We start from the raw sequence: 55,360 nt of genomic DNA on the forward strand, positions 1-55,360 counted from the left end.
GACCTGGGAGCTCTGCTCCCGGACGGCCGACCGCTACCGGGCGGGGCGGGTGCTGCTGGCCGGCGACGCCGCCCACGTGATGGCGCCGGCCGGCGGGCTGGGCGGGAACACCGGCATCCAGGACGCGCACAACCTCGCCTGGAAGCTGGCGGCCGTGCTGCGCGGCGCCGCCGACGAGCGGCTCCTGGACACCTACGAGCAGGAGCGGCGCCCGGTCGCGCTGTCGGCCTGCGAGCAGTCCGTGCGCCAGCAGCTGAGCCGGCGTTCGGGCGAGCCGGTGCGTTCGTCCGGGCCCGCGCCGCAGCCGCTCGCGGCGGTGCTCGGCCACCGCTACCGCTCGGCGGCGGTCGTCGCCGAGGAGCACGCGGGCGAGCCGCCGGCGCCGTCGCTGGACCTGACCGGGGAGCCGGGCAGCCGCGCCCCGCACCACCCGCTGGTGCGCGGGGGCGTGGAGCTGTCCACGCTCGACCTCTACCGGGACGCCTTCGTGCTGCTGTGCGGGGTGGAGGGCGGGCGGTGGGCCGCCGCGGGGCGGCGGCTGGCGCCGCGGCTGGGGGTGCGGGTGCACCGGATCGGCGAGGAACTGCTGGACGGGCCGGGCGGTTTCGGCGCCGCCCACGGGATCACGGACAGCGGCGCGGTCCTGGTGCGGCCGGACGGCTTCGTCTGCTGGCGCGCCCCGGACGATCTGGTCACCTCGCCGCACCGGACGCTGAGCACCGTGCTCGCCCGGGTCCTGGGCCTGCCCGACGGGCCCGCCCTGCCGTATCAGCGCGGTATCAGCGGCCTGTCAGGCGCGCGGTAGAGCGTGGGGCCGTACACCACCGGAGAAGGGACAGTCATGACGGAGGCACTGCTCGCCGAGGGGCTCGCGAAGCGCTTCGGCGAGGTCACGGCCCTCGCGGGCATCGACATGCAGCTCAGGTCGGGCCAGATCCTGGGCCTGCTGGGGCCCAACGGCTCGGGCAAGACCACCGCGGTGCGCATCCTCGCCACCCTGGCCAGGCCGGACGGCGGGCGGGCGCTCATCCACGGCTACGACGTGGTCAAGGACGCCGCGCGGGTGCGTCAGCTGATCGCGCTGACCGGCCAGTACGCGGCGGTCGACGAGAACCTGACCGGCACCGAGAACCTGGTGCTGATCGCGCGGCTGCTGGAGATGGGCCGGGCCGAGTCCAAGCGGCGGGCGGCGGAGCTGCTGGAGACCTTCGGGCTGACCGAGGCGGCCAGGCGCACGGCCCGCACGTACTCGGGCGGCATGCGCCGCCGGCTCGACCTGGCGGCGAGCCTGGTGGGCCGTCCCCGGGTGCTGTTCCTCGACGAGCCCACCACCGGCCTCGACCCCAAGAGCCGCTTCGAGCTGTGGCAGGCCGTGCGCCGGCTGGCGTCCGAGGGCACCGCGGTGCTGCTCACCACCCAGTACCTGGAGGAGGCGGACCAGCTGGCCGACGAGCTCCTGGTGATCAACAAGGGGCGGGAGGCGGCGCGGGGCACCGCCGAGGCGCTCAAGGACCAGGTCGGCGACCGCACCCTGGTGGTGCGGCCGAGCCGGCCGGAGGAGCTGGCCGCCGCCGCGGCGGCGGCCCGGCCGGTGGCGCCCGGCGTGGTCGAGGAGGACGGCACCCTGGTGATCCGCTCCGCCGACGGCGCGCTCCTGTCGGCGGTGCTCAACCGCCTCGCGGACGCGGGCCTGGAGGTGGACGAGGCCGGTCTGCGCCGGCCCAGCCTGGACGAGGCCTTCCTGAGCATCCTCGGCGACCCCGCCGGGGAAGCGACCGACGACGCCGACGAGCGCACGGTGGCCGACCTGGCCGCCGCGACGAACAGCAAGGAGCCCGCCGCATGAGCGCGACCCTGTCCGGCCCCGCCGCCGGCCTCGACCTGCAGGTGCGCCGGATGGGCCCGATCCGGCTCTTCCGCCACACCTCGGCGCTCACCTGGCGCATCATCACCCAGGTCCGCCACAACCCCGAGCCGCTGTTCCTGCTCGGCATCCAGCCGATCCTGTTCCTGCTGCTGTCCACCTACATCTACGGCGGGCAGATGGCCGGCTCCAGCCACGCCTACCTGCAGTACGAGGTGCCCGGGATCATGGGCTACAACGCGGTCTTCGCGACCATGGCCGGGGCTCCCGCGCTCTTCGGGGACGTCGGCCGCGGCGTGTTCGACCGCTTCCGGTCCATGCCGATCGCCCGCATGGCGCCGCTGCTCGCCCGTTACTGCGGGGACCTGCTGCTGCAGATGTGGTCGCTGGTCCTGGTGCTCGCCGTCGGGTTCGCGCTGGGCTTCCGGATCGAGACGCACTGGTGGAACCTCGGTTACGCCGTGCTGCTGCTGGCCGCGTTCTCCTTCGGCCTGGCCTGGCTGGCGATGGCCATCGGCCTGTCGGTGCGCTCGGTGGAGACGGTGCAGATGCTCTCCTTCCTGTGCACCATCCCGATGGCCTTCATCAGCGGCGCGTTCGCGGACCCCAAGACCATGCCGGGCTGGCTGGAGGCGTTCGTCAAGCTCAACCCGGTGACCTGGCTGGGCACCGCGGAGCGCGGCATCCTGCTGGGCGGCGAGGTCGGCCGCCCGGTGCTCTACACCCTGCTCTCCTCCCTGGCGGTGGGCCTGCTGTTCGCCCCGATCGCGCTGCGGGGCATCGCCAAGCGCCGCTGACCGGCGCACCGGAGCGGCCTCTCACGACTACCGAACGGTTAGGGAGACGACGATGCGGATTCTGTTCACGACGTCGAACTGGGCCGGCCACTACTTCTGCATGGTCCCCCTGGGATGGGCCCTGCAGGCGGCCGGGCACGACGTGCGGGTGGTGTGCTCCCGGGAGCAGGCCGGCACGATCGCGCGGGCCGGCCTGGTCCCGGTGCCGGTGATCGACAGCCCCGACATGATGTACATGTCCCGGCTCAACCTGTACGCGCAGGTCGCCGAGGGGCGCACCCGCCTGCCCGGGTTGCCGCTGCACCCGGTCACCGGCCACCGCGTCTCGGACCTGGCCGAGTTCGACGTGGTCACCGCGCAGAAGCGGTTCTCGGAGGAGTACGCGGGGACGGTGCTGGCCGCCTACGAGCGGACGGCGGAGTTCACCCGGGCCTGGCGCCCGCACCTGGTGTGCCACGACGTCCTCGCCGAGGAGGGCGCGCTGGTGGCGCGGGAGGCGGGGGTGCCGAGCGTGTACTGCGCGCCGGGGCTGTTCGGCACGGCCGACGAGGAACTCGGCCTGGACCTGGCGCTGCTGGACATGGTGAACAACCTGGCGCGGCCCGGCGTCGAGGGCTGGGCCCGGGAGGACATCACCCATGTGATCGACCCCTCGCCCGAGTCGGCCGTTCCCCCGCTGGGGGCCGCCGCCCGGCTGCCGGTGCGGTTCGTGCCGTACAACGGGCCGGGCGAGCTGCCCGGCTGGGCCCACGAGCCGCGCGGGCGCCCGCGGGTGTGCGTGGTGTGGGGCCGGTCGGCGACCGGGATCTACGGGCCGGAGGTGCCGGCGCTGCGCGAGGCGGTGCGGGCGGCGGTCGACGCCGGTGCCGAGGTGGTGCTCACCGCCTCGCCGCAACAGGTGGGCGCGCTGGGCGGGTTGCCGGAGGGGGTGCGGGTCCTGCAGGACTTCCCGCTGGACCTGCTGCTGGCCGCCAGCGACGCGCTGATCCACCACGGCAGCGACAACAGCCTGATGAACGGGGCGGTGGCGGGCGTGCCGCAGCTGGCGCTGGCGCTCGCCTCGGACCAGATCGTGTTCAGCCGCCGGCTGGCGCGCACCGGATCGGTGATCCCGCTGGAGGGCCTGACCGCCACCGCGGCCCAGGTCCGGGAGGCGGTCACCGTCCTGCTGGAGGACCCCGGGTACGCCGGGGCGGCGCTGGCCCTGCGGGCCGAGATCCGGCAGGCCCCGGCGCCCAGCGCCCTGGTCCCCGACCTGGAGTCGCTGGCCCGGCTGTGCTGACCGCCGGGACCGCTCCCCTGCGGGGGCGTCAGCGGGCCGCCGGGCCGGGGTAGATCCGGTCCGCGACGGCCCGCTTGGCGGCCGTCAGCCGGGCCAGCGCCTCGGGCCGGTAGCCGCCGGCGCCGGGGCGGACCGGGACCTCCAGGGCCTCCAGCAGCTCCCAGTTGGACCCGACGGCCGTCAGCGAGCGGTGCTTGGTCCCGTAGTAGTCGCGCTTGATGCTGACCGCCGCCCCGCTGGCCCCCGCCGCCGCGGCGACCAGGTGCGGGTGGAAGCGGGTGGTCAGCCACGCCTGGCCGGGGCGGGCCGGCAGCCCGTGGGCCATCACCTCGGCCAGGGTGTAGAGGCGCGCGCCGGGCAGCGCCGCCCGGGCGGCCCGGAGCACCTCGCCGTCCTGGTCCGGGGCGCACTCCAGCAGGCCGACGCGCTGCGCGCCCCACTCGCGCACGGTCTTGGCCGCGAACGCGGCCAGCTCGTCCGGGCCGGTGTCGGAGAGCAGCGACTGCAGACTGACCATCACCTCGGGGACCTCGTCGCGGGTGTCGAGCAGGTGCGGGCCGAAGCCGAGGAAGACGTCGTCGGCGGTGCACGTGCCGGGCCCGGCGCCGAGGAGCCGGGCGGAGGCCTCGTCCCGGACGTCGACGACGGCGAAGCCGTCCGTCAGGGAGCGGATCAGGGCGGCGTCGCCGCCGGCCGGCGGGTACAGGCCCTGGCCCGTCATGGCGGCGAGGCCGCCGGAGTGCCGCACGGCGGTGGTGATCCCGGCCAGCAGGCCGGCGAACGGCGCCCAGATGTCGTTGATGAACCCGCCGCCGAGCAGGTGCACCACCCGGGCCCGGCGCAGCGCGCCGAGCCCGCCGCCTGCGCCGGCGGCGGCGACCGCGGCGGCCACGGCGACCGCGGTCCTGGCCGGCTCGGGCGACCAGTGGGTCACGCACAGCTGCCACAGCGCGTTGTGGAAGCGCACCCGGGGGTGGAGGGCGCGCAGCCGCTCCTCGGCGGCCTCGGGGCCGATGCAGTCGAGGACCACGTCCACGTCCGGGGCGACGCGCGCGAGGTGCCTGAGCCAGGTGGCGGCGATCAACTCGTCGCCGTAGTTGGGGATTCCTGCCGGGCTGACGAGGTAGTAGCCGGCGCTGTCTGCGTTCACCATGGGGCCCATCCCGCCACAGGGCCTTCGAACCCCCGTCGAGGGGAGGTCCGCCCTTGAACGCGCGTCGAACGGGCGCCCCGACACTGGTCGCCGAAACGGGCGGCCCGGGGGCCGCCCGTCCGGACCGACGAGGAGGCCCCATGCGGGTGCTGTTCATGGCCACACCGGTATCCAGTCACTTCACCCCGATGGTCCCGCTGGCGTGGGCACTGCGCAGCCGCGGTCACGAGGTGCTGGTCCTGGGGCAGCCGGACGTCGTCGAGGCCGCGCTGGCCGCCGGGCTGTCCGCGGTCGAGGTCGGCGACCGCTTCGACGCCGTCGAGGCGCTCACCGCCCGGCTGCCCGCCGGGAAGCGGCCCAACCAGGCCGGGCGCGCGCAGACCACGGACGCGTCCCCGTTCACGCTCGTCATGCCGTGGATCATGCATGCCCGCTACCTGATGAAGCAGTACCTGGAGTTCGCCTCGCGGTGGCGGCCGGACCTGGTCGTCAGCGACCCGATGGAGTTCAGCGCCCTGCTGGTCGGCGGGGTGCTCGGCGTTCCCGTGGTGCACCACCGCTGGGACATCGACCCGTTGGGCGAGCAGCCGCTGGAGATGGCCCGGCAGATGCTCGGCGCCCGGTTCGCCCGGCACGGTCTGAGCGGTGAACTGCCCGGCCCGGACCTGGTGCTGGACTCCTGCCCGCCCTCGCTGCGCGGCCCCGAACCGGCCGGCGGGCGGGCCCCGGTGCGCTCGCTGCGCTACGTCCCGTACAACGGGGCCGGGACCCTGCCGCGGTGGGTCGCGGAGCCGGCCGGGGAGCGCCGGGTGGTGGTGAGCCTGGGCGGGCTGACCGCGGCCCTCAACGGCGTCCCGCTGTTCCGCTCGGTGGTCGACGCCCTGGAGGCGCTGCCCGGGGTCAGCGCGGTGGTGACGCTGCCGGCGGCCTACCACGGCGACCTGGGGCCGGTGGGAGGGGCGACGAAGGTGGTCGAGCCGGTTCCGCTCAACCTGTTCCTGGACTCCGGCGCGGCCATCGTGCACCACGGCGGCACCGGCACCTCGCTCACCGCGTGCGCGTTCGGGCTGCCCCAGCTGGTCCTGCCGCAGATCGGCAACGAGTCGCTGTGGGCCGCCCGGCTGCGGGACCACGGGCTGGCCAGGGAGATCACCGACCCGGACGCCCAGGACGACCCGGCGGCGGTGCGGGAGGCGGTGCGCGAGCTGCTGGAGACCCCCTCCTACGCGGCGACCGCGCGCAAGCTGGCCGAGGAGATCGCCGCGTTGCCGGAACCGGCCGCGCTGGCCGCCGAGTTGGAGCGGCTCCAGGAAGGCCGGGCGGCGCGATGAGGATCCTGGTCACCGCCCTGGCCCCGAGCCACCTGCTGTGCATGGTGCCGCTGGCGTGGGCCGCCCGCGCGGCCGGGCACGAGGTGCTGGTCGCCGGGCGCGCCGAGGTGGCCCGGGCCGCCGAACGGGCCGGGCTGTGCGCGGCCGAGGTCGACGAGCTGGAGGTGGCTCCGCCCTCCGGGGGGCCGGCCGTCGACGAGCCGGCGCTGCCGCGGATGGCCGGGGTCCTGGCGGAGGAGCAGCTGCGGGGCTTCGCCGGGCACCGCTGGGCCTGCGGCGGGCACCCCTGGCAGGTGCGGGTCGCGCGGGTGGTCGACGGCTATCTGGCGGCCGCCCGCGCCTGGCGGCCGGACGTGGTGCTGTGCGACCCGATCGAGTTCGCCGGGCTGCTCACCGGGGCGGTGCTGGGCGTCCCGGTGGTCGTCCACCGGTGGGGCGGCCCGGACTCGATGAGTGCCGAGGCGATCACCCGGGCCCGCGGCATCCTCGGGGAGCTGGCGGCCGGGCTCGGCCTGGCCGGGGGGATCCCGGCGCCGGCGGCCGTCCTGGACCCCTGCCCGCCGAGCCTGCGGCTCGACCCGGCCGCGGTGGTGCGGCCGATGCGCTTCGTGCCCTACAACGGGCCGCAGCCGGTGCCGGACTGGGTGCACGCGCCGGGCTCCGCACGCCGGATCTTCGTCGGCTTCGGGGTGTTCGGCAGCCGGGCCGCCGTGGCGGGCGCCGACTTCGTCACCGGCGGGGACCTGCTGGCGCGGCTGGGGGCGATCGGCGAGGCGCTGCGGCCGTGGTCGGGCCACGAGGTGGTGATGGCCGTGCCGCGGCGGGTGCGGGCCGCGCTCGGGCCGCTGCCCGAGTGGATCCGGGTGGTCGAACGGGCCCCGCTGGACGCCCTGTTCGCCCGCTGCGACCTCGTGGTGCACCACGGGGGCACCGGGACGGCGATGACCGCCTGCGCCCGCGGGGTGCCCCAGCTGCTGCTGCCGCCGGAGCACCCGGCGCTGCTCGACTGCGCCCGGGGCCTTGAGCGCGGCGGGGTGGGCCGGGTCCTGGAGGGCGCGGCGGCGACCGATCCGCAGGCCCTGCGGGCCGCGGCCGGGCTGCTGCTGGAGGGGCCGGAGCACCGGGCCCGGGCGCGCCTGCTCGCCGAGGAGGTGGCGGCTCAGCCCGCGCCCGCGGAGCTGGTGTCCGTGCTGGAGGGGATCGCCGGTGGTTCCAGGAACGGGTCGAGCAGTCCCGGCAGCACCTCCCGCACCAGGGTCACGGCGTCCTGGGCGCCGAGGTCGTAGAGCCGGCAGCGGCCGCGGCCGGCGGCGGTGGTGGCGGTCAGGGTGACGAGGTGGGCCCGCCGCTGGAACGGCGAGGAGCGCAGCCGTACGCCCACGATCCCCTCCCGCGACAGCGCCCAGCGCCGCCGGACCAGCACCCCCGAGCGGCCGACCAGGTGGCGCCCGGACACCGCGTGGCCGAGGCCGCGGTACCCGTCGGCGGCCGTCAGCGCCGCGAGCGGGAACAGCGCGAGCACCAGTGGCCACGGCCAGGTCGGGACCAGGTGGGTGGCGGCGGCCGCGGCGAACAGCGCGGCGGCGGCCGTGCTCGCGGCCGCCGCCCGCACCGTCCGCCGGCGCCGGGCCGGGCGCGGGTGGGGCGTGAGGGGGCAGTCCACCGGGGCCGGGGTACGCAGCACGTCGGCGGCGACGCGGCGCACCACGGCCGCCGGTGCGGAGGGGACGAGCAGGGCTCCGCCGCGCCGGCCGCGCAGGCCGCTGGTGAGGGCGAGGCAGCGGGCTCCGCCGACGGCGCGCACCGGTAGTGTCTGGGCGATCTCCACGCCGCGGATCTGGCGTTCCTTGAGGGTGACGGTGCGTGCGGTGAGCAGGCCGTGGGTGGTCTGCAGGGTGGCGTCGGGCAGGCGGAGCAGCCGGAAGTCGCCGAACATCACGACGTAGAAGGCGGTGGAGGCCGCGGTGGTGGCCAGCAGGGCGGCCGCGGTGGCCTCCAGCAGGCCGGTCCAGGGGTGGGGGCCGCTGAGCCGGTGGGCGAGGGTGTGGGCGGGGCCGGTGAGCCAGTGGTCGAGGCGGGCTTCGTGCAGGACGGCGGCGCACAGGCCGAGCAGGACCGGGCCGCCGACGTTCAGCGGTGCGTAGCGCATCCACTGGGTGTGGGCCCGGACGAGTTCGGTGTGGTCGGTGGGCCGGGCCGCGCGGGGGAACAGCTGTGAGCGCAGCCGGGCGGCCTGGGCGGTGCTCAGGGCGTCCAGTTCGAGCCGGTCCTCGCGCTTGGGTTCGCGGCTGCCGGTGCCGATCTCGACCCGGGCGAGGCCCAGGAGGCGGTGCAGCGGGTGCGCGGTGACGTCGACGGTGCGGATCCGGTCCAGGGGGACCCTGGTCAGCCGGCGCTGCAGGAGGCCGCGGCGCAGTTGCACCTGGCCGTCGGCGATCCGGAACTCGGTGGTGTACCAGCGGGCGGGGCCCAGCAGGACGGCGCCGGCGGTGGCGAGCAGCGACCACTTCTGGCCGCTGCCGGTGGTGGCTCCGATCACCAGGGTCGCCACCAGCAGCGGCAGGGCGCGCAGGAGTTCGTGCAGGGGGTGGACCAGCAGCATCCTGGGGTGCAGCCGGTGCCAGGAGGAGAGGGGTTCGCGGGGCCGGTCGGTGCTCACGTGGCATCGTCCTTCGTGGTGCGGACGCGTTCGGTGAGTTCCGCGACGATCCGCCGGGCGGTTTCCTCGCCGAGTCCTTGGATGGTCAGCGGTCCCGCCGCGGAGGCGGTGGTGACGGTGACGTTGGTGAGGCGGAAGAGCTGTTCCAGCGGGCCGCGGGTGCTGTCGATGGTCTGGATCCGTGAGAGGGGGGCGATCCGGCGGTCCTGCACGGCCCATCCGGTCTGGGTGTAGAGGGCCTGGGGTGCGCTCTCCCAGCGGTGGACCCGGTAGCGCCACCGGGGCATGACGGTGCTGTGGAGCACCGCGGCGAGGGTGGTGGCGGCGAGGGCCCACAGGTGTGCGGTGGCCCGGGTGCCGTCGTCGAGGGCGAGCCAGAGGGCTTCGGCCGCGAGCACGGCCAGCCAGCCGGTGGCGGCGCGGACGGTCCAGTAGGCGACGGCGCGCGGGTCGACGCGGTGCTCGGGCGGGCGCAGCCGGGGGGTGCTCTGCTCAGCCATGGGCCGTCCCGGCCTTGGCCGCGATGTCCTCCAGCAGGGGTACGACGGCGGCGGGCAGCGGCTGTTGCTCGATGTCCTGGCGCAGTTTCCGGGTGCCCTCGCGGTAGGTGGCGTCGGTGAGGAGTGCGGCCACGTGGTCGCGTACGGCCTGGTGGTCGACCGTGTCCTGGGGCAGGTGCCGTCCGGCGTCCACGGCGACCAGGCGCTCGACGTTGAAGCGGCCCTCGGGGATCTTGGTGATGCCCAGTTGGGGTACGCCGTGGGCGGCGGCGGTCATCATCATGCCGGTGCCGCCGGTGTGCACGATGGCCGCGCAGCTCTGGATCAGGGTGCTCAGCGGCACCCAGTCGACCGTCCGCACGTTGTCGGGCAGTTGGCCGAGGTGGCGGCGGTGTCCGGGTTCCGTGGCGCCGACGGTGAGGATCACCTCGGCGTCGAGGGTGGCGACGCTGCGGGCGATGTCGCCGAAGAGTTCGATGATGCCGGTTCCGAGTTTCTTCTGCTGGGAGGTGCCCCAGGAGACCAGGACCCGGGGGCGGTCGGGTCGGGCGCGCAGCCAGTCGGGTTCGGTGCCGGGGCCGTTGTAGGGGATGTAGCGCATCGGTACGCGGTTGATCTCCCGCTGGCCGGGCCAGCGCAGGGTGGCGGGGCAGGGGTCGATCCAGGCCTCGGGGTCCAGCAGCGGTTCGACTCCCCAGCGGGTGAACAGGTCCAGGTAGCCGGTGCGGTGCTGGGTGCCCACCCAGTCCTTGATGTCGAGCCTCAGCAGGCGGGCCAGGCCGTACAGGTGGCTGACGGTGGGGATGCCGAGGACCTGTCCGGCGACCGGGCCGGCGAAGGTCACGGGGTCGTGCACGATGAGGTCGGGCCGCCAGGTGCGGGCGTAGTCGACGAGGCCGTCGACCATGTGCTCGCACACGCTGAACTGCTTGGCGGCCAGCTGGTCGGTGACCCGCATCCAGACGGCGTTGTCCGGTTCGTCCTCGGCGGCGGGCTTGGGGACGAAGGTCCCGGCCCGGTACCAGGAGTCGGCGTCGATGTCCCGGCCGACCGAGACGCCCGGCAGGCCCGACTCGTGGACGGTGTCCATCAGCGAGGGGGTGCTGGCGAAGCGCACCTCGTGCCCGGCGTTCAGGCATGCCCAGGCGAGCGGCACCATCGGGTAGAAGTGCGGTCGGGCGGCGTAGGTGGTGAACAGGACGCGCATGCGGGTTCTCCAGGGTCGGGTGGTGGGGCGGGCCGGGCCGGGCGGTCAGGAGCCGAGGCGTCGGACGGTGTCGACGAGCCGGGCGTGCGGCACGATGTCGTCCATGCGGTGGCCGTTGCCGGGCGGCAGGTCGTCGGCGCCGTCCAGGGCGGCCCGGGCGAAGGCGCCCACCACCCGGGCGAACTGGTCGTCCGCGGCGAGCGGGTGTTCCTCGACGCGGTCCGGCAGTTCGACGCGGGCCACCGGCCGGTGGTCGGGGGGTGGGGTGAAGGCCCGGTCGAGGGTGATCCGGCCGCTGCTGCCCCAGAGTTCGTACGAGCAGCGGTAGGCGTTGTCGATGCCGAAGGTGAGTTGGGCGGTGCGGCCGTCGGGGGTGCGCAGCAGGGCCGCGCCGGTGGTGTCGAGTGTCGTGCCCGGGTCGTGGCGCAGTACGGCGCCGGCGACCTGGAGGCCGTCGCCGAGGAAGAGTTCGGCGGCCCGGATCGGGTAGCCGGCCACGTCGAGGAGGGCTCCGCCGCCGAGTTCGCGCCGGTTGCGGATGTCCTCGGGCGGCAGGCGGGGGATGGTGAAGGCGGCGGAGAACGCGCGCAGTTCGCCGATGGTGCCGTCGGCGAGCAGTTTGCGGACCTGTTCGTGCTGGCCGTGGTGGGTGAACATGTAGTTCTCCACCAGGAGCAGTCCCCGCGAGCGGGCCAGGGCGACCAGCCGCTCGGCGGTGTCGGCGTCCGTGGCGAGGGGTTTCTCGGCGAGGACGTGTTTGCCCGCGCGCAGGGCGGCTTCGATCCAGTGGGCGTGCAGGGCCGCGGGCAGTGGGATGTACACGGCGTCGATGTCGTCGTCGGCGAGCAGGTGCTCGTAGCCGTGCACGGCGCGGCAGCCGAAGTGTTCGGCGAAGCGGTCGGCCTTGTCCGGTTCCCGGCTGGCCACCGCGACCAGGCGCACCAGTGGTTCGGCGGCGGCGGCGGGCAGGGTGCGCCGCCAGGCGATGCTCGCGCAGCCGATGACGCCGAGGCCGAGCGTCCTGGCGGGTGCGCGGTCCCGGTTCTCGTGCGGGTGCGTTCCGGTCGGCTGTCCGTCCATCTGCCCTTCGCCTTCCTGTCGTTGTCCTGGGGGCGTGCCTAGGTTCCGAGTCCGAAGCCGCCGTCCGCCGTGACGATCTGGCCGCGCAGCCAGTGGGCCTCGTCGGTGCACAGCAGGGCCACGATGTCGGCGATGTCGGCGGGGACGGTGAGCCGGCCGGCCGGGGTCCTCCTGGCCAGTGCGGCGGCCGCCTCGTTGTCGGTGGTGCCCGGTCCCTTGTCCAGCTTGGCGGTGGAGACCGCGTTGACGGCGATGCCGTGCGGGCCGAGTTCGACGGCCAGGTAGCGCACCAGGGCCTCCAGGGCGGCCTTGGCCGTGCCCAGGCTGACGTACCGGGGGACCACCCGGTGGGCGCCGGAGCTGGACACGGCGATCACGCGGCCGTGCTCGCCCATCAGGGCGGGCAGCAGCGGGGCGGCGGTGAGCAGGGGTTCGAGGGCCACGGCCAGGTCGTCGCGCAGGGCGTCGAGGTCGGCGGCGGCCGTGCTCATCGGTGTCCAGCTGGCGGCGTTGTGCACCAGGAGGTCGAGCCGGCCGTGTTCGCGGCGCACCGCTTCCAGCAGGTCGGGGACGGCCGTGCGCTCGCGCAGGTCGGCCCGGACGGCGGTGGCGGTGCCCTTGAGCCCGGCCAGGGAGTCGAGGGCCTGCGCGGCCCGGGCGTCGTCGTGCCGGTAGTTGAGCACCACGTCGCAGCCGCAGGCGCACAGTTTGCGGGCGATGGCCAGTCCGAGGCCCCGGGTGGCGCCGGTGACCAGGGCGACCCGGCCCTCCAGGCCCAGTGTGCTGCCGCCGCCGGGCCCGCTCACGCCTGCCCCGGTTCGAGGGCGAGCAGCACCTGGCCCATCTGGGGTTCGACGTCGGCCAGTTGCGCGAAGCGGCCCAGGTGTCCGCGGAACTCCTCGGACTGGAGCACGGCGAGGTAGGCGGCGGTGTCCTGCCACCAGCCGATGTTGACGTAGACCTCGGGGGTGCGTGCGGAGCGGATCATCTGGGCGCGCTGGAAGCCGGGTTGGCGGCGCATGAACTCGGCGTGCTCCTTGAAGGCCTGCTCGAACTCGGCCGGGTCGGCCTTGACGGTGAACGTGGTGACGGCGACGGCCGTGCGGTCCGATCCGGTCACTGCGGTACCTCCGTGGTGGGGCGGGACGGCGTCCCGCCGGTGGATGAAGCGCTCGCGCAGGTCCCTGCGCTGGATCTTGCCGTTGGCCGAGCGGGGGACGGCCTCCACCGCCTGGGCGGCGCGCACGTGCTGGTAGTACGGGAGCCGGGCGTTGACGGCGGCCAGGACGGCGTCCGTGGCGGCGGCCGGGTCGCGCAGCACCACCAGGGCCGCGGCGACGGCGCCGCTGACCGGGTCGGGGACGTCGAAGACGGCGCAGTCCGCGACGTCCGGGTGGGCGCGCAGTTCCTTCTCCACCTCCGAGGGCGACACCAGGTAGTTGTCGCACTTGAAGACGTCCTTGATCCGGTCGACCAGGAAGAGGTAGCCGTCCTGGTCGAGGTGGCCGACGTCCCCGGTGGACAGCCAGCCCTCGGGGTCCAGCGGGGACCGGCCGCGCAGGTAGCCGCGCATCACCTGGGGGCCGCGGACCTGGACCTCGCCGCGCCGGCCGGGCGGCAGGGCGGTGGTGGTGCCGGGGGTGACGATCCGGCACTCGGTGCCGCGGACCACCGGTCCCACCGATCCGGGGCGCGGGTGCAGCGGGCCGTCGGAGTGGGTCAGCGGCGAGGTCTCGGCGAGCCCGTACCCCTGGAAGACGGGGACGCCGAAGTGGCGGCGCAGGACCTCGGCGGCGTCGGCGGGCAGCGCCGCGCCGCCGGAGGCGATCATCCGGGTGCTGGTGAGGCGCAGTTCGGGCAGCCGGGGGTCGGCCGCCAGGCGGATCAGGCGCATCGGGATGCTGTAGTAGTGCGTGGCCCGGTGGCGGTTGGCCGCCCGGACGGCCTCGGCGGGGTCGCCGTGCGTGCACAGCACCTGGGTCGCGCCGGCGTGCAGGGCGGAGTTCAGGTGCATCAGGTGGTACTTGGGCAGGTGGTTGAGCACCACCGAGTCGGCGTCCAGGTGGTGGGCCTCGGCGACCTGGGCGGCGTTCACCAGCAGGTTGCGGTGGGTGAGGACGGCGGCCTTCGGCGGGCCGGTGGTGCCGCTGGTGAACTGCAGGCAGGCGACATCGTCCGGTGGCGCCGGCTCGCCGGGCTCCCCGTCCGGCCCCTGCCCGTCCGTCCGCCGGCCGTCGGTCCGCTGCACGTCGGTCCCCGGCGCGTCCGGCCACTCGTCGCCCACCACGAGGGTGGCGACCAGGTCGGGCAGTTCGTCGCGCACCGACTCCAGCTCGGCGAGGATCGCCGGGGTCACGACGGCCAGCCGGGCCCGGGAGACGCCCAGCAGGTGCCGCAGTTCGCCCGCGCGCAGCAGCGGGTTCACCGGGACGACGACGTTGCCGCTGCGCACGATCCCGTGGAAGGCGACGGCGAAGGCCGGGTCCAGCGGCGAGGCCAGGGCGACCGGGGCGCCGGGCGCGCCCAGCGCGGAGCGCACCGCGCCCGCGCAGCGGGTGGCGGCCTCGTCGAGCTCGCGGAAGGTGAGCTCCGTGTGGTCGCCGCGCACGGCCGTGCGGTCCCCGTGGCGGCGGGCGGCCCGCGTGAGCAGACCGTCCAGGCGGTGCGGCGGCCCGGCGGGCGCCGTGGCGCGGGCCGCGCCCGGTTCAGGCACGGGTGCCCCCCTCGACGTGGGCCTTGGCGAGGTTGAGGGTGGCCAGGCTGTTGGTCCCCAGCGCCTTGCGCACGGCCGCGCGCGCGTCCGCGACGCTCGCCCGGGGGCCCAGCAGGTCCGGTACGGTGCGGGGGTTGATGGCCACCGTGTGCCGGGAGGCGGCGCGCACCAGCCCGTCCTCGGTGCGGCGGAAGGTCCACTCGCCGGTGTGGGCCGTCATGAGGGGCGGCACCCTGGTCTGCTTGTAGACGATGCGGGCGGGCTCGAAGCAGACCCGCACCGATTCCGTGGTGTGCACGGTGCCGTCCGGGGCGCGGGTGTCCATGGACATCAGCTGCAGGCCCGGCACGGTCTCGGTCAGGCCCAGCCGGGAGACGTGCGGCAGCCGTTGGGGCCACAGGTCGCAGCGCGCGATGAAGGAGTAGACCTCGTCGGCGGGGCCGTCGACGGTGACGGCGTCCTCGAAGGTGAGGACCAGGTCTTCCGCCTCGCGGTGCGCCTCGGCGGCGGCCTTCAGCGAGGCGAGTTCGGCGAGGCTGTTGCGGTCGACGGCCGTCTCGATCCAGTCCAGCCCGTCCGGGTCGTCGTCCACGGCCGCGAAGTCGTGGGTGAGGACCACGGTGCAGGTCCCGTCGGGGCCGGGGGTGACCCGCCAGGTGCCGCCCATCGTGGCCACCGGGGGCTGGGAGACCTCCTGGCGGAAGGCGATCCGGCGCTGCGCCCGGTCGAGTTCGCGGCGCGAGGTCCAGGTCCGCACCTTGCCGTTGGCCAGCGCCCAGAGCCGGATCCGTTCCCGGCCCTCGCCGGCCGGTTCGCGCTCGGCGTGCACGGTGGGCCCGAACAGCCGTGGCCAGCCCGTGACATCGGCGAGCAGGTCGTACGTGACGTCGGCCGGCGCTGCGACCGGCACCGTGTGTTCCGCGAAGTGCGTCTTCGGCTGTGACACCGTTCCTCTTTCCCTCGTGTTCGCCGGAGCGGGGGCTCGTCCGGTCAGTAGTTGCCCAGCCCGCCGCAGACGTTGAGCGCCTGTGCGGTGATCGGCGCGGCGGCCTCCGCGGTCAGGTAGGCGACCAGGGCCGCCACCTCCTCGGGGGTGCTGTAGCGGCCGAGGGGGATCTTCGCCTCGAAGCGGCTGAGCACCTCGTCCTCGGTGACCCCCCAGTGGTCCGCGTAGCCGGCCCGGACCCGCTGCGCCATCGGGGTCTCGACGTAGCCGGGGCACACGGCGTTGACGGTGATGCCGGTCTTGGCCAGCTCGTTGCCGAGCGCCTTGGTGAAGCCGATGACGCCGTGCTTGGAGGCCGAGTAGGGGGCGCCCAGGACCACGCCCTGCTTGCCGCCGGTGGAGGCGATGTTGATGATCCGGCCCCAGGACCTGTCCCGCAGCCCGCCCGCGTTCAGCACCTCCCGGGTGACCAGGAAGACGCTGTTGAGGTTGGTCTCGATGACGTCGTACCAGATCTCGTCCGTCAGGTCGGCGGTGACGCCGCCGCCGTTGCGGCCGGCGTTGTTGACGAGGATGTCGACGGGGCCGAACCGCTCGACCGCGCGGCGGACCAGGGCCGCCACCTCCTCGCGCGAGCGCACGTCGCAGGCGGCGCCGTCCACCTCCAGCCCCTCACCGGCCAGTTGGTCCACCGTCTCGGCCACGGCGCCGCCGTCGCGGGCGCAGATGAAGACCCGGGCACCGGCACCGGCCAGTGCGCGGGTCACGGCCAGGCCGATGCCGCGGGTGGCCCCGGTGACCAGGGCCACCCGGCGCTGTTCATTAGTCATGCCGGGAGCCTGGCAATCGGGCTTCGAGCAAGGATCGATGCGCGACCGAGTGCGGCTGGACGCCCCGGCGAAAGGAATCCCTTTCCCCCGCCAATGCGGGACTGAAACCGCTGCTCCGTTTTTTTGGCGGAACGGATCGCCGTTCGAGAGCCGCTATAGGATCGTTAGCGTTCCTGCTGACTTCTACTGGAACTCGTGTACTGTTGAAGTACATCAGTCAACTCCCGTACTGGGCGGGAGGGATCGAGTTCGGAGTGGCCGGCTCGACCGCGCGCCCCACCGCGCAGGATGCCCGGGCCCGTGAATTCAAAGGGCATCTCAACCACAAGTAAAGAACTATCAAAGGAGTAGTTTCGCGAACTTTCCAGCTGGGCCGTCACCGGCTGGAACGAGAGACTCAGAGAATGATTCCCCGGGGGAAGAGCATGCTTCTGAAAGAGTCCGCGAACGCCGTCTACCCGCTGCATGACCTCAAGTTCAGAGTGCTCGGCCCCCTGGAGGTCAGTCACCACGACTCCAGCTGCACCCCGAGTGCGCCGAAGGTGCGCAGTGTCCTCGCGCTCCTGATTATGCGCGCGAACCACGTGGTCGACACGACTTCCATCATCGAGGAACTCTGGGGAGAACATCCCCCGCGCAGCGCCATCACCACCGCGCAGACGTACATCTATCATCTGCGCCGGCTCTTCAATCGCGAGATCGGCCGGCACGCGGACGAACTCTTCATCACCCGCCCGCCCGGCTACGCCCTGCAGATCCGGCCCGGCCAAACCGACCTGGACGACTTCGTCCGGCTCACCAGGAAAGGCCGGCAGCTGCTCTGCGAGAACCGGCCCTCCGAGGCCGCGCAGGCATTGCAGTCGGCGCTCCAGCTGTGGCGCGGGCCGGCTCTCGCGAATGTCTCGCCGGGACGGCTCCTGGAGGGCAGCGTCGCCCACCTGGAGGAGGAGCGCGTCCACGCGATCCAGCTGCGGATCGAGGCGGACCTGCAGTTGGGGAGCCACCGCGAACTCATCGCCGAACTGCGGTCGCTGGTCGCGCAGTACCCGCTCAACGAGTGGTTCCACGGCAAGCTCATCCTGGCACTGAGCCGTTCCGGCCGGCGCAGCGAGTCGCTGCAGGCGTACCAGACGGTGCGTCACATCCTGGACCAGGAGCTCGGGTTGGCCCCCTCCCCCGAGCTGCAGCAGCTGCAGCACGAGGTCCTGTCCCTGGGGACCCGCCGGTAGCCCGCCGGACGGTCGTTCGAACGGCGCTCGACCGGTGACGCCCACGATGGCGTCAGGCATACGGAAGTCGCCGCCCTCGCCCGCCCCGCCCGCCCCCCGCCCGGCCTTCGCCGGGCGGGCGGCGCCGCGCGCCCTCCCGGCGAAGGCCCCCAGCCCCCCACCGCCGGGAGAGCGGGCCGCGCGACCGAACACAGGAGAGATCAGTTTGGAGACCACATCATGAGCCGGCGGGTCGTCATCACCGGGCTGGGGGTCATCGCGCCCGGGGGGATCGGCGTCAAGGAGTTCTGGTCGCTGCTCAGCGACGGACGCACCGCCACCCGCCCCATCTCGCTGTTCGACGCCTCCGCCTTCCGCACCCGCATCGCGGCCGAGTGCGACTTCGACCCCGCGGCCCACGGGTTCACCACCGAGGAGGCCCAACAGCTGGACCGGGCCGCGCAGTTCGCGCTGGTCGCCGCCGAGGAGGCGCTCGGCGGCAGCGGGCTCGACGCCGGGCTCGACCCCCTGCGCACGGGGGTGTCGCTCGGCAGCGCCGTCGGCTGCACCACCGGCCTGGACCGCGAGTACGCCGAGGTCAGCGGGCGGGGCAGCCGCTGGGAGGTCGACCACACCAAGGCGGTGCCGTGGCTGCACGACTACTTCGTGCCCAGCTCGATGGCCGCGACGCTGGCCCGGCGGGTCGGGGCCCGGGGCCCGGTGTCGCTGATCTCCACCGGGTGCACCTCGGGGCTCGACGCGGTGGGCCACGCCGTGGAACTGATCCGCGAGGGCTCGGCGGACGTCATGGTCACCGGCGCGACCGAGGCGCCGATCTCCCCCATCACGGTCGCCTGCTTCGACGCGATCCGCGCCACCTCGCCGCGCAACGACGAGGCCGCGACCGCCTCGCGCCCCTTCGACCGCACCCGCAACGGCTTCGTCCTCGGCGAGGGCGCCGCCGTCCTGGTCCTGGAGGAACTCGACCACGCCCTGCGGCGCGGCGCCCACGTCCACGCGGAGATCACCGGCTTCGCCAGCCGCGCCAACGCCTTCCACATGACCGGCCTGCGGCCGGACGGCAGGGAGATGGCCGAGGCGATCCGCACCGCCATGCGCGAGGCCGGGGCCGAGCCGGGCGACGTCGACTACGTCAACGCGCACGGCTCCGGCACCAAGCAGAACGACCGCCACGAGACCGCCGCCTTCAAACTCGCCCTGGGCGAGCACGCCTACCGCGCCCCGGTGAGCTCCATCAAGTCGATGATCGGCCACTCGCTCGGCGCGATCGGCTCGCTGGAGATCGCCGCCTGCGCGCTCGCCATCGAGAACAACCTCATCCCCCCGACCGCCAACCTCCACGAACCCGACCCCGAGTGCGACCTCGACTACACCCCCCTGGTGGCGCGCGGCGCGCGGGTCGACACCGTGCTCACGGTCGGCAGCGGGTTCGGCGGCTTCCAGAGCGCGATGGTGCTCGCCGCCCCCGGCAAGGCCCTCCGATGAGCGCCCGCACCGCCGCCGCGCCGGCCGCCGCCCCGACCGCGACCACCGCCCCCGTGGTCACCGGGATCGGGGTCGTCGCCCCCAACGGCCTGGGCACCGAGGCCTGGTGGCAGGCCGTACGGCGCGGCGAGAACGGCATCGGCCCGATCACCCGCTTCGACGCGAGCGGCTACCCCGCCCGGCTGGCCGGCGAGGTGACCGGCTTCGACGACGAGGCGAACGTGCCCAGCCGGCTGCTCCCGCAGACCGACCGGATGACCAGGCTGGCCCTGTTCGCGGCGGCCGAGGCCCTCGCCGACGCCCGGATCGACGCCGGCTCCCTGCCCGACTACGCGGCCGGCGTCGTGACCGCCAGCTCGGCGGGCGGATTCGAGTTCGGGCAGCGCGAGTTGCAGGCGCTGTGGAGCAAGGGCAGCAGCCACGTCAGCGTCTACCAGTCCTTCGCCTGGTTCTACGCCGTGAACAGCGGCCAGATCTCCATCCGCCACCAGTTCCGCGGCCCCAGCGGCGTGGTCGTCAGCGGCGACGCCGGCGGCCTGGACGCGCTCGCCCAGGCCCGCCGGCACGTGCGCAAGGGCACCCCGCTGATGGTCAGCGGCGGCGTCGACTCCGCCCTGTGCCCGTGGGGGTGGACGGCCCAGCTGGCCGGCGGCGACCTGAGCGCCGACGACCGCCCCGACGCCGCCTACCGGCCGTTCGCCGCGCGGCCCGGCGGCCAGGTGGCCGGCGAGGGCGGGGCCCTGCTGGTCCTGGAGGACGCCCGGGCGGCCCGGGCCCGCGGCGCGCGCGTCTACGGCGCGGTGACCGGCTGCGCGGCCGCCTTCGACCCGGCCGGCGGCGCGGACACGCTGCGGCGCGCCGCCGAGAACGCCCTGGCCGACGCCGGGATCGGCCCCGAGCAGGTGGGCGCGGTCTTCGCGGACGCCGCCGCCCTGCCCGAGGCCGACCGCGCGGAGGCCGACGCCCTGCGGCAGCTGTTCGGGCCCCACGGCGTCCCGGTGACCGCCCCCAAGACCATGACCGGCCGGCTCGCCGCCGGCAGCGGCGCACTGGACCTGGCGGGCGCCCTGCTGGCCCTGCGCGACCAGCTGGTACCGCCCACGGTGCACACCACGGCGGCGCCCGAGCACACCCTCGACCTGGTGGTCGGCGCGCCCAGGCCGACCGCGCTGCGCCACGTCCTGGTCCTCGCCCGCGGCCGCGGCGGCTTCCACTCCGCCTGCGTGGTGAGTTCCGCCGGCTGAGCGCCGCCCCCGCCCCGCCGCCCCTCCCTCCCCTGGAGCCGCCATGACGGAACACCACCCCGCCGACGTGTGCGTGGTCGGCGCGGGCCCGGCCGGCCTCGCGCTGTCGCTGATGCTGCTGCGCTCCGGCCTGCACGTCGCCCTGTTCGAACGCTCCTCCGCCCTGCACCGCGAGTACCGCGGCGAGATCCTGCAGCCCGGCGGCATGGCGGTGCTCGACGCGCTGGGCGTGCTGTCCGGGGCCCGCGCGCGCGGCTGCCGCCCCCACGACGGCTTCCAGCTCCTGGACGGCGACCGCACCCTGCTGGACATCGACTACCGCCGGCTGGACCCGCCGTTCGACCACCTGCTCGCCATCCCCCAGCCGCACGTCCTGGAGGAGCTGCTGGCCGCCTGCCGGAGCCTGCCGTCCTTCGCGTACTTCGGCGGCCACCGGGTCACCGAACTCCTGCGCGAGAACGGCCGGTTCGCCGGCGTGACCGGGGTCGACGGCACCGGCGGGCGCCGCACCGTACGGGCCAGGGTCGTGGTCGGCGCCGACGGGCGGTACTCCAAGACCAGACGGCTCGCCGGCATCGACGGCGGCCGGATGGACGTCTTCGACCAGGACGTGGCCTGGTTCAGGCTGCGGGCACCGGGCGTGGCCGTCGACCGGGTGCGGGTCCACCGCCACCACGGGCAGGCCCTCCTGTCGTACGGCTCCCACCCCGACCAGGTGCAGATCGGCTGGACCGTGCCGCACGGCGGCTGGAAGGCCGTCACCGCCCGCGGCATCGAGCCGGTCAAGCGCGAACTGGCCCGCGCCCTGCCCCGCTTCGCCGACCTCGTCGAGGAGCAGCTCACCGCGCTGTCCGACCTGTCGCTGCTGGACGTCTTCGCGGGCCGCGCCACCAGCTGGGTCCGCGAGGGGCTGGTCCTCGTCGGCGACGCCGCGCACACCCACAGCCCGCTCGGCGCCCAGGGCATCAACCTGGCCCTGCAGGACGCCGCCGTGCTGCACCCCGTCCTGCTCGACGCGCTGAGCGACGCCGTCCCGGACGACCGCGCGCTCGACCGCTTCACCGAGCTGCGCTCCGCCGACGTCGGGGCGGTGTTCCGCTTCCAGGTCGCCCAGTCCAAGGCCATGCTCGGCCGGCCGAACCCGGTGGCGGACACCGTGCGCCCGGTGCTCGCCCGGCTGGTCTCCCGCACGCCGCTGGGCGGCTTCCTCACCCGGCGCATCGCCCACGGCCGCACCCCGGTGCGGGTGCGCACCGAGCTCTTCACCCACGCCCAGCCCACCAGAACGGGGACCTGACCGCGATGCGCATCATCGATCTCTCCTGCCCGGTCGACGCCGAGGCCTGGGAGCCCGACCCGGTCGTCCACCGGATCCTCACCCCCGCCGAGGGCGCCCGGCACATGGCCGACGAGATGAGGAAGCACTTCGGAATCGACTTCGACCCGGCCGCGCTGCCGGGCGGCGAGCTGCTGTCCCTGGACACCTTCACCCTGACCAGCCACACCGGCACCCACGTGGACGCCCCGGCCCACTACGGGTCCGCGGCCGTGACCGAGTACGGCGAGCCGCGCACCGTCGACGAACTGCCCCTGGACTGGTTCCTGCGCCCCGCCGTCGTCCTCGACCTGCGGGACCAGCCCACCGGGGCCGTCGGCGTGCCGGTCCTGGAGAAGGCGATCGCCCGGGCCGGCCACCGGCCGCGGCCGCTGGACATCGTGGTCCTGCACACCGGGGCCTGGCGCCACGCCGGCACCCAGCGCTACTTCACCGACTTCACCGGACTGACCGGGGAGGCCGTGGACTTCCTGCTCGACCTGGGCGTGAAGGTCATCGGCACCGACGCCTTCAGCCTCGACGCGCCCTTCGGGGACATGATCCGCCGCTACCAGGAGAGCGCCGACCCCGGCGTGCTGTGGCCCGCCCACTTCGCCGGGCGCCGGCGCGAGTACTGCCAGATCGAGCGGCTGCACAACCTCGACGCCCTGCCCGCGGCGCACGGCTTCCGCCTGTCCTGCCTGCCCGTCAAACTGGCCCGCTCGGGCGCCGGCTGGGCCAGGGCCGTCGCCCTGCTCGACGACTGACCCCGGCCCGGCGCCGCACGCGCGGCCCGGTCCGGCCTAGCGGCCGATCTCCATCTGGCCCATCATGCCCAGCGAGGAGTGCCCCATCATGTGGCAGTGGTAGACGTACCGCCCGGGGTAGTCGGTGAAGCGGACCCGCAGGCGCACCGTGTCCCCCGGCATCATCCCGACGGTGTCCTTCAGGCCCGCCTCCTCGGGCGCCGGCGGCTGCCCGTTGCGGTCCAGCACCCGGAACTGCGCCAGGTGGGTGTGGAAGGTGTGGGCCATCGCGTAGGCGTCCGCGGGGACCGTCACGGTCCAGACCTCGTCCACCCCGAGCCGGGGCGTGATGTCGATCCGGTCCATGTCGAACTCCTTGCCGTTGATCAGGTACCGGTCGTGGAGCAGGTCCGAGGTCATCGCGAAGGTGCGCTCCACCTGCGGGCGGCCCGGCTCGGGCAGCGCCCGCAGGCGCTCCGGGACCCGGCTGGGGTCGGGTGCCCGATGCGTCACGTCGAACCGCATGACCTGCGCGCTCTCGCCCGGGTACGGGGCCAGGTTCTCCAGCACGACCTGCTGCCCGGGGCGGCGCGTCCCGAAGTCCACCACGATCTCGGCCCGTTCGGCCGGCCACAGCGCCACCGCCGTGGTGCGCACGGGGGCGGGCAGCAGCCCTCCGTCGGAGGCGATCTGGGTGAACTCGGCGCCGTCCGCCAGCCGCAGCGCGAGCACCCGGTCGTTCGAGGAGTTCACCAGCCGCAGGCGGTACTTGCGCGCCGCGACCGGCAGGTACGGCCTGGCCACCCCGTTGACCATCAGCGTCCCGCGCGCGGCCATCGCGTGGACGTCGTAGACCAGCGAGCCGTCGGCCGCCAGGGCCGCGTCACGCAACATCAGCGGGATGTCGTAGCGGCCCTTGGGCAGCGGCAGGCGCTCCTCCTCCTCGTCGGTGAGCAGGTAGGTGCCGGACAGTCCCCGGTAGAGGTTCTCCGCCTCCAGCATGTGGGCGTGGTCGTGGTACCAGAGCGTGGCCCCCGGCTGGTCGTTGGGGTAGTAGTACGTGCGGGCGGCGCCCGGTTCGATCAGGTCCATCGGGTGCCCGTCGCTGGGCTGGGGCACGTGGCCGCCGTGCAGGTGGACGGCCACCGGGTGGTCGAGCCGGTTCACCTGCTGGATCAGGACGGGCCGCCCGCGCACGGCGCGCACGGTCGGGCCGGGGAAGTGCCCGTCGAAGGTCCGCACCCTGGTCGTGACCCCCGGCAGGATCCGGGTGTCCGCCTCCCGCAGCGTCATCCGGTAGAGGTCGAAGCCGTCCGTGCGCAGCACCGGCTCGATCACCGGCGGGACCGGCAGCCGGACCACGAAGGGGTCGGGCGCGGGGGCGGCGGAGGCACGCGCCGGCCGGGCGGCGGACAGCGCGCCCGCCACGCCTGCGGCCGCACCCGCCTTCAGCAGGACTCGCCGGGACAGCATGGGCACTCCTCGCGTTGCGGCCGGGTGCCGGCGCTCGGCGCGGGCCCCGGCGGTTCGGTTCGGGCCCGTCAGTGTCCGGGGCGGCGTTGGTCTTTGGCTCGAACGCCGCACGGGCCGGGCCGCGGGGCCCCGATCCGTCCTTGAGCGTCGTGCGAAGCGGGCCGTACAGGGTGGTCGCTGCGCGGGCCGGGCAGCAACGGCGTGAGGCCGGCCCGTCCAGCCCGCAGACCTTCGGAGGAAGCATGCCCGAATCCCCCTCAGGCGGAGCGGCGATCGCGTTCGCACCGCTCATCTTCGGGGTTCTCACGTTCCAGGCGTACACCACCGCGGTGCGTCTGGGCGTGCCGGACGCCGTGGGCGACGAGCCCCGCACCGCCGCCGAGCTCGCGGCCGCGCTCGACGCCGACGAGACCAACCTGCACCGCCTGCTGCGCGCCCTGGTCGCGCTGGAGGTGCTGCGCTACACCGAGGACGGGCGCTTCGCCCTCACCGAGGCCGGCGCGCAGCTGCGCGAGAGCGACGAGTCCGGGGCCCGGGGCCTGGTGGCCTTCTTCGGCGAGCCGCTGATGTGGCGGACCTTCGGGGCGCTGGAGGCCTCGGTCCGCACCGGCGCGCCGGCCTTCACCGAGGTGACCGGCGAGGGCTTCTTCGACCACTTCGTCAAGGACCCCGCCTTCGCCCGCAGTTACCACCACGGCATGCACTGGGGCACCGCCATGATGGCCCCGCTGCTGCAGATGGGCTACGACTGGGCCGCGAGCCGGCGGATCGTCGACGTCGGCGGTGGCGACGGCTCCCTGCTGACCGTCCTGCTGGGCGCCGCCCCGCAGGCCGAGGGCGTGGTCTTCGACAGCGCCGAGGCGCTGGAGGGCCTTGCGGCCTGTGTGCGGCGCGCGGGCGTCGCCGACCGGTGCACCGGTGAGGCCGGCGACTTCCTGACCGCCGTCCCGGCCGGGGGCGACGCCTACCTGCTGAAGAACGTCCTGCACGAGTGGGGCGACGCCGACTGCGTGCGCATCCTGCGCAACTGCCGCGAGGCGATGGCCGAGGACGGGAAGGTCCTGATCGTCGCCACCCTGCTGCCCGAGCCGGGAGCGGCCGACGACCCCTCGGCCTTCACCTACGCCGCGCTCAGCGACCTGCAGCTGATGTCGGCGAGCAACGGCGAGCGCACCCTGGCCGAGTACACCCGGCTGTGCGCCGAGGCCGGGCTGCGGGTCACCGGGGTGACCAAGGTCCCCTATCTGCCGAACGACAACGTCGTCGAGGCCGTTCGCTCCTGAGCCCCCGATCGAAAGGTAGGTCAACCGTGACCGGCTCACCGGCCGTGCAGGCCGCATCCACCGACACCGGGATCCACGCCGAGGTCCAGCAGTTCTACGCCCACCAGATGCAGCTCCTCGACCGCCGCGCGTGCGAGGAGTGGGCCGCCACCTTCACCCCGGACGGGGTGTTCGCCGCCAACGGCCTGCCCGCGCCGGTGCGGGGCCGGGAGGCGATCGCCGCGGCCGCCCGGGCCGCGGGCGAGCGGCTGGCCGCGGACGGGCTGGTGCACCGGCACTGGCTCGGGATGCTGACCGTCACCGCGGCGCCCGACGGCGAGCTGTTCGCCCGCTCGTACGCGCTGGTGATCCAGATCCGGCTCGGCGGCACGAGCGAGATCCACCGCAGCACCGTCTGCGAGGACCGCCTGGTGCGCGCCGAGGACGGCTCGCTGCTCGTCCTCGACCGGAGGGTGACCCGTGACGACCTCGCCTGACCTGCTGGACCTGGCCCGTGAGGCGGTCGGCTCGCGCGCCGACGACGCCTTCCACGAGCGGGCCGCCGGGCACTCCTTCATCGAGCTCGGCGGCGACTCGCTGAGCGCCGCCGCCCTGGTCGCCACCGCCGAGGACCGGCTCGGGCTCGCCCTGGACCTCGGGGAGCTGCTCGGCCTGGCCCCGCTGGCCGCGGTGCTGGCGGCGGCACTCCCGGCCGCTGCCGCCGCGCCCGAGGAGCGCCCGGCGCCCCCCGCGGCCGGCGCGACCCGCCCCCTGCTCCCCGGGCAGGACACCATGCTGCTGACCCAGCAGTACACCGGCGGGACCTCCCTGCACATGGTGCTCAGCCTGGAGCTCCTCGGCCCGCTGGACGCGCCCGTCCTGCACGGGGCGCTGCACCGGGTGGTGGCCCGGCACGACGCCCTGCGCACCGTCTTCGTCCCGGTCGAGGGGGGCTTCCGGCGCCGCGTCCTGCCGGTGTGGCGCCCGCCGCTGGTGCGCCAGAGCGTGCGGGCGCCCGGCGGCGCCGACGCCGTCGAGACGGTCCAGCACCAACTAGGCTCCACCAGCGAGCAGTTCATCGAGCCGTTCACCCGCCCCGGGTACACCTTCGTGCTCACCGAGCTCGGCCCGGACCGCCATCTGCTGTCGTTCGTCCACCACGCCTCGCTGATCGACGGCTGGGGCATCGGCATGCTGTGGCGCGAACTGGCCGACACCTACGACCGGTTGCGCACCGGCGGCGAGGTCGACGAGCGGCCGGCGCCGTCCTCGGACCTGGTCCTGGAACGGACCGAGCGGCTGCGCGCCGACCTGCTCCAGCAGCAGCTGGACCGGCGTGTCGAGCAACTCGCCGACCTGCCCAAGGTGTTGGAGATCCCCAGCGACCGCACCCGGCCGGGCGTCTTCGACTTCCGCGGCGTGCGGCTCAGCTTCGACCTGAGCGACGCCGAGCGGGACGCCTGCGAGAAGCTGGCCGCGGACGCCGGGGTGACCAAGACCGTGGCGCTGTTCGCGGCCTGGGCGCTGACGCTCGGGCGCCGGGCGGGCGTGAGCGAGCTCATCATGGGCACGGCCGCGGCGCGCAGGTCGAACCAGCGCGTGCGCGCCACCATGGGACCCTGCGCGGTCCTGATCCCGGTGGGCGTGCGCATGGACGGCGGCCAGTCGGTGGCCGAGTTCCTGCGCGCCACCTCCAAGTCGCTCGCCGAGGCGGTCGCGGCGATGGACGTGCCCTTCGGGGACCTGGTGATGCGCCTGGGCGGGATGCCGGAGAACAGCCGGGTCCCGCTGGTCCAGGTGGCGTTCTCCGGTCAGCACGACTTCATCCCGCACCGGCTGCGCACCAGCGAGCTGGAACTGCTCTCCCACCAGGGCCACTGCGGCGGGGCGTCGCTGGACGTCTCGCTCTACGTCCAGCGGTGGAGCGAGCGGCCGCGGATGGCCATGGAGTACGCCTCCTCGGTGCTCTCCCCCGTCGACGCCGCGGACCTGGCCGCCTCCTTCCAGCAGGTCGTCACCGAGCTGGCCGCCGACCCCGACGCCCGGCTGCACACCGTGCGCGGCCTGACGCCGGGCCAGCGCGAGCGGGCCCGGGAGCTGGGCACCGGCGCCGAGGTGGACACCGGGCAGGGCCTGTGGCAGCTCTTCGAGCGCAGCGCGGCCGAGCACGCCGAGCTGACGGCCGTCGAGGAGCCCCACAGCGGTACCTCCCTCACCTACGCCCAGCTGCTGGCCGCCGCCGAGGCCCAGTCGGCCGTCCTGGCGGCGGCCGGGGTCGGGGCCGGCGACCACGTGGTGGTGGCGCTGCCGCGCTCGGTGGCCGAGGTCGTCGCGGTGCTGGCCACCCTGCGCCTGGGCGCGGCGTTCGTGTCGCTGAGCCCCGCCTACCCGCAGGCGGTGACCGCCTCCCTGCTGGAGCGGCTCTCGCCGCGTGCGGTGATCGGTTCGGACGAGCGGGCCCGGGGGCTGGTGCGGGCGGCCCCGGCGGGCTGCGCGCTGGTCGACCCCGACGTCCCCGCGGGCCGGGGGGTGCCGGCCGTCGCGGCGGCGCCGGCGGACCCGGAGCGGATCGCCTACCTGAGCTTCACCTCCGGCTCGACCGGGCGCCCGAAGGCCGTCCGGGTCCCGCACCGCGGGGTGGTGCGCCTGGCCCTGGACCCGGCCGCCTGGCGCAGCGGGCCCCGGGACCGGTTCCTGCGGCTGGCCCCGCTGTCCTTCGACGCCTCGACCCTGGAGCTGTTCGTGCCGCTCGCGGCGGGCAGCGCCATCGAGGTCTACCCGGAGGGCCCGGTGGGCCCCGCCGAGCTCGCCGAGTTCCTGGTGCGGCACGACGTGACGGTCATGTGGCTCACCGCGGGCCTGTTCCGGCTGGTCGCCGAGCACCGTCCGGGCGCCTTCGCCGCCGCCCGCCAGGTGATGGCCGGCGGCGACGTCGTCCCGGTCGAGCACGTGCGCTCCCTGCTCGAACGCTTTCCCGGGCTGCGGATCTCCAACGGCTACGGTCCGACCGAGAACACCTCGCTCACCACGGTCCACCACGTCGACGACGTCGCCTCCCTGGACGGGCCGCTGCCCGTGGGGCGGCCGGTGGCCGGCACCCGGCTGCTGGTCCTGGACCGGGACGGCGCACCGGTGCCCCCCGGGGGCGTGGGCGAACTGTACGCGGCGGGCGCCGGGTTGGCCGCGGACTACCTCGGCGACGAGCGGCAGACCCGGCAGGCGTTCGTCCCCGACGGGGAGGGCGGGCGGATGTACCGCACCGGTGACGTGGTGCGCTGGGACAGCGAGGGGCGGCTGCGCTTCCTCGGCCGCCGTGACCGGCAGGTGAAGGTCCGCGGTTACCGGGTCGAGCTGGACTCCGTACGGGCCCGGCTGGCGGCGCACCCGAAGGTCCGCGACGCCGTCGTGGTGGCCGTCGGCGACAGCGCCGGGGCCCGCCGGATCCTCGCCGCCGTGGTCCCGGGGCCGGACGTGCCCGACCTCGCGGAGCTGCGGCAGTTCGCCGCCGAGGAGTTGCCGGCGTTCGCAATTCCCACGCGCTGGGCGGTCGTTGATACGTTTCCGGTGACAGCCAACGGCAAGATTGACGTCGCGGCTCTTGACGGGCTCGCCATGGCGACAGCACAGAACTGAAGGAGGCCGGAGATGGGTGCGTACATCACCGTGCGGGGTTTACGGCTCTACTACGAGGACCAGGGCCAGGGCGAGCCCCTGGTGCTCCTGCACGGCGGCGCCGTCACGGCGGAGAGCTGGGGCGGTCAGCTTCCCGCGCTGTCCGAGCACTACCGGGTGCTGGTCCCGGAGCGGCGCGGTCACGGCCGCACCCAGGACGTGGAAGGGCCCATCACCTACCAGCTGATGGCCGACGACATGGCCGCGTTCATCGAGGAGCTCGGGATCGGCCCGGCCCGGGTGGTCGGCTGGAGCGACGGCGGCATCGTCGCCCTCCACCTGGCCCTGCGCCGGCCGGAGCTGGTCTCCAAGCTGGCCGTGATCAGTGCCGGGACGGACGAGGGCATCACCCAGAACACCCAGGCGCTGGTGGACGGGAGCGAGGAGAGCGTCCAGGTCCTCACCCAGATGTTCTTCGCGCCGTACGAGATCCTCTCGCCGGACGGGCCGGAGCACTTCCCCGTCGTGCTGGACAAGCTGACCCGGATGTGGCGCCAGGGGCCCCAGCTGACGCTGGAGGACCTGCCGAAGATCACCGTGCCGGTGCTGGTGATGCAGGGCGACCGGGACGGCGTCGAGGTGGAGCACAGCGCCGCGATGGCCCGGGCCCTGCCGGACTCGCAGCTCGCCGTGCTGCCCGGCACCTCCCACGTCGCGCCGCTGGAGCGTCCCGACCTGGTGAACCGGATGCTGCTGGACTTCCTGACGGACGAGCAGCAGATGAGGGTCTTCCCGCTCAGCTAGGACCTCCGGTCCACGACCTTCACCCCCCAGGGGCCGCCGTTTCCCCCCGAAGCGGCGGCCCCTTCGCGTGCCCGCGCGCCCGGGTCGGCCGGACCTCCAGCGCCCCTCAAGCCGGACGGGGCACGATCGGCGCCTCGCGGCGCCGCAGCGGCCGCCGCCCACCGTCGCAGGAGGAACCCGTCATGCGTTTTCTGTTCGTGGCGCAGGGGCCGTCCCACGTCCAGTGGCAGATCCCCCTGGCCTGGGCCGCCCAGCTCGGCGGGCACGAGGTGCTGGTCGCCACGCGGCCGACCTGTGTCGACCAGGTCACCCGGGCCGGCCTGCCGGCCGTCGCGATCGGCGACGAGCAGCGCATCGCCGCCCTCACCGAGCAGGTGAAGGCCGACCTGTTCGCCCAGGTGGGCCGCCGGGTGGCCGAGCAGGGCGGCGGCGACTTCGCCCCCACCGAGAGCGAGATGCTGATCGCCGGCGGGCGCAAGATGATCGCGCTGGCGGAGGGGATGGCGCAGGACGCGGTGGAGGTGGCGCGTGCCTGGCGCCCCTCGCTGGTCGTCCACGACACCGGTGCCCTGGTCGGGCTGGTCGCCGCGGCGGTGCTGGGCGTGCCCGCGTACGGGCAGATCTGGGGAGCGACCTCCGACGGGATCTTCGACGTCGCGGACGAGCACATCCTGCCGTACTTCGCCCCGCTGTTCGAGAAGTACGGCGCGCAGCCGCTGACCGCCGCCCCGACCTGGATCGACCCGAGCCCGCCGAGCCTGCGCTCGCCGCTGCCCGTGCGGCGCGTCGACGTGCGCTACACCCCCTACAGCGGCCCGGGCGTGGTGCCGGACTGGCTGTGGCAGGAGCGCTCCGGGCCGCGGGTGTGCCTGACCACCGGGATCTCCGTCTCCGGCGACTCCTCGATCTGGAGCGGCACCCTGCAGCGCACGCTGCTCGACGCCCTGCTCGAACGCGGCTGCGAAGCGGTGGTCACCGTCAAGGACGCCTCCCACCCCTCCCTGCGCGGCCTGCCCCCCGGCGTGCGCCTGGTGGAGAACTTCCCGCTCAACGTGCTGCTGCCGACCTGCGACGCGGTGATCCACCACGGCGGCACCGGCACCGGCACCACCGCCCTCTCCCTGGGGGTGCCCCAGCTGGTCCTGGCCCACCACCCGATGCACCGCCAGTGGGGCGCGCAGATCGAGCGCTCCGGGGCGGGGGCGATGGTCCGCACCGACCTGGCCGTCGAGCCCGGGGCCGTCACGGCGGCGGTGGCGGCGGTGGTCGAGGGCGCGCACGCGCGTGAGAGGGCGGCCGCGGTCGCCGCCGAGATCGCCGCGATGCCCTCCCCCGCGACCGTCGTCGAGCAGCTGGCCGGCGAGGCCGCCGCGTACTCCACCGGAGCTCCGAGCTGATTCGATGCGCCCGGAGGAGGCTTCGAAACCTCTGGATCGCATCGGTCCCGCAAAGGAGTCAGCTGTCCATGCGTGGCATCATCCTCGCCGGCGGAAGCGGAAGCCGGCTGCACCCGATCACCCAGGGTGTCTCCAAACAACTCCTGCCCGTCTACGACAAGCCGATGGTGTACTACCCGCTGTCGGTGCTCATGCTGGCCGGCATCCGGGAGATCCTCCTCATCTCGGCGCCGCGCGACCTGCCGCTGTTCCAGCGGCTGCTGGGCGACGGCTCGGCGCTGGGCCTGGACCTGCGCTACGCCGAGCAGGCCCAGCCGCGCGGCATCGCCGAGGCGTTCACGCTCGGCGCCGACTTCATCGGCGGCGAGCCGTGCGCCCTGATCCTGGGCGACAACATCTTCCACGGGAACCGGTTCTCCGAACTGCTGCGCCCGCACACCTCGATCGCCGAGGGCTGCGTGCTCTTCGGCTACCCGGTGGCCGACCCCCAGCGCTACGGGATCGGCGAGGTCGACGCCTACGGGCGCCTGGTCTCCATCGAGGAGAAGCCCAGGAACCCGCGGTCGAACCTGGCCGTCACCGGCCTGTACTTCTACGACCGCCACGTCGTGGACATCGCGCGCGAGCTGCGCCCCTCCGCCCGCGGCGAGCTGGAGATCACCGACGTCAACCGGCGCTACCTGGAGGCGGGCACGGCCCGACTGGTCGAACTCGGCCGGGGTTTCGCCTGGCTCGACACCGGCACCCACGACTCGCTGATGGACGCCGGCCAGTACATCCAGACCCTCGAACGCCGCCAGGGCATCCGCATCGCCTGCCTGGAGGAGGTCGCGCTGCGGATGGGCTTCATCGACGTGGACGCCTGCTACCGGCTGGGCGAGGCGCTCGCCAGTTCGGGCTACGGCCAGTACGTCATGGACACTGCGGTGTCGACCGGAGCCCGGCTGGAACAGGCCCTGGCGGCCAAGTGAGGGACACCCAATCCTCGAACGACAGTGGAAGGACAGGACGTTATGAGAATCCTGGTCACCGGGGCGGCCGGGTTCATCGGCTCCCACTACGTGCGCACGCTCCTCGACGGCGGCTATCCCGGCGAGGAGGCCTCCCACGTCACGGTGGTCGACAAGCTCACCTACGCGGGCAACCGGGCCAACCTGCCGCTCGGCCACCCCCGCCTGACCCTGGTGGAGGGGGACATCTGCGACCTGCCGCTGCTGCTGGAGGTCCTGCCCGGGCACGACGCGGTGCTGCACTTCGCCGCCGAGTCGCACGTCGACCGCTCGCTGCACTCCGCCGCGGAGTTCGTGCGCACCAACGTCGCCGGGACCCAGACCCTGCTGGAGGCGTGCCTGCGCACCGGCGTCCAGCGGGTCGTGCACGTCTCCACCGACGAGGTGTACGGATCGATCGACGAGGGCTCGTGGACGGAGCACAGCCCGCTGCTGCCCAACTCCCCCTACGCGGCGTCCAAGGCGTCCTCCGACCTGATCGCCCGCTCCTACTGGCGCACCCACGGCCTGGACCTGTCGATCACCCGCTGCTGCAACAACTACGGGCCGTACCAGCACCCGGAGAAGCTGATCCCGCGCTTCACCACCAACCTGCTCCAGGGCCGCCGGCTGCCCCTGTACGGCAGCGGCGGCAACGTCCGGGAGTGGCTGCACGTGGACGACCACTGCCGGGCGCTGCACCTGGTGCTGACCAGGGGCCGGGCCGGCGAGGTCTACAACATCGGCGGCGGCCACGAGCGGACCAACCGGCGGCTCACCGAGCTGCTGCTGGAGCTGTTCGAGGCGGACTGGAGCGCGGTCGAGCCGGTCGCCGACCGCAAGGGCCACGACCTGCGCTACTCCCTGGACGACGGCAAGATCCGCACCGAGCTCGGCTACGCGCCGCGGATCGGCTTCGAGGAGGGCCTGGCGGCGACGGTGGCCTGGTACCGGGACAACCCCGGCTGGTGGAAGCCGCTGCTCGGCGAGGCGGCGCGGTGACGGCCCCGGACCCGGCCGCCGGGCACGCCGGCCCGCAGGTGCTGGTCGTGGGGGCCGGCCCGGTCGGCCTGAGCGCCGCCCACGAGCTGGCCCGGCACGGCATCGCGGTGCGCCTGGTGGACGCCGCCCGGGGCCCCGCCACCACCAGCCGGGCCCTGGCCACCCACGCCCGGACCCTGGAGACCTACGACCAGATGGGGGTCCTGGACGAGCTGCTGCCGCGCGGGCAGCGGGTCGAGCACTTCACCCTGCACCGGGGCGGCCGGCGGCTGGTGCGCTTCGACACCGACTACAGCCGGCTGCCCACCCGCTTCCCCTTCACCCTGATGGTCGACCAGACCATCACCGAGGAGGTGCTGCGCACCGCCGCGGCCGGACACGGGGTGCAGGTCGAGTGGGGCGTGCGGCTGGAGGACTTCGAGGACCGCGGCGACCGGGTCGACGCGCTCCTGCGCCACGGCGACGGCCGCACCGAGACGGTCACCGCCCAGTGGCTGGTGGGCTGCGACGGCGGGCACAGCACCGTGCGCCGCCGCCTGGGGCTGCAGCTGGTCGGCGACAGCACCGAGACCTGGCTGATCGCCGACGCCGTCATCGACTGCGACCTGCCCCGCGACAGCATCCACTGGATGCACACCTCGGCCGGCACCGTGATGATGGTGCCCTTCCCCGAGCCCGGCAAGTGGCGGCTGCTGGACACCGCCGAAACCACCTACGAGAGCGAGGAGGCGCTGGCACGGCGCTTCGCCCGGAAGATCACGACCGGCTGCGGACGCCGGGTCCACGTCCAACCGCCCAGCTGGGTCTCGGTGTTCACCATCCAGCAGCGCATGATCCCCACCATGCGCTCCGGCCGCTGCTTCGTGGCCGGCGACGCCGCCCACGTGCACAGCCCCGCCTCCGGCCAGGGCATGAACACCGGCGTCCAGGACGCCGTCAACCTCGCCTGGAAGCTCGCCGCGGTGATCGGCGGCTGCGCGCAGGAGTCCCTGCTCGACAGCTACGGCGCCGAACGCGTCCCGGTGGGCGCCGAGCTGCTCAAGTCGACCCGGATGGCCACCCTCCTGGTCCAGCTGCGCAGCCGGTACGCGGCCGCGGGCCTGCGGGTGGCCTTCGGCATCGTGCGCACGGTGACCCCGCTCAAGTCCAGGATCCAGCGCAAGATCATGGGCGGCATGTCCGCGCTCGGCCTCTCCTACGCCGGCCGGGCGCTGGCCCTGCCCTGCCCCGCGGGCCCGCCCACCGGCGGACGCGCGGCCACGGTCACCGCCGAGCGCCTGGCGGGCTCGGCGGGCTGGCAGCAGCTGGTGGCGCAGCTGCGCGAACCCCGCTGGACCCTGCTCGCGTTCGCCCGCCCCGGCGACCGGGACGCGGCCGCCCTGCCCTCCCTGGCCGAGCGGTACGCCGCTGTGCTGCGGGTCCGCACGGTGTTCTCCGGCCCGGGGCCGGGCGCCGGGCCGCGGCAGGAGTGGCCCGGCGCCCTGCCGGACCCCGGCGACCGGCTGCGCACCGACCTGGGCGCCGCGCCCGGCAATTGGGTGCTGATCCGGCCCGACGGCTACGTCGCGGCGCGCGGCAGTGCCCTGGCCGGCTCCGGGCCCGCGACGCCCGGGGGCGCGCTGGCGGCCCTCGGGCTGCGCCCGGCCCCCGTGCCGTCCCGCGCCGACTGATCCGGTCCGCGCCCCGGCCGGCCCTGCGGCCCATCCGGCCGGCCGGGGCCGTTCACCGCGCGTCCCCGGCCGGCCGCGGGTGCGCCCCGCCGCCCCGGGCGCTGCCCGTGCCCGCTACCGGGGCGCCTCGGCGCGCAGGCGCCGGTACAGGGCCAGGCACTCGTCGTAGTCCGCGAGCAGTCCCTGCCGTGCGGCCTGGGCCACGGTGGGCGCCTGCTCGTCCTTCTGCGACAGCAGCGGCCTGCCGGTGAGTCCGCGCTCCCACGGCAGCGCCAGCTCCGGGTCGAAGGGGTTGACGTCGAACTGCGTGCCGGGGACGAACTCGGTCGAGCACAGGTAGCTGATGCAGGCGTCGTCGGTGAGCGCCACGAAGCCGTGGGCCAGGCCCTCGGCGATGTACACCCCGGTGCCCTCCTCCGCCGACAGCAGCGTGGTGTCGTGGACGCCGAACGTGGGCGAGCCCAGGCGCAGGTCCACCACGACGTCCAGCAGCCGGCCCCGCACGCAGGTGACCAGCTTGGCCTGCCCCGGCGGAATGGTCACCCCGTGGAGCCCGCGCAGCGTGTTGCGCACCGAGACGGAGTAGTTGACCTGCAGCGGACGGAAGACGTGGCCGGTGGCGCGGGCGAGTTCCCGGTATCTGTAGGACTCGTGGAAGCTGCCGCGTTGGTCACGGATGAGACGCGGAGTCAATCGGTAGGCATCAGGCACGGCCATCTCATCAATACCCATGGCGCGGGACAGTAGCCCGGCCCGTTCGAATGCCGGTAGCGGCCGCCGCCTGCGCCGCCACGGTCGATCCGTTCTCAAGCCCGGTCGGCGACGATTCCCCCGTTCGGGGACGAAGACGGGTCTTCGGCCGAGGGCCGACGCACTGGAGGGGCAGGCAGTGGTGCTTGACGAACGGCTCTCGGTCGTGGTGCTGGGATCCAGCGGCTTCGTGGGCCGCCACGTGTGCGAGGCCTTCGCGCGCGGGGGCGCCGACGTGCTGGGGGTCGCCCGTTCCGAGGCGCCGCCCGGCGCCGCGGCGCCGACCGTGCGCCTGGACCTGAGCCGCGCCTCGCGCCGGCAGGTGGCCGCTCTGCTGCGCGAGCGCGCGGCGGACGTGGTGGTCAACGCCGCGGGCGCGGTCTGGGGCGTGACCGACGACCAACTCACCAGCAGCAACGTGGAGTTGACCGGAAGAGTGGTGGACGCGCTGTCGACGCTGGAGCGCCCGCCGCGGCTGGTCCACCTGGGCTCGGTCCACGAGTACGGCGTCGGCGCCCCCGGCACCGCCCTCGCCGAGGACCACCCCACCCGGCCGGCCGGCCGCTACGGGCACTCCAAGCTGCTGGCCACCCGGGCCGTCCTCGACGCCGTCCGGGAACGGGAGCTGGACGCGGTCGTGCTGCGCATCTCCAACGTCTGCGGGCCCCACGCGCCGCGCGCCAGCCTGCTGGGCATGATCGCGACGCACCTGGCGGCCGTCGCCCGCCACCCCGGCGGCGGCGCCGCCGCGGCGCCGCTGCGGCTGTCCCCGCTGCGCGCCCACCGGGACTTCGTCGACGTGCGCGACGTGGGCCGGGCGGTGGTCGCCGCCGTCACGGCACCCCTGGACGCCGCCGCCCCGCACCAGCGCGTCGTCAACATCGGCAGCGGGAACGCGGTCAGCGTACGGCAGTTGGTGGACCGGCTGATCGCCCTGAGCGGCCTGGACGGCTCGGTGGTCGAGGAGTACGAGGCCGCGGACGGGCGGCCGGGCGCCGAGTGGCAGCACGTCGACATCACCCGGGCGCGCCGGCTGCTGGGCTGGCTGCCGCGCTGCCCGCTCGACCAGTCGCTGCGCGACCTGCTGGCCGCGGCCGTACCGCCGCCGCCGGAACCGGACGCGTCCATCCGAGCTCAAGTGATTGTCGAACCGAGCCCGGGACCATCCCGTTGAGCAAGGCCAGCAGGAACACTCCGCCGACACTTGGGGAACACATCATGTCTGCCACGCCCAGCTGCCGAATCTGCGGCGGTTCGCTTCGCGAGTTCTTCGACTTCGGACGCCAGCCGGTGGCTGACGCGTTCGTCGCCCCGAAGGACCTCTCCAACGAGTTCTTCTACCGCCTGGCGGTCGCGGTCTGCACGGCCTGCACCATGGCGCAGCTGGTCGAGGGCATCCCGCGCGAGAAGATGTTCCACGTGGACTACCCGTACGTGGCGTCGGGTTCGGCCGACATGCGGCGCCACTTCCGCAACGTCGCGCAGAGCTTCCTGGACAACGAGCTGAAGGAGCCGGGGTCCTTCATCGTCGAGTTCGGCAGCAACGACGGGATCATGCTGGAGACGGTCGCCGGGGCGGGGGTGCGCCACCTGGGGGTGGAGCCCTCCAAGCGGGTGGCGGAGGCCGCCGCCGCCAAGGGGATCCGCGTGCGCAACGCGTTCTTCGAGGAGTCCACGGCGAAGGAGGTCTTCGCCGCGGAGGGGCCGGCCAAGGTGGTGTACGCCGCCAACACCTTCTCCCACGTCGACTACGTCGACTCGATCTTCCGCGGCGTGGACGTGCTGCTGGCCCCCGACGGGATCTTCGTGTTCGAGGACCCGTACCTGGCCGACATCGTCGAGCGGACGTCCTTCGACCAGATCTACGACGAGCACTACTACTTCTTCACCGTGCGCTCGGTCCAGGCGATGGCCGCCCAGTACGGCTTCGAGCTGGTCGACGTGGAGCACCTGCCGGTGCACGGCGGCGAGATCCGCTACACGGTGGCGCGCCCCGGCGCCCGTACGCCCAGCCCGGCGGTGGCCCGGTACCTGGACCGGGAGAAGATCCTGGGCATCGCGGAGCAGCGCACGCTGGACCGCTTCGCCGCCAACGTCCAGCAGCTGCGCGAGAGCCTGCGCGACGTCCTGGTGCGGTGCCGGGAGCAGGGCAGGACGGTGGCCGGGTACGGGGCGACCGCGAAGAGCGCCACGCTCACCAACTTCTGCGGGATCGGCCCCGACCTGGTCTCGTACATCTGTGACAACACGCCGGCCAAGCAGGGGCTGCTCAGCCCGGGTTCGCACATTCCGGTGCGCTCCCCGGAGGAGTTCGCCGCGTCGTACCCGGACTACGCGCTGCTGTTCGCGTGGAACCACGCCGCCGAGATCATGCGCAAGGAGAGCGGCTTCCAGGACCGGGGCGGGCAGTGGATCCTCTACGTGCCCGAGGTCCACCTGGTCTGACGGCGCCCGCCCCTGCCCCGTCCCCTGCTACGCGAGCGCTGCCACGAGGTCGTCCAGCGCCTGCCGCAGCGCCAGCCGGGGCCGCCAGCCGGTGACCGACCGGAACGCCGAGGAGTCGACGACGGTGCCGCGCGCGTCGGTCTCGGTCGCCGTGCGCGGGGGTTCCACGGAGCGCACGGGCACCGGTGGCCGGCCGGTGCGGGCGGCCACGCTGCGGGCGATGGCGGTGAACAGCTGCGCGACCGTGACCGGGTCGCCGGTGCCCACCGGCCAGTGCCGTCCGGCCAGTTCGTCCGCGTGGTCCAGGCAGGCGGCCACCGCCCGGGCCGCGTCGGCGACGTGGAGCAGGTCGCGTTCCACCGCTCCCGTGCCCCAGAGCGTGAGCGGTTCGCCGGCCAGCGCGCGGTGGGTCATCGCCAGCACGACGCCGCGCCCCTGGGGGCCCGGTCCGCGGCCGTAGACGGTGGGCAGCCGCAGCGAGACGCCGCGCAGGACGCCCTCGGCGGTGGCGGCCGTGAGCAGCCGCTCGGCGGCGAGCTTCTGGCGGGCGTAGACCGTCACCGGTTCGTCGGGCTCGCTGCCGTCGACGGGGCCGGAGCGGCCGACCTGGGAGACGGAGCCCGCGAAGACGACCGTCGGCGGGCGGCGTCCGGGCCGGTGCTGCGCCCGCAGGGCCTGGACCACCGAGCGCATCAGTCCCACGTTGATCCGCTCGGCGAGCGGGTCCAGCTCCGCCGCGCGCCAGTTGGCGGCGTCGGTGGTGTGCGCCACCAGGTGGACGACGGCGTCGGCGTCCGCGACGGCCCGGGCGGCCTCGCCGGGGGCGGTCAGGTCGACCTCGCGGGTCTCGACGGAGGCGGCCGCGCCGGCGGGTGGCGCGCAGCGGCGCCGGCCCACCAGGCGCAGCCGCAGCGGGCGGGCGGCGAGTTCGGCGGTGACGGCCGAGCCGAGGTAGCCGGAGGCGCCGAGGACGGCGACCAGGGGCCGGGCGGGATGTGACATGGGCGGTCCCCTTTTTCTGTTCTCTTCTGCGGGTCTTCGGGGCTTCGGGTCTTCGGGGCTTCTTCTGGGGCTTCGGGTCTTCTTCGGGTCTTCGGGGCAGGTGGGTCCACGGTCAGTTGTGCCAGGGGTTGCACGAGTGGCCGTCGAGCGGTGCTGGACGTGGGCCTGCCACGGTCGGACGGGGCCGGGATCGGCCGGCCGCGCGGAACGGAGGCGAAATGGAACTGCGTCAGCTCAGCGTGGCCGGGGCGTGGGAGGTCGCCCTCGATCCGCGCCGCGACGAGCGCGGCTCGTTCACGGAGTGGTACTCCGTGGGGGACTTCGCCGGGGTGCTGGGGGCGCCGCTGCCGCTGGCGATGGCCGGGGTGTCGGTCTCCCGCAAGGGGGTGATCCGCGGCGTGCACTACGTCGACACCCCGCCCGGGCAGGCCAGGTACGTGACCTGTGTGGCCGGGGAGGTGCTGGACTTCGTGGTGGACGTGCGGGAGGGCTCGCCGACCTTCGGCGGGTGGGACTCGGTGCGCCTGGGTGCGGACCACGCGCGGGCGGTGTACCTGTCCGAGGGGCTCGGCCACGCCTTCACGGCGCTGACCGACCGGGCGACGGTGCTCTACCTGTGCTCGGCGCCCTATGCCGCGCAGCGGGAGCGCACCGTCCATCCGCTCGACGGGGAGCTCGCGCTGCCGTGGCCCGCGGGTGCGGACGTGACCTCGCTGTCGGAGCGGGACCGCTCGGCCCCGGGCCTGGCGGAGGCCGGGCGCCGGGGCCTGCTCCCGTCCTTCACCGCGGTCCGGGGCCTGGCCCGGGGCCGTTGACCGGGTGGCCGTTGGCCGGCTGGCCGGCTCCGGGTTGGCCGGACGGGCCCCAGGTGGGGCCGCTGCCCGGGGCGTCGTCGCCGGTGGCGGGCGGCCAGGGGGCGTGGGCGGCGACCTGGGCGCGCAGCTGTCGCAGGGCGCGGGCGGAGGCGATGCCGACCGCGCCGGTGACCCGGCCCTCGCGCAGGCAGGCGGCGGCGAAGCGGTGCTCGGCGGGGCTGCCGTCGACGAGGTGGAAGCGGTCGGCGGTGCCGGGGCTGCCGAAGGCCTGGACGCGCAGGCCGTACTGGTCGGTCCACAGGTACGGGACCGGCGTGTAGGGCGGCCGGGCGCCGTGCGGGCCGGCCAGCAGGTCGCGGGCGGCGTGCAGGGCCTGTTCGGTGGCGTTGGTGCGCTGTTCGAGGCGCCGGCGGCGGCCGGTGCGCGGGTCGGGCCAGGAGGCGGCGTCGCCGGCCGCCCAGACGCCGGGGCCGGCGGCGCAGTGGGCGTCGCAGGCCACGCCGCCGTCCGGGTCCAGCGGCACGCCGCTGCCGGCCAGCCACTCGGTGGCGGGCTCGGATCCGATCGCCATCAGGACGGTGTCGGCGGCCAGTTCGGATCCGTCGGCCAGCCGCACGCCGGCGGCGCGGCCGCGCCGCTGGACCACCGCGGCGGCCGTGCCCCGGTGGATGCGCACCCCGTGTTCGCGGTGCAGGCCGGTCAGCAGTGCGGCCGTCTGGGCGCCCAGGACGGCGGCCATGGGTGCGGCGGCGGACACCAGCCAGGTCACCTCGGCGCCGAGTCCGACGGCGGTGGCCGCCGCCTCGGCGCCGAGCAGTCCGCCGCCGGCCACCAACAGCCGTGTCCCCGGGCGCAGTTCCTCGCGCAGGGCGAGGGCGTCGGCGAGGGTGCGCAGCACGTGGGCGCCGGGCAGCGGCGCTCCGGCCCCGGGTGGCGTTGCGCCTGCGGGCCGGGCTGTGACGGCTCCGGGCAGTCGGCGCGGGCGGACGCCGGTGGCGAGGATGACGGCCTGGCAGCGGATCTGGCGGCCGTCGGCGAGGTGCACCGTCCGGGTCCGGCGGTCCAGGCGTTCGGCGGGTGCGCCCAGGCGCAGGTCGAGCCGCAGGTCCGCGAGTGCGTCGGGGCTGCGCAGGGCGAGCCGGTCGGGTTGCCACTGGCCGTCGAGCAGGTGCTTGGACAGCGGCGGGCGGTCGTACGGGGGTTCGTCCTCGGCGCCGACGAGGGTGAGGCGGCCGTCGTAGCCGGCCCGGCGCAGCGCCTCGGCGGCGTGCAGTCCGGCGGCGCCGGCGCCGACGACGGCCACCTCCCGCAGTGCGCTCACGCCTGCTCCGGGGCCTGGTCGAGCTGGATCGCGGCGGCCGGGCAGACGGCGGCGGCGTCCTGGACGGCCTGGTGGAGTGCGGCGGGCGGGCGGGCGTCGAGCAGGACGACGATGCCGTCCTCGTCGCGCTGGTCGAAGACGTCGGGGGCGGCGAGGACGCAGTGTCCGGCGCCGCAGCACTTGTCCTGGTCGATCTGGACGAGCATGGGGTTTCCCTTCGGGGCATGGCTGGTCTCGGGGTTGGTGAACTGCGCTGTGCGGCCGGCGGGTTGGGGCCGGAGCTCCGTTACCAGGCGATCGGCAGCTCGTGGACGCCGTAGATGAGCATGTCGCCGCGGAAGCGGATCTGCTCGAACGGTACGGCCAGGCGCAGTTCGGGCAGGCGGCGCAGGAGGGTGTTGAGGGCGATCTGCAGTTCCAGCCGGGCCAGCGGCTGGCCCAGGCACTGGTGGACGCCGAAGCCGAAGGCGAGGTGGCGGCGGGCGTCGCGGGTCAGGTCGAGTTCGTCGCCGTCCGGGAACTCGTCCTCGTCGCGGTTGGCGGTGCTGATCATGCAGACGACGCCTTCGCCGGCCCGGATGCGTACCCCGGCGAGGTCGACGTCCTCGGTGGCGACGCGGGTCAGGCCGGAGTGCACGATGGTCAGGTAGCGCAGCAGTTCCTCGACCGCGCCGGTGACGGCTTCGGGGTGGCGGCGCAGGTGGTCGAGCTGGTCGGGGTTGCGCAGCAGGGCGAGGACCGACAGGGCGGTCATGTTGGCGGTGGTCTCGTGTCCGGCGATGAGCAGCAGCCGGCCCATCGCGCCGATCTGCGCGGTGTTCAGTTCGCCGCGTTCCACCAGGCGGCTGAGGATGCCGTCGTCGGGGCTGGTGCGCTTGGTCTCGGTGAGGTCGCTCAGGTAGTCGACCAGGCGGTGCTGGGCGGTGGCGACGTCCTCGGCGGCGGAGTCGCGGCGCAGCAGGACGCGGCTGCACTCCTGGAAGAACTCGTGGTCCTGGTAGGGGACGCCGAGCAGCAGGCAGATGACCAGGGAGGGCAGGGGCAGGGCGAAGTCGCGCACCAGGTCGGCGCCGGTGCGGCCGTCGGTCATGCGGTCGAGCAGGTCGTCGGCGATGCGCTGGATGTCGGGGCGCAGCGCCTCGACCTTCTTGATCATGAATTCGGCGGTGAGCATCCGGCGCAGGCGGGCGTGCTCGGGGTCGTCCATGCGGATGAAGGTGGGCTGGCCGGCGTTGAGTTGGCGGGCGCCGGCGCTGATGAAGGGGAAGCCGGGGCGGGTGGAGTCGGAGCTGAAGCGGGTGTCGGAGAGGACCGCCTTGATGTCCTCGTGGCGGGTGACCAGCCAGCTGGGGGCGCCGTCCCACAGGGAGATGCGGCTGATCGGCTCCTCCTGCTGGGCCTGGCGGTAGGGCGGCGGCGGGGCGAAGGGGCAGGTGCCGCGGGCGGCGGGGTGGGTGAAGCGGGGGGCCTGGGCGGTGGTGGCCATCAGGGGCTCCCTTCTCGGGGGTGGGGTGGAGCGGGACCCTGGAGCATTTACGTGCCAAAAGCAACTAACTCGCCGTCACGCTAACTCGCGGTCCGTGGCGGCGGAAGAGGCCATCCGGTGGGCGCCGAATCTGTCCGAAATCCGGTCAGCGGTCGGTACCGCAGCGGTGGCGGGCACCGGCTCGCTACAGTTCGCCCATGTCGGACGCCGCAGACGATCGAACCGCCGCCGCGGACGCCACCGCGGACCTGGAGGCCGTACTGGCCTCGCTGGCCTACCTGCTGACCCGCTCCCAGGAGCACGAACGCCGCACCGCCCGGGCCGGCATCACGGCCGCCCGCTCGGACGTCTACCTGCTGCGCGCGCTCGCCGAGGCCGAGGGGCCCAGCCGGGTCGGCGACCTGGCGGCCAGGCTGATGGTCAAGCCCTCGCACGTCACCCGGCAGATCGACCGCCTGGAGGGCCAGTGCCTGGTGGAGCGCACCCCGGACGCGCTGGACCGCCGGGCCCGCCGGGTGGTGCTCACGGCCGACGGGCGGGCGATGCTGGAGCGGCTGAAACAGGCCAACATCATCGGGCTGACCAGCGCCCTGGAAGGCGTCCCGGAGCCGGACGTGGCCGCGACGGTCAGCGTGCTGTGCCACCTGATCGAGCGCTACGTGCAGCGGGTGCGGGGCTCGATGCCGCCGGAGGAGGACGGCGCCGCTGCCCCGGCGGGCGGGGCCGTGGGGGCGGCGGCCGGGGACTGCGCCGCGGTGCGCGACGCCGTGGAGACCTGAGCGGCCCCGGCCGCCGGGGCGTCAGGCGCGGTGGCCGTCGTCGGGCTGCGCGGTCCGCCGGCGGGCCCAGTGCCGGTCGGCGGGGGTCGGATCGGTGCGCCACCGGGCCCGCAGGACGCCGTCGGCGTCGGGCAGCACGGCGGTGAACAGCGGGCCGCGCTCGTCGGTGCCCACCGACAGGACGGCGGCGGCCCGGGCGCCGGACAGTTCGGCGGCCCGCGCCCGGAACTCCTCCGTGTCGCCGACCTCGCCGGTGATCCGGCCGTCGTGGTCCTCCCGGACGACCTCGACCAGGTCCTCGTCGGGGAGGGCGGCCAGGACCGCCGCGACGTCGGTGGACAGCAGGTTTGGCCAGGCGGCGGGCCGGGCGCGCGGGGCCAGCCGGGCGGCGGCTTCGGCGGTGCCGGCGTGGTGGGCGCCCTGGCGGTGGACGGGCACTCCCCCGGCCTCGTGGAGGGGGCATGATGCCGGGATGGAGAACACCACGGCGACAACGGCCGAAGACGACTTCGCCACCCTGTGCGAGCGGGCCTGGGAGGTCCTGGTCCCCGCCCGTGCCGACTACCTGACGGGCGTCTCGCCGCACTACGACGAGGTCTTCGACGAGGTCGCGCGGCGGGCCCGGAGCAGCGGCAGCCTCGGCAAGGCCGACATCGCGGTGCTGACGGTCTGGAAGCGGCTGTCCGCGCGCACCCCGTGGGCGGCCGAACTCCTGTCCCGGCCCGACACGCAGGTGCGGGCCGTCACCGCGCGGGCCGTCGCGGCCGTCCGGGACACCGCCCTCGCGCGCGGTGAGGCCGCCCGTGCGGGCCGGGCCGTCCTCGCGGACCTGCCGGGCCTGCGCACCGGGGACGCGCTCGCCTCCGCCGTCCTGACCGCGGCGGCACCCGCGCGGATGGCCGTCTACGACCGCCACGTCCAGGCCGCCCTGGACACCCTCGGCTTCACCCTCACCCCCGCGCCGGGCCGCTACGGCCGCTACCTGCACCTCCTCGACGCCCTCCTGCTGCACGGCGGCACCCGGGCGGCCGGCTGGACGGCCCGCGACCTCGACACCGCGTTGTACTGGGCGGCCCGTCAGCGGTAGATACGGGCCGCCCGGGCGCGGTTCGCCGAGACGTTGGCGACGAAGAGGCCGAGGTCGAAGTGCTCCGCCTCGACGAAGGGCGTCAGGTCGTTCTCCAGGCCCGCCCATGCGGGCGGTACCGGGTAGCGCAACTCGATGTCCTGGCCGGCGGTGAGGACACACTCCGGCCCGACGACCCGGTGCCGGACACCGGTGGCGGTGTCGAGCCGGATGTCGCGCTCCCCCACCCGGATCCGCAGCACCCCGTCCACGTCCCGGTAGAACACCACACGGGTGCACGCCAGTTGGCCGTAGTCACCGTGGCTCACCTCCCCCGGCCCGGCATCCCGTTCGGGCCCGAGCGCCCCGGTCACCGGATCGAACTCGGCAACCCGCCCGTACGTGTCGAAACTCGCGACCAGCATGCCGGTCCCCTCCCACAGCTCCTGCCCGACGCCACCCCGGCCGGCCTCCGCCATCCGCCGCATCGAAGGAAGGACGCCCGTGGAACAGGCGCTCGTCGCATGCCCCGGAACCCTCGCGGCCTGGTCGAAGCCGCGAGGATCGGGCCGGCCGGCGGGCGGGGGCTACTCCACGCGGGACGGTTGCCCGGTGCGGGCGCGCAAGGCGTGCGTGAGCCAGGTGAACACCGGTGCCAGGCTGGGCGGGACGGACCATCCGTTGATGACGGCGAGCAGGTGCCAGTAGCGTTCCGCGCGGGGGTCGCCGGCGATCTCCAGGCGCCTGAGCAGCCAATGGCGCAGTTCGGCGTCGTCGGCGCGGCCGAAGGTCTGCGCGTAGCGGGCGGTGAGGGCGTCGATCACGGGTGCGGCCTCGGCCGAGGCCGGGGCGATGCCGGCATCGAGGGCGCGGCCGACGCTGTCCCGGACGGTCTCGGTGAGGTCGTGGTGCAAGCCGGTGCGGTCGCCCCGGGCCCGCTCGTCCGCCTGGTAGCGGGCCATGCGGCGCACAGCCGCGCGGAAGTCGGGATCCTGGGTGAGCTCGGCGAGTTCCACCCAGGCGTCGACCTGCTCCGGCTCGGGGTCGTCCGGCAGTTCGGGCATGGCCGAGCGCATCATGTCGACGAAGTCGGCGTTGGCTTCGAGCCCACCGAAGGTGTCGTCGATGAAGTCGGTGATCAGGCGTCGGCGTTCGTCGTCGGAAAGCCTCGCGAGTTTGTGCATGAGGTCCGTCTCCTCGGGGCTGGAGCCGCGTTTGGCCACCGCTCGCAGCACCGCGCGGCGCAGGCGCAGGGTGCGGATCTGCACGTCCAGGGCATCGGCGTGTGCGGCCGCGGCCTCGGGCACCGAGACCTCCCGGTCCAGCACTTGCCGGATGACGGCCAGGTCGAGGCCCAGGTCCCGCAGGGTGCGCACCAGATCCAGACGTGTGAGCGCGTTGATGTCGTAGAGCCGGTAGCCGGCCGGGCTGCGGTCTGTCGGCGGCACGATCCCGGTGTCGGAGTAGAACCGGATGGTCTTGACCGTCAGCCCGGTCCGCCGGGCCAGGTCACCGATGGTGAAGAGCGTGTCGCCGTCCATGCCCTCACTCTCGCGCCTCCCCCTGCGGGAGACTCAACCCCGATCTTCCTGCCGGGTTGCCGCGCCCCCGGGCTCGACGATTGCTCTCCGGGCGACTGCGGGGCGGGCGCCGGGGCCCACCTGGGGACGGGGGCTCAGGTGGGCCGGGGCGCACGCCCGTTGGGGTCGTGAGGTGTCGGGCCGGGCCTCAGGGGGTGAGGACCCACTTCTGGTTGGCCAGGCCGTTGCAGTCCCAGATGCCCAGCTGGGCGCGGTTGGAGGTGTCGAAGCCGAGCTCGTCCAGGCACTTGCCGGTCAGCACGTTCTTCAGCGAGCCGTCGGGCTGCGGGATCCACTGCTCGCCCTGGCTGCCGACGCAGTCGTAGATCTCGACCTTGGTGCCGTTGGGGCTGGAGGCGCTGCCCCACACGACGTTCAGGCACTTGCCCAGGCCGCGGACGGTGCTGTCCAGGCCCAGGGTCCACCACTGGGCGCCGGTGCCGTTGCAGTCGTAGATCTGCACGGGGGTGGCGTTGTTGTTGCTGCCGTGGGCGATGTCCACGCACTTGCCGCCGTAGCCGACCAGGCGGCCCTGCTTGCCCTGCATGCCGATGACGACCGGGCGGATGGTGTCGGTGGCGATGTCGCCGGGGTGGCACACGGCGGTGGAGGTCCCGTCGCCGACCACGGTGTTGCCGGCGACCCAGTAGGTGACGGGCTGGCTCTGGACGACGTAGAAGCAGACCACCTGGACCTGCCAGACCGTGCCGGCCGGCACGTTGTTGCAGGTCGCGGAGGCCATCGGGCCGCCGCGGCCGGTGCCGCAGGCGCCGGGGGTCCCGGCCTGGGCGGTGGAGGACATGGCGGCGACGCCCGCCAGGGTGAGCAGGGTGGTCAGCACGGCGGCGAGGGTTCGTCGCAGGCGCATACGAGGGGTCCCTTCTGGTCGACGGGGCCCAACCGGATGTGTGGATCGTGTGGTTGGTGCCGCCCAGCGTGGGCGACGAGGTGAGGCTCCGTCAACTGTTGTGAATGGCTTGTCCGGAAACGATTCATGCCAGCTTGCACGTACGCCGGTGTCCCGGCCGCGGGGACGGGGCCGGGGACGGGCTGTCAGACCCGCCAGGCAGACTGGAGGCGGACCACCCGAGCGAAGCGAGGACGACACCATGGCCGACCGGCCCCTGACGCTGATGGCAGTGCACGCCCACCCCGACGACGAGGCCACCGGCACCGGCGGCGTGCTCGCCCGATACGCCGCCGAGGGCGTCCGCACCGTCCTCGTCACCTGCACCGACGGTGCCTGCGGCGACGGCCCCGGCGGCCTCAAGCCCGGCGAGGCCGGGCACGACCCGCAGGCGGTGGCCGCCCTGCGCCGCAAGGAGCTGGAGGCCAGCTGCCGCATCCTGGGCGTCGACCACCTCGAAATGCTCGACTACGGCGACTCCGGGATGATGGGCTGGCCCGCCAACGACGCCCCCGGCGCGTTCTGGGGCACCCCCGTCGCCGACGGCGCCGCCCGCCTGGCCGAGCTGATCCGCCACTACCGGCCCGACGTCGTCGTCACCTACGACGAGAACGGCTTCTACGGCCACCCCGACCACATCCAGGCCCACCGCATCACCATGGCCGCCCTGGACCTGGCCCCCGAACTGACGCCCAAGGTGTACTGGACCACCGCGCCGCACTCGGCGATGAAGCGTTTCGGCGAGGCGATGCGGGAGTTCGGCGCCGACTGGGACGAGCCCACCGAACCCGCCGAGCCCACCGACGCGGCCGGGGAGGCCGGGGAGGCCGGCGGGACGGGCGGGGCCGGGTCGGCCGTCGAGGCCCCCGAGCTGCCGCCGATCGGGCTGCCCGACGAGGAGGTCACCACCTGGGTGGACACCAGCGCCTACGGCGGCCAGAAGTTCGACGCCCTGGCCGCCCACGCCAGCCAGGGCGAGAACATCTTCTTCCTGCGGATGGGCAAGGAGCGCTTCACCGAGCTGATGGGCATCGAGACCTTCGTGCGCGTGCGCGACACCACCGGCGCGCCGCTGCCCGAACAGGACCTGTTCGCCGGCCTGCGCTGACACCCCCCGGGCCCCCGGCACCACTGCCGGGGGCCGGGGGCCGTGCGCCCTTTTGGCCCCGGGGTTTCTGGGCAGTGGCCCCGTATGGGCATCCCCAGTCCGCCCGGGGCACCGTCACGGCGGCTGCCCACGGCGCCGCAGAGCGCTGCGCTGGCCCGCCGGTTCGTGCGGTCGGTGCTGGACGGTGTCGCGCCCGAGGTGGCGGACACCGCCGAGCTGCTGACCTGCGAGCTGGCGACCAACGCGGTCCTGCACGCCCGCGGCGACTTCGAGGTACGGGCCTGGGCCGGCGAGGACCGGGTCCAGGTGCAGGTCAGCGACCGCTGCCCGGAACGCGGCCTGGTCCCCCACGACCACCACCCCTTCGCCTCCACCGGCCGCGGCCTGGCCCTGGTGGAAGAACTCGCGCCCAGCCACGGCGTCCACAGCGGCGCGGACCGCAAGACCGTCTGGTTCGAGCTGTGGCCCGGCCCGACCGCGCCGCCCACCTCCGCCTGGGAGACCGTGGCCCCCTCCGGCCCGACCGTGAACGTGGCCCTGATCGACGTGCCCTACGCCCTGTACTGGGCCGCCCAGCAGCACTGGGAGGGGCTGCTGCGCGAGCTCTACCTGACCCGCCGCGTCGAGGCGATCACCGGCATACGGCCGCAGGACCTCACCATCGCCCGGGACGCCGGCAACGTGGTCTGCGCGTGCATGACGGCCTCGGTGCAGCAGGAGACCCCCGACAGCTCCACGCTCTCCCTCCTGGTGGCCTTCCCCGCGGACGCCGCCGAGGCCGTGGCCACCCTGCGCCGGGTCCTGGACGAGGCCGAGTCGGCGGCCCAGGAGGGCAGCCTGCTCGCCCTCCCGGCCCTCCCCCAGATCCGGACCTTCCGCCACTGGCTGCTCGACCAGATCACCGACCAGCTGGCCGGCGCCGAGCCGACCGCGTGGACGCTGGTCCCCGGCGCCCCGGACCACACCCCCACCGAGCTGGCCCCCTGGGACGCCGGCGAGGTGGAGGCCGCCGCCGTGCCGACCGTCGCCGCCGACGACCTCAACCGGATCATCGCGGTGAGCGCCTCCGCGGCCGAACTGCTCGGCTGGTCCGCCCAGGAGCTCGTCGGACAGCGGCTGACCGCGCTGATCCCCGAGCACCTGCGCGACCGCCACGTGGCCGCGTTCACCTCCCTGCTCCTCACCGGGCAGCCCCGCATCCTGGGCCGCTCCGTCCCCGTCCCCGCGCTGCACCGCGACGGCCGGCTGATCCCCGTACGCCTGGAGATCCAGACCCAGGAGGCGGTCGACGGACGCACCGTGTTCGTCGCCCACATCCTCACCAGGACGGCCCCGCCCGCGCCCCAGGACGCCCCGCCGGACGACACCCCCGAGGAGGCACCGTGGGAGGAACCGGAGGCGCCGGAGGAGGTGCCGGAGGAGGCGCCGGAGGAGCCGGAGGAGCCGGAGGAGGCGCCGTACGCGACACGGCCCGAGCCCGGCCCGGTGCGCCTGCCCACCACCACGACGAAGTCCCGCCGGGTGAGCGTCGAGCGGGCCACCCTGGAGCGGCTGTCACTGCTCGCCGACACCGGGCAGGCGCTGTCCGGCACCCTGGACCCCCAGGAGCGGCTGCGCCGGGTGTGCCAGGTGCTGACCCAGCAGCTGGCCGACTGGTGCGCGGTGGACCTCCTGGACGACCACAGCCGGCTGGAGCGGGTGTGCATCGTCCACCGCGACCCCCGGGTGCGGATCCCCTGCACCCTCCTGGGCCGCCTCCCCGAGCTGCTGTCGGAGGACACCCTGGGCGCCCTGCCACGCGTGGCACGCGGGGCGGGCCCACTGCTGGTCACCGACCTCCCCACGCCCCAGCGGGCCCGCAGCCCGCTGGAGGAGCGGCAGGCGCGACTGTTCGAGGAACTGGGGGCGGACAGCGCGGTGCTGGCCCCGCTGCGGGCCCGCCGGGAGGTCATCGGCGTCCTCACCCTGGCCCGCACCCGCCGCGAACACCCCTTCACCAAGCACGACGTCCTCCTGATCGCCGAACTGGTGCGCGGCATCTCCCTGGGCGTGGACAACGCCCGACTGCACCGCGACGCCCGCCACACCGCCGAACGCCTCCAGCGCGCCCTGCTGCCCGAACTGCCCCGGATCGCCCACCTGGAACTGGTCGCCCGCTACATCCCCTCCAGCGCCACCGCGGAGGTCGGCGGGGACTGGTACGACGCCTTCGTCCTGCCCGGCGGCGACACCGTGCTCGTCATCGGCGACGTCGCCGGCCACGACCTGCGCGCCGCCGTCGCCATGAGCACCCTGCGCAGCATGCTGCGCGGCATCGCCGTCGACCGCCAGGAGCCGCCCGACACCGTCCTGCGCCAACTGGACCGCGCCAACCAGACCCTCGACGCGCAGTCCACCGCCACCGCGCAGTCCACCGCCACCTGCGTCTACGCCCTGCTCAAGGGCGGCCCGCACGGCCCATGGGAACTGCACCACTCCTCGGCCGGACACCTGCCCCCGCTGCTCACCACCCGCGAGGGCGAGACCCGCTACCTGGACGGCGGGGCGGGCCTGCTGATCGGCATGGACCCCGAACTGCCCCGCGCCACCGCCCGCGACCTGCTCCCCGCGCACTCCACCCTGCTGCTCTACACCGACGGCCTGGTCGAACGCCGCGGACAGTCCCTGGACGACACCATGGCCCGGCTGCGCCGGCACACCGCCGAACTCGCCCGGGCACCGCTGGACGTCTTCTGCGACGACCTCGTCATCGCCCTGGGCGCCGACAACACCGACGACATCGCCCTGCTCGCCCTGCGGCCCTCCCCGCCCGAAGCGCCCGAAGCGCCCGTCCCGCCCGACGAGCCCGACGCCTGACGGGCGGTCGGGCGGGACGGGCGGGACGGGCGAGGCGGCGACCGGGTCGTGTGGCGCCGGCTGGGCGGCCTGAAGTCAGCCGCCGGGGAGTGCGGCTGACCTCCTGTCATACCACCCTCCGGCTCCGCTTCCCCGCGCGAGTGCGCAGGTCAGGGGCGGGGCCAGGGGTGCGCGGGGGGCCGGATGACCATGACAATGGTGCGGACAGTCCCCCTGAACGTTGACAGAAGGAACCCCCACATGGATCTCGGCGTGCGCTGGAAGCTGCACGGTGACGGGCGCACGCCCGCACCGGGAGCGGTCGTCCGCCCCGACGAACGGCTCTCCTGGCCCCGCACGGCAGGGCTCGGCGCCCAGCACGTGGTGGCCATGTTCGGCGCGAGCTTCGTTGCCCCGGTGCTGATGGGCCTGGACCCCAACCTGGCGATCATGATGTCCGGCGTCTCGACCGTGATCTTCCTGCTGGCCACCCGCGGCAAGGTGCCCAGCTACCTGGGCTGCTCGCTGTCCTTCGTCGGGGTCGCCGCGGTGATCCGGGCCCAGGGCGGCACCAGCGCGACGGTCACCGGCGCGGTGCTCGTGGTCGGCGTGGTGCTGTTCCTGGTGGGCCTGGCGGTCCAGTACTTCGGGGCGCGGATCATCCACGCGGCGATGCCGCCGATCGTCACCGGCGCCGTGGTCATGCTGATCGGCTTCAACCTGGCCCCGGTGACCGCCTCCACGTACTGGCCGCAGGACCAGTGGACGGCCCTGCTGGTGATGCTGTTCACCGGCCTCGCGGTGGTGTGCCTGCGCGGCTTCTGGTCGCGGGTGGCGATCTTCCTGGGACTGGTCTTCGGGTACGGGATCTCCTTCGTGTTCGACCGCATCTTCGGCAAGATCCACTCGGTGGACGGCGGCGGGCACATGACCGACCACTGGCGCCTGGACCTCTCCGGCGTCGGCCGGGCCGACTGGATCGGCCTGCCGGCCTTCCACGGCCCCTCCTTCCAGTGGTCGGCGGTCCTGGTCGCGCTGCCCGTGGTGATCGCGCTGGTCGCCGAGAACGCCGGGCACGTCAAGGCGGTCGGCGAGATGACGGGCGACAACCTGGACGACAAGCTCGGCACCGCGATCTCGGCGGACGGCGTCGGCTCGGTGCTCTCCACCGCGCTCGGCGGCCCGCCGAACACCACGTACTCCGAGAACATCGGGGTCATGGCCGCCACCCGGGTCTACTCCACGGCCGCCTACTGGGCGGCGGCCGGCTTCGCGCTGCTGTTCGGCATCTGCCCGAAGTTCGGCGCGGTGGTGGCCGCGATCCCGGGCGGGGTGCTCGGCGGGATCACGGTCATCCTGTACGGCATGATCGGCCTGCTCGGCGCGCAGATCTGGATCAAGTCCGAGGTGGACCTGCGCAACCCGCTGAACCTGGTGCCGGCCGCGGCGGGCATCATCATCGGCATCGGCAACGTGACGCTGAAATTCACCGACACCTTCAGCCTCAGCGGCATCGCGCTCGGCACCCTGGTCGTCATCACCGGCTACCACGCCCTGCGGGCGCTGGCCCCCGCGCACCTCAAGACCCAGGAACCGCTGCTGGACGAGGGCACCTCGTCCTACGACGAGCCGTCCGGGGGCGCGGGCTCGGGCGAGGGCTCGGGCGAGGGGGAACGGCGTTTGTCGTAGGCGCGGTTCAGGACCGGCGGAAGTGAGCGGAACATGACCGGAAGCTACTTCCGCCGGTCGTTCCGCCTGGTCGGGCGGGCCGTCGGGTGGTCGAATCGCAGGCAGCGACTCGACCACCCGATTCCCCCGTCACCCCGGGAGAGGCATGTCCCTTCTGCCCCAGCACCGCAAGCTCGCCGTCGGGGCCCTGGCCCTCGCGACGTTCTCGATCTCCTGCAGCTCGGCCGCGGCCAGTAGCTCCGCTGCGACCGGCAAGGTCCTGTGGACCCCGAGCACCGCCAAGGGCCCGTCGTCCTTCCTGGGCGTCCAGTGCGCGGCGCCGAGCAGCTTCGGCGTCGTCAAGGACCCGGTGAAGGGGAGCGTGTGGAAGGCGTTCCAGGCCGCGAACCAGGAGCGCTGCGAGACGGTCGGCCCGGACCTGAAGGAGGGCGACACGTTCTACCTGGGCTGGTCGTCCAAGGTGGAGATCGGCGACGACCAGAGCCGGTACGTCTTCCAGCTCAAGTGCTCGCCCAGCGAGGGCACGGCGAACCACCCGATCGAGATCGACCTCACCACCGGGCGGGTGCGGCTGCAGGAGTGGGACACCGAGCACGTGGCGCACCCGCTGTGGACCGCGCCGGTCAAGAACGGCGAGTGGCACGCGTACGCGCTCAAGATCCACCTGGGGCGCAGCGACGGGACGATCGACTTCTGGTTCGACGGCAAGAAGCAGACGTTCAGCGGCGGTTCGGGGACGTTCAAGGGCACGACGTGGGACGGTGACCGCAACTACCTCAAGTGGGGCTCCTACCACCAGAACCAGGGCGAGGCGACGAACACCTTCACCAGCCCGGTGATGGCCACCACATTGGAGACGGCCACCGCCGGCTCGTAGGGGAAGACGGAGACGGCGACAGGCCCGGACCGCAGCGAATGCGCTCCGGGCCTGTCGCTTCAGAGGTCGCCGAACTCCCCGCTGCGGACAGCAGCGACGAACGACTCCCAAGCTTCTGCAGCGAAGATCAGGGCCGGTCCATTGGGGTCCTTCGAGTCGCGGACAGGCATCAGTCCCTGGAAGTCGAATGCCACCTCAACGCACTGTCCGCCGTTGCCGCTGTAGGAAGACTTGAACCACTGGGCGCCGCACAGGTCCACACGGTCGACCATGACACTCCTCTCAGACATCGCCGAACTCGCCACTACGGACAGCAGCGACGAACGACTTCCAAGCGTCGGGCGGGAAGGCCAAGGCCGGTCCATGGGGGTCCTTGGAGTCGCGGACCCTGCCCGGGTGCGCGTCATCCACCTCGATGCAGCCGCCCCCGCCATTGCTATAGGTGCTCTTGCGCCACTTGGCGCCCGATGGGTCATGCATGGTCCAGTTCCTTCCGTGCCTCCCGGATCATGGCCAAAGTATCCGGCTGGCTGAGCGCGTTGACCTGGAGTCGATCGTATCTATCGACCCATCGGGCCACCGTCTCGGCATCTTGTTCCAGGTATCCCCGCTGAAGCGTCTCCGTGTAGCCGACCAATGCCCGATTCGGAAGGGTCAAAAGCGTGACGGGGTGGGACAGGGGTCGGTCCTCGGCGAGGCAGTACGGGGCAACCTGGATGATCACGTTCGGGCGGTGGCTCAGACTCTCCAGGTGGGCGAGCTGCATGACCATGACCTCCCGGCCACCGATCGGCCGACGCAGGGCTCCCTCGTCCAGAACAGCATGGATCATCGTGCCCCGGTCTAGCATCAGTTGGCGTTGGGCCAGCAAGCCGAGTCTTCCGTCAGCCTGCTCCCGAGTCGCTTCCCCACGGCGGACGATACCGGCTTCGTAAGCTGCGCTGTAGCTCGGGTGTTGGAGTATGCCCGACACCATGTCCGTGTCGAACAGTCTGGCTGTGATCGCTTCGCGTTCCCGGCGAAGGTACTCGGAGAACCCGGGCAGAAGGGCGCCGTTCTTCCAACTCCACCACAGCCCCGTCAGGGCGCCACCTGCGTCGAGGGCGGCCTCGACGCGTTCTACGAACTTTAAAGAGGGGGCTTGTTTGGCTCGCTCCACGTTCGAGATGTAGACGTTGGAGTACCCGACTCGCTTGCCAAGTTCGATCTGCGTCAGACCCTTGGCCTGGCGTGCCCTGCTGATTTGAACTGCCAGTGCCTCAAGTGGCGATGACGTTGGATCAAGCGTGCGACGGACCAAGATCGTCCTCTTTAAAATCCACCGGACTAGAGATTTGAAACTCTTCCGATCCTAGAGGAGGGTGAGCCATCCTGGTAGCGATTCGGTCACTGACCGAAGTCATCGACCAGGACGGCAATGCGTACATCGCTCACGGAGACCCCCATGTCTGACACGCAGAATCCCCCTCACCCTTTCCAACTCCACGAAGTGGTGCGGGACTTCAGCCACCTGGAAAACGGGAGACCGCGCGAAGGGGTCTTCGTCGAAGTGCTGCTCGGAACGGCGGTTCTCCGGCCGCTCGGGGCGACCGGGCCCGAGTGGCGGGTCGCACCGGCCTTCCTCCAGGCCCTCACCCCCCGGGAGACCGCGCCGGGCACCTGCGGGAAGCCGCGTCGCCGGCCGCTGTAACCCGCCCCCTTCGAACCCCTCGCACTTGGAGCAGAGTTGAACCGCACCCGCCTCATGAGCCGTCCTCCCGCCCGCCGTTCGGGCCAGCAGGTCTTCGTCCTCCTCGAAAACCCCGACCGGGTGGACGACTTCTCCGTCCTCCTCGTCGACCCCGTCTACCGCGAGGGCCTGACCCTGCCGGGCGGCAGCGCCGAGCAGGACGAACTCCCCCACCTCGCGGCCCGCCGCCACCTCGAAACGGAGACCGGACTCGTCCTGGACCTGCGCACGATCCTGACCATCGACTACGTGCCTGCCGCCGAGTTCCCCGAGGGCGTCAACTTCGTCTACGCGGGCGGGATGCTCACGCCCGCGCAGGCCGACACCGTCCGCCGCCACCAGCCGCCGGCCGGCATCCGTGGCCTGCACTGGGTGCCCCGG

At 74.0% G+C, this 55,360-nt stretch carries 50 protein-coding genes and 1 pseudogene (2 of these 51 running past the window's edge); 29 read left to right on the top strand and 22 right to left on the bottom strand.

Translation table 11 applies throughout. The features are described 5' to 3' along the window. The 4 genes in view from ACZ6Z8_RS21980 to ACZ6Z8_RS21995 are tightly spaced (at most 52 nt apart) and all read left to right on the top strand, a layout consistent with a single transcriptional unit that may run on beyond the window. Positions 1-805 carry the final stretch of an FAD-dependent oxidoreductase gene (locus tag ACZ6Z8_RS21980; RefSeq protein ID WP_465611740.1) on the top strand. It extends 872 nt beyond the left edge of the window, so 805 of the gene's 1,677 nt are visible here — the last part of the coding sequence; its start codon lies beyond the left edge, outside the window; the stop codon is at positions 803-805. Positions 806-841: 36 nt separating this feature from the next. Beyond that, the gene (locus ACZ6Z8_RS21985) at positions 842-1,846 is read left to right on the top strand and encodes an ATP-binding cassette domain-containing protein (RefSeq protein WP_465611741.1); all 1,005 of its coding nucleotides are present in this window, start codon (positions 842-844) and stop codon (positions 1,844-1,846) included. Further along, positions 1,843-2,661 (top strand): ABC transporter permease, encoded by an 819-nt coding sequence (locus tag ACZ6Z8_RS21990; protein WP_465611742.1) that lies wholly within the window; start codon positions 1,843-1,845, stop codon positions 2,659-2,661. Before ACZ6Z8_RS21985 ends, ACZ6Z8_RS21990 begins: the two co-directional genes overlap by 4 nt. 52 nt (positions 2,662-2,713) lie before the next feature. Then, positions 2,714-3,943 carry a nucleotide disphospho-sugar-binding domain-containing protein gene (locus tag ACZ6Z8_RS21995; protein ID WP_465611743.1) on the top strand — a complete coding sequence of 410 codons (1,230 nt, stop codon included), beginning with the start codon at positions 2,714-2,716 and terminating at the stop codon, positions 3,941-3,943. Between the two features lie 28 nt (positions 3,944-3,971). Here ACZ6Z8_RS21995 and ACZ6Z8_RS22000 read toward each other — a convergent pair whose 3' ends face one another. Next, positions 3,972-5,096: a polysaccharide pyruvyl transferase family protein gene (locus ACZ6Z8_RS22000; RefSeq protein ID WP_465611744.1), complete on the bottom strand. Its 1,125-nt coding sequence runs from the start codon at positions 5,094-5,096 to the stop codon at positions 3,972-3,974. Positions 5,097-5,236: 140 nt separating this feature from the next. Here ACZ6Z8_RS22000 and ACZ6Z8_RS22005 point away from each other — a divergent pair, with 140 nt between their 5' ends. Together ACZ6Z8_RS22005 and ACZ6Z8_RS22010 are read left to right on the top strand one after the other, a co-directional pair. After that, a complete protein-coding gene (locus ACZ6Z8_RS22005; protein WP_465611745.1) occupies positions 5,237-6,427 on the top strand; it encodes a nucleotide disphospho-sugar-binding domain-containing protein in 1,191 nt (396 codons plus the stop codon). Beyond that, complete coding sequence (locus tag ACZ6Z8_RS22010; protein ID WP_465611746.1) at positions 6,424-7,713, top strand: nucleotide disphospho-sugar-binding domain-containing protein; 1,290 nt, start codon at positions 6,424-6,426, stop codon at positions 7,711-7,713. The genes ACZ6Z8_RS22005 and ACZ6Z8_RS22010 overlap by 4 nt, the downstream gene beginning before the upstream one ends. Before the next feature lie 29 nt (positions 7,714-7,742). Here ACZ6Z8_RS22010 and ACZ6Z8_RS22015 read toward each other — a convergent pair. The 8 genes and pseudogenes from ACZ6Z8_RS22015 to fabG form a co-directional block, all read right to left on the bottom strand. Then, positions 7,743-9,029, bottom strand: a pseudogene (locus tag ACZ6Z8_RS22015) (PH domain-containing protein); the annotation flags it as partial. Positions 9,030-9,082: 53 nt separating this feature from the next. Next, entirely contained in the window at positions 9,083-9,586 is a 504-nt protein-coding gene (locus tag ACZ6Z8_RS22020) for a PH domain-containing protein (RefSeq protein ID WP_465611747.1), read from the bottom strand. Beyond that, positions 9,579-10,793, bottom strand: coding sequence for a nucleotide disphospho-sugar-binding domain-containing protein (locus tag ACZ6Z8_RS22025; protein ID WP_465611748.1), 1,215 nt, complete (start codon positions 10,791-10,793; stop codon positions 9,579-9,581). Before ACZ6Z8_RS22025 ends, ACZ6Z8_RS22020 begins: the two co-directional genes overlap by 8 nt. 45 nt (positions 10,794-10,838) lie before the next feature. After that, positions 10,839-11,873, bottom strand: a complete 1,035-nt coding sequence (locus ACZ6Z8_RS22030; protein WP_465611749.1) for a Gfo/Idh/MocA family protein — start codon at positions 11,871-11,873, stop codon at positions 10,839-10,841. A gap of 38 nt (positions 11,874-11,911) precedes the next feature. Next, entirely contained in the window at positions 11,912-12,679 is a 768-nt protein-coding gene (locus ACZ6Z8_RS22035; protein ID WP_465611750.1) for an SDR family oxidoreductase, read from the bottom strand. Continuing rightward, positions 12,676-14,586, bottom strand: coding sequence for an AMP-binding protein (locus ACZ6Z8_RS22040; RefSeq protein ID WP_465611751.1), 1,911 nt, complete (start codon positions 14,584-14,586; stop codon positions 12,676-12,678). The genes ACZ6Z8_RS22035 and ACZ6Z8_RS22040 overlap by 4 nt, the downstream gene beginning before the upstream one ends. Then, entirely contained in the window at positions 14,579-15,496 is a 918-nt protein-coding gene (locus ACZ6Z8_RS22045) for an aromatase/cyclase (RefSeq protein ID WP_465611752.1), read from the bottom strand. Before ACZ6Z8_RS22045 ends, ACZ6Z8_RS22040 begins: the two co-directional genes overlap by 8 nt. A gap of 80 nt (positions 15,497-15,576) precedes the next feature. After that, on the bottom strand, positions 15,577-16,362 hold the full coding sequence (gene fabG / locus ACZ6Z8_RS22050) for a 3-oxoacyl-ACP reductase FabG (protein WP_465611753.1): 786 nt from the start codon (positions 16,360-16,362) through the stop codon (positions 15,577-15,579). Between the two features lie 425 nt (positions 16,363-16,787). Between fabG and ACZ6Z8_RS22055 the strand changes: the two genes are divergently transcribed. From ACZ6Z8_RS22055 to ACZ6Z8_RS22075, 5 genes are all read left to right on the top strand, one after another. Continuing rightward, positions 16,788-17,591, top strand: coding sequence for an AfsR/SARP family transcriptional regulator (locus ACZ6Z8_RS22055; RefSeq protein WP_465611754.1), 804 nt, complete (start codon positions 16,788-16,790; stop codon positions 17,589-17,591). 219 nt (positions 17,592-17,810) lie between these two features. After that, positions 17,811-19,076: a beta-ketoacyl-[acyl-carrier-protein] synthase family protein gene (locus ACZ6Z8_RS22060; RefSeq protein WP_465611755.1), complete on the top strand. Its 1,266-nt coding sequence runs from the start codon at positions 17,811-17,813 to the stop codon at positions 19,074-19,076. Further along, positions 19,073-20,320 (top strand): ketosynthase chain-length factor, encoded by a 1,248-nt coding sequence (locus ACZ6Z8_RS22065; RefSeq protein ID WP_465611756.1) that lies wholly within the window; start codon positions 19,073-19,075, stop codon positions 20,318-20,320. Before ACZ6Z8_RS22060 ends, ACZ6Z8_RS22065 begins: the two co-directional genes overlap by 4 nt. 43 nt (positions 20,321-20,363) lie before the next feature. Further along, the gene (locus tag ACZ6Z8_RS22070; protein WP_465611757.1) at positions 20,364-21,617 is read left to right on the top strand and encodes an FAD-dependent monooxygenase; all 1,254 of its coding nucleotides are present in this window, start codon (positions 20,364-20,366) and stop codon (positions 21,615-21,617) included. 5 nt (positions 21,618-21,622) lie between these two features. Continuing rightward, positions 21,623-22,402 (top strand): cyclase family protein, encoded by a 780-nt coding sequence (locus ACZ6Z8_RS22075; RefSeq protein ID WP_465611758.1) that lies wholly within the window; start codon positions 21,623-21,625, stop codon positions 22,400-22,402. Positions 22,403-22,438: 36 nt separating this feature from the next. Here ACZ6Z8_RS22075 and ACZ6Z8_RS22080 read toward each other — a convergent pair whose 3' ends face one another. Then, complete coding sequence (locus ACZ6Z8_RS22080) at positions 22,439-23,854, bottom strand: multicopper oxidase family protein (protein WP_465611759.1); 1,416 nt, start codon at positions 23,852-23,854, stop codon at positions 22,439-22,441. Positions 23,855-24,096: 242 nt separating this feature from the next. Between ACZ6Z8_RS22080 and ACZ6Z8_RS22085 the strand changes: the two genes are divergently transcribed. From ACZ6Z8_RS22085 to ACZ6Z8_RS22120, 8 genes are all read left to right on the top strand, one after another. Next, complete coding sequence (locus ACZ6Z8_RS22085) at positions 24,097-25,137, top strand: methyltransferase (protein WP_465611760.1); 1,041 nt, start codon at positions 24,097-24,099, stop codon at positions 25,135-25,137. 26 nt (positions 25,138-25,163) lie between these two features. After that, positions 25,164-25,613: a nuclear transport factor 2 family protein gene (locus ACZ6Z8_RS22090; protein WP_465611761.1), complete on the top strand. Its 450-nt coding sequence runs from the start codon at positions 25,164-25,166 to the stop codon at positions 25,611-25,613. After that, complete coding sequence (locus tag ACZ6Z8_RS22095) at positions 25,597-28,749, top strand: non-ribosomal peptide synthetase (RefSeq protein WP_465611762.1); 3,153 nt, start codon at positions 25,597-25,599, stop codon at positions 28,747-28,749. The genes ACZ6Z8_RS22090 and ACZ6Z8_RS22095 overlap by 17 nt, the downstream gene beginning before the upstream one ends. A 12-nt stretch (positions 28,750-28,761) precedes the next feature. Then, positions 28,762-29,532, top strand: coding sequence for an alpha/beta fold hydrolase (locus ACZ6Z8_RS22100; protein WP_465611763.1), 771 nt, complete (start codon positions 28,762-28,764; stop codon positions 29,530-29,532). A 182-nt stretch (positions 29,533-29,714) separates the two neighbouring features. Then, positions 29,715-30,929 carry a nucleotide disphospho-sugar-binding domain-containing protein gene (locus tag ACZ6Z8_RS22105; RefSeq protein WP_465611764.1) on the top strand — a complete coding sequence of 405 codons (1,215 nt, stop codon included), beginning with the start codon at positions 29,715-29,717 and terminating at the stop codon, positions 30,927-30,929. Positions 30,930-30,997: 68 nt separating this feature from the next. After that, positions 30,998-31,900: a glucose-1-phosphate thymidylyltransferase RfbA gene (rfbA, locus tag ACZ6Z8_RS22110; protein WP_465611765.1), complete on the top strand. Its 903-nt coding sequence runs from the start codon at positions 30,998-31,000 to the stop codon at positions 31,898-31,900. A 42-nt stretch (positions 31,901-31,942) separates the two neighbouring features. Continuing rightward, the gene (gene rfbB, locus ACZ6Z8_RS22115; protein WP_465611766.1) at positions 31,943-32,920 is read left to right on the top strand and encodes a dTDP-glucose 4,6-dehydratase; all 978 of its coding nucleotides are present in this window, start codon (positions 31,943-31,945) and stop codon (positions 32,918-32,920) included. Further along, the gene (locus tag ACZ6Z8_RS22120) at positions 32,917-34,590 is read left to right on the top strand and encodes an FAD-dependent oxidoreductase (protein WP_465611767.1); all 1,674 of its coding nucleotides are present in this window, start codon (positions 32,917-32,919) and stop codon (positions 34,588-34,590) included. Before rfbB ends, ACZ6Z8_RS22120 begins: the two co-directional genes overlap by 4 nt. Positions 34,591-34,704: 114 nt before the next feature. On the opposite strand, the gene ACZ6Z8_RS22125 is transcribed toward ACZ6Z8_RS22120, so the two are convergent. Beyond that, entirely contained in the window at positions 34,705-35,322 is a 618-nt protein-coding gene (locus ACZ6Z8_RS22125; RefSeq protein ID WP_465611768.1) for a dTDP-4-dehydrorhamnose 3,5-epimerase family protein, read from the bottom strand. Between the two features lie 157 nt (positions 35,323-35,479). Here ACZ6Z8_RS22125 and ACZ6Z8_RS22130 point away from each other — a divergent pair, with 157 nt between their 5' ends. Further along, positions 35,480-36,514 (top strand): NAD-dependent epimerase/dehydratase family protein, encoded by a 1,035-nt coding sequence (locus tag ACZ6Z8_RS22130; protein ID WP_465611769.1) that lies wholly within the window; start codon positions 35,480-35,482, stop codon positions 36,512-36,514. A 44-nt stretch (positions 36,515-36,558) separates the two neighbouring features. Next, positions 36,559-37,785 carry a methyltransferase domain-containing protein gene (locus ACZ6Z8_RS22135; RefSeq protein WP_465611770.1) on the top strand — a complete coding sequence of 409 codons (1,227 nt, stop codon included), beginning with the start codon at positions 36,559-36,561 and terminating at the stop codon, positions 37,783-37,785. A 27-nt stretch (positions 37,786-37,812) separates the two neighbouring features. On the opposite strand, the gene ACZ6Z8_RS22140 is transcribed toward ACZ6Z8_RS22135, so the two are convergent. Further along, positions 37,813-38,787, bottom strand: a complete 975-nt coding sequence (locus ACZ6Z8_RS22140) for an NAD-dependent epimerase/dehydratase family protein (protein ID WP_465611771.1) — start codon at positions 38,785-38,787, stop codon at positions 37,813-37,815. A gap of 218 nt (positions 38,788-39,005) precedes the next feature. On the opposite strand from ACZ6Z8_RS22140, the gene ACZ6Z8_RS22145 reads away from it, so the two are divergent. Beyond that, on the top strand, positions 39,006-39,602 hold the full coding sequence (locus ACZ6Z8_RS22145) for a dTDP-4-dehydrorhamnose 3,5-epimerase family protein (RefSeq protein WP_465611772.1): 597 nt from the start codon (positions 39,006-39,008) through the stop codon (positions 39,600-39,602). Here the strand turns inward: ACZ6Z8_RS22145 and ACZ6Z8_RS22150 are convergent. From ACZ6Z8_RS22150 to ACZ6Z8_RS22160, 3 genes are all read right to left on the bottom strand, one after another. Then, on the bottom strand, positions 39,568-40,923 hold the full coding sequence (locus ACZ6Z8_RS22150; protein WP_465611773.1) for an NAD(P)/FAD-dependent oxidoreductase: 1,356 nt from the start codon (positions 40,921-40,923) through the stop codon (positions 39,568-39,570). The genes ACZ6Z8_RS22145 and ACZ6Z8_RS22150 overlap by 35 nt on opposite strands. After that, on the bottom strand, positions 40,920-41,129 hold the full coding sequence (locus ACZ6Z8_RS22155) for a ferredoxin (RefSeq protein ID WP_465611774.1): 210 nt from the start codon (positions 41,127-41,129) through the stop codon (positions 40,920-40,922). The genes ACZ6Z8_RS22150 and ACZ6Z8_RS22155 overlap by 4 nt, the downstream gene beginning before the upstream one ends. A gap of 80 nt (positions 41,130-41,209) precedes the next feature. Then, positions 41,210-42,409, bottom strand: a complete 1,200-nt coding sequence (locus ACZ6Z8_RS22160; protein WP_465611775.1) for a cytochrome P450 — start codon at positions 42,407-42,409, stop codon at positions 41,210-41,212. A 197-nt stretch (positions 42,410-42,606) separates the two neighbouring features. Here ACZ6Z8_RS22160 and ACZ6Z8_RS22165 point away from each other — a divergent pair, with 197 nt between their 5' ends. After that, the gene (locus ACZ6Z8_RS22165) at positions 42,607-43,188 is read left to right on the top strand and encodes a MarR family winged helix-turn-helix transcriptional regulator (RefSeq protein WP_465611776.1); all 582 of its coding nucleotides are present in this window, start codon (positions 42,607-42,609) and stop codon (positions 43,186-43,188) included. 21 nt (positions 43,189-43,209) lie between these two features. Here the strand turns inward: ACZ6Z8_RS22165 and ACZ6Z8_RS22170 are convergent, their stop codons facing one another. Next, on the bottom strand, positions 43,210-43,626 hold the full coding sequence (locus ACZ6Z8_RS22170; protein ID WP_465611777.1) for a hypothetical protein: 417 nt from the start codon (positions 43,624-43,626) through the stop codon (positions 43,210-43,212). Positions 43,627-43,660: 34 nt separating this feature from the next. Between ACZ6Z8_RS22170 and ACZ6Z8_RS22175 the strand changes: the two genes are divergently transcribed. Next, positions 43,661-44,275, top strand: coding sequence for a hypothetical protein (locus ACZ6Z8_RS22175; RefSeq protein WP_465611778.1), 615 nt, complete (start codon positions 43,661-43,663; stop codon positions 44,273-44,275). Here the strand turns inward: ACZ6Z8_RS22175 and ACZ6Z8_RS22180 are convergent. The 3 genes from ACZ6Z8_RS22180 to ACZ6Z8_RS22190 all read right to left on the bottom strand — a co-directional run bounded on the left by ACZ6Z8_RS22180 (position 44,266) and on the right by ACZ6Z8_RS22190 (position 46,702). Continuing rightward, the gene (locus ACZ6Z8_RS22180) at positions 44,266-44,733 is read right to left on the bottom strand and encodes a hypothetical protein (protein WP_465611779.1); all 468 of its coding nucleotides are present in this window, start codon (positions 44,731-44,733) and stop codon (positions 44,266-44,268) included. The genes ACZ6Z8_RS22175 and ACZ6Z8_RS22180 overlap by 10 nt on opposite strands. A gap of 108 nt (positions 44,734-44,841) precedes the next feature. After that, entirely contained in the window at positions 44,842-45,795 is a 954-nt protein-coding gene (locus ACZ6Z8_RS22185) for a MerR family transcriptional regulator (RefSeq protein WP_465611780.1), read from the bottom strand. A gap of 187 nt (positions 45,796-45,982) precedes the next feature. Beyond that, positions 45,983-46,702 (bottom strand): ricin-type beta-trefoil lectin domain protein, encoded by a 720-nt coding sequence (locus ACZ6Z8_RS22190; protein WP_465611781.1) that lies wholly within the window; start codon positions 46,700-46,702, stop codon positions 45,983-45,985. Positions 46,703-46,943: 241 nt separating this feature from the next. Here ACZ6Z8_RS22190 and ACZ6Z8_RS22195 point away from each other — a divergent pair, with 241 nt between their 5' ends. The 4 genes from ACZ6Z8_RS22195 to ACZ6Z8_RS22210 all read left to right on the top strand — a co-directional run bounded on the left by ACZ6Z8_RS22195 (position 46,944) and on the right by ACZ6Z8_RS22210 (position 53,250). Next, entirely contained in the window at positions 46,944-47,849 is a 906-nt protein-coding gene (locus ACZ6Z8_RS22195) for a PIG-L family deacetylase (protein WP_465611782.1), read from the top strand. A gap of 84 nt (positions 47,850-47,933) precedes the next feature. Continuing rightward, positions 47,934-50,705, top strand: coding sequence for a SpoIIE family protein phosphatase (locus ACZ6Z8_RS22200; protein WP_465611783.1), 2,772 nt, complete (start codon positions 47,934-47,936; stop codon positions 50,703-50,705). 240 nt (positions 50,706-50,945) lie between these two features. Then, positions 50,946-52,373, top strand: coding sequence for a uracil-xanthine permease family protein (locus ACZ6Z8_RS22205; protein WP_465611784.1), 1,428 nt, complete (start codon positions 50,946-50,948; stop codon positions 52,371-52,373). Positions 52,374-52,518: 145 nt separating this feature from the next. Continuing rightward, a complete protein-coding gene (locus ACZ6Z8_RS22210) occupies positions 52,519-53,250 on the top strand; it encodes a heparin lyase I family protein (protein ID WP_465611785.1) in 732 nt (243 codons plus the stop codon). 59 nt (positions 53,251-53,309) lie between these two features. Here the strand turns inward: ACZ6Z8_RS22210 and ACZ6Z8_RS22215 are convergent, their stop codons facing one another. From ACZ6Z8_RS22215 to ACZ6Z8_RS22225, 3 genes are read right to left on the bottom strand one after another with little or no spacing between them, the layout of a single operon-like run. Then, positions 53,310-53,522 (bottom strand): DUF397 domain-containing protein, encoded by a 213-nt coding sequence (locus tag ACZ6Z8_RS22215; protein ID WP_465611786.1) that lies wholly within the window; start codon positions 53,520-53,522, stop codon positions 53,310-53,312. A 10-nt stretch (positions 53,523-53,532) separates the two neighbouring features. Next, positions 53,533-53,730, bottom strand: coding sequence for a DUF397 domain-containing protein (locus tag ACZ6Z8_RS22220; RefSeq protein ID WP_465611787.1), 198 nt, complete (start codon positions 53,728-53,730; stop codon positions 53,533-53,535). Beyond that, entirely contained in the window at positions 53,723-54,550 is an 828-nt protein-coding gene (locus tag ACZ6Z8_RS22225; RefSeq protein ID WP_465611788.1) for a helix-turn-helix domain-containing protein, read from the bottom strand. Before ACZ6Z8_RS22225 ends, ACZ6Z8_RS22220 begins: the two co-directional genes overlap by 8 nt. 426 nt (positions 54,551-54,976) lie before the next feature. On the opposite strand from ACZ6Z8_RS22225, the gene ACZ6Z8_RS22230 reads away from it, so the two are divergent. Further along, on the top strand, positions 54,977-55,360 hold the 5' portion of the coding sequence (locus ACZ6Z8_RS22230) for an NUDIX domain-containing protein (RefSeq protein WP_465611789.1). Its footprint extends 123 nt past the window's final position; the window shows 384 of its 507 coding nt (coding positions 1-384); it begins with the start codon at positions 54,977-54,979; its stop codon lies beyond the right edge, outside the window.

Source organism: Kitasatospora sp. NPDC101108 (assembly GCF_055584725.1).

Coding starts and splice junctions, on each gene's coding strand:
- ACZ6Z8_RS21985 (WP_465611741.1), top strand. CDS start 842: ATGACGGAGGCACTGCTCGCCGAGGGGCTCGCGAAGCGCTTCGGCGAG.
- ACZ6Z8_RS21990 (WP_465611742.1), top strand. CDS start 1,843: ATGAGCGCGACCCTGTCCGGCCCCGCCGCCGGCCTCGACCTGCAGGTG.
- ACZ6Z8_RS21995 (WP_465611743.1), top strand. CDS start 2,714: ATGCGGATTCTGTTCACGACGTCGAACTGGGCCGGCCACTACTTCTGC.
- ACZ6Z8_RS22000 (WP_465611744.1), bottom strand. CDS start 5,096: ATGGTGAACGCAGACAGCGCCGGCTACTACCTCGTCAGCCCGGCAGGA.
- ACZ6Z8_RS22005 (WP_465611745.1), top strand. CDS start 5,237: ATGCGGGTGCTGTTCATGGCCACACCGGTATCCAGTCACTTCACCCCG.
- ACZ6Z8_RS22010 (WP_465611746.1), top strand. CDS start 6,424: ATGAGGATCCTGGTCACCGCCCTGGCCCCGAGCCACCTGCTGTGCATG.
- ACZ6Z8_RS22020 (WP_465611747.1), bottom strand. CDS start 9,586: ATGGCTGAGCAGAGCACCCCCCGGCTGCGCCCGCCCGAGCACCGCGTC.
- ACZ6Z8_RS22025 (WP_465611748.1), bottom strand. CDS start 10,793: ATGCGCGTCCTGTTCACCACCTACGCCGCCCGACCGCACTTCTACCCG.
- ACZ6Z8_RS22030 (WP_465611749.1), bottom strand. CDS start 11,873: ATGGACGGACAGCCGACCGGAACGCACCCGCACGAGAACCGGGACCGC.
- fabG (WP_465611753.1), bottom strand. CDS start 16,362: ATGACTAATGAACAGCGCCGGGTGGCCCTGGTCACCGGGGCCACCCGC.
- ACZ6Z8_RS22055 (WP_465611754.1), top strand. CDS start 16,788: ATGCTTCTGAAAGAGTCCGCGAACGCCGTCTACCCGCTGCATGACCTC.
- ACZ6Z8_RS22060 (WP_465611755.1), top strand. CDS start 17,811: ATGAGCCGGCGGGTCGTCATCACCGGGCTGGGGGTCATCGCGCCCGGG.
- ACZ6Z8_RS22065 (WP_465611756.1), top strand. CDS start 19,073: ATGAGCGCCCGCACCGCCGCCGCGCCGGCCGCCGCCCCGACCGCGACC.
- ACZ6Z8_RS22070 (WP_465611757.1), top strand. CDS start 20,364: ATGACGGAACACCACCCCGCCGACGTGTGCGTGGTCGGCGCGGGCCCG.
- ACZ6Z8_RS22075 (WP_465611758.1), top strand. CDS start 21,623: ATGCGCATCATCGATCTCTCCTGCCCGGTCGACGCCGAGGCCTGGGAG.
- ACZ6Z8_RS22080 (WP_465611759.1), bottom strand. CDS start 23,854: ATGCTGTCCCGGCGAGTCCTGCTGAAGGCGGGTGCGGCCGCAGGCGTG.
- ACZ6Z8_RS22085 (WP_465611760.1), top strand. CDS start 24,097: ATGCCCGAATCCCCCTCAGGCGGAGCGGCGATCGCGTTCGCACCGCTC.
- ACZ6Z8_RS22100 (WP_465611763.1), top strand. CDS start 28,762: ATGGGTGCGTACATCACCGTGCGGGGTTTACGGCTCTACTACGAGGAC.
- ACZ6Z8_RS22105 (WP_465611764.1), top strand. CDS start 29,715: ATGCGTTTTCTGTTCGTGGCGCAGGGGCCGTCCCACGTCCAGTGGCAG.
- rfbA (WP_465611765.1), top strand. CDS start 30,998: ATGCGTGGCATCATCCTCGCCGGCGGAAGCGGAAGCCGGCTGCACCCG.
- rfbB (WP_465611766.1), top strand. CDS start 31,943: ATGAGAATCCTGGTCACCGGGGCGGCCGGGTTCATCGGCTCCCACTAC.
- ACZ6Z8_RS22125 (WP_465611768.1), bottom strand. CDS start 35,322: ATGGGTATTGATGAGATGGCCGTGCCTGATGCCTACCGATTGACTCCG.
- ACZ6Z8_RS22135 (WP_465611770.1), top strand. CDS start 36,559: ATGTCTGCCACGCCCAGCTGCCGAATCTGCGGCGGTTCGCTTCGCGAG.
- ACZ6Z8_RS22140 (WP_465611771.1), bottom strand. CDS start 38,787: ATGTCACATCCCGCCCGGCCCCTGGTCGCCGTCCTCGGCGCCTCCGGC.
- ACZ6Z8_RS22145 (WP_465611772.1), top strand. CDS start 39,006: ATGGAACTGCGTCAGCTCAGCGTGGCCGGGGCGTGGGAGGTCGCCCTC.
- ACZ6Z8_RS22155 (WP_465611774.1), bottom strand. CDS start 41,129: ATGCTCGTCCAGATCGACCAGGACAAGTGCTGCGGCGCCGGACACTGC.
- ACZ6Z8_RS22160 (WP_465611775.1), bottom strand. CDS start 42,409: ATGGCCACCACCGCCCAGGCCCCCCGCTTCACCCACCCCGCCGCCCGC.
- ACZ6Z8_RS22165 (WP_465611776.1), top strand. CDS start 42,607: ATGTCGGACGCCGCAGACGATCGAACCGCCGCCGCGGACGCCACCGCG.
- ACZ6Z8_RS22175 (WP_465611778.1), top strand. CDS start 43,661: ATGGAGAACACCACGGCGACAACGGCCGAAGACGACTTCGCCACCCTG.
- ACZ6Z8_RS22180 (WP_465611779.1), bottom strand. CDS start 44,733: ATGGCGGAGGCCGGCCGGGGTGGCGTCGGGCAGGAGCTGTGGGAGGGG.
- ACZ6Z8_RS22185 (WP_465611780.1), bottom strand. CDS start 45,795: ATGGACGGCGACACGCTCTTCACCATCGGTGACCTGGCCCGGCGGACC.
- ACZ6Z8_RS22190 (WP_465611781.1), bottom strand. CDS start 46,702: ATGCGCCTGCGACGAACCCTCGCCGCCGTGCTGACCACCCTGCTCACC.
- ACZ6Z8_RS22195 (WP_465611782.1), top strand. CDS start 46,944: ATGGCCGACCGGCCCCTGACGCTGATGGCAGTGCACGCCCACCCCGAC.
- ACZ6Z8_RS22200 (WP_465611783.1), top strand. CDS start 47,934: ATGGGCATCCCCAGTCCGCCCGGGGCACCGTCACGGCGGCTGCCCACG.
- ACZ6Z8_RS22205 (WP_465611784.1), top strand. CDS start 50,946: ATGGATCTCGGCGTGCGCTGGAAGCTGCACGGTGACGGGCGCACGCCC.
- ACZ6Z8_RS22210 (WP_465611785.1), top strand. CDS start 52,519: ATGTCCCTTCTGCCCCAGCACCGCAAGCTCGCCGTCGGGGCCCTGGCC.
- ACZ6Z8_RS22215 (WP_465611786.1), bottom strand. CDS start 53,522: ATGGTCGACCGTGTGGACCTGTGCGGCGCCCAGTGGTTCAAGTCTTCC.
- ACZ6Z8_RS22220 (WP_465611787.1), bottom strand. CDS start 53,730: ATGCATGACCCATCGGGCGCCAAGTGGCGCAAGAGCACCTATAGCAAT.